This is a genomic window from Streptomyces sp. Ru62 (genome assembly GCF_002920615.1).
Taxonomy (GTDB): domain Bacteria; phylum Actinomycetota; class Actinomycetes; order Streptomycetales; family Streptomycetaceae; genus Streptomyces.
On sequence record NZ_PQSU01000004.1, the window covers coordinates 115,344 to 172,480 of the forward strand.

General features: G+C 72.0%; 46 protein-coding genes, 3 tRNA genes and 3 pseudogenes. 22 read left to right on the top strand and 30 right to left on the bottom strand.

The genetic code is table 11. The features are described 5' to 3' along the window. Positions 1-9: 9 nt before the first annotated feature. From C3492_RS06760 to C3492_RS06775, 4 genes are read right to left on the bottom strand one after another with little or no spacing between them, the layout of a single operon-like run. Positions 10-429 carry a Fur family transcriptional regulator gene (locus tag C3492_RS06760; protein WP_103810821.1) on the bottom strand — a complete coding sequence of 140 codons (420 nt, stop codon included), beginning with the start codon at positions 427-429 and terminating at the stop codon, positions 10-12. A gap of 59 nt (positions 430-488) precedes the next feature. Continuing rightward, positions 489-1,391: a metal ABC transporter permease gene (locus C3492_RS06765; RefSeq protein WP_103810822.1), complete on the bottom strand. Its 903-nt coding sequence runs from the start codon at positions 1,389-1,391 to the stop codon at positions 489-491. Continuing rightward, positions 1,391-2,161, bottom strand: coding sequence for a metal ABC transporter ATP-binding protein (locus C3492_RS06770; RefSeq protein WP_103810823.1), 771 nt, complete (start codon positions 2,159-2,161; stop codon positions 1,391-1,393). Before C3492_RS06770 ends, C3492_RS06765 begins: the two co-directional genes overlap by 1 nt. Positions 2,162-2,172: 11 nt before the next feature. After that, positions 2,173-3,153: a metal ABC transporter substrate-binding protein gene (locus C3492_RS06775; protein ID WP_103810824.1), complete on the bottom strand. Its 981-nt coding sequence runs from the start codon at positions 3,151-3,153 to the stop codon at positions 2,173-2,175. A gap of 160 nt (positions 3,154-3,313) precedes the next feature. Here C3492_RS06775 and C3492_RS06780 point away from each other — a divergent pair, with 160 nt between their 5' ends. Further along, the gene (locus C3492_RS06780; RefSeq protein WP_014672583.1) at positions 3,314-4,696 is read left to right on the top strand and encodes a glycine--tRNA ligase; all 1,383 of its coding nucleotides are present in this window, start codon (positions 3,314-3,316) and stop codon (positions 4,694-4,696) included. Positions 4,697-4,763: 67 nt separating this feature from the next. On the opposite strand, the gene C3492_RS06785 is transcribed toward C3492_RS06780, so the two are convergent. Together C3492_RS06785 and C3492_RS06790 are read right to left on the bottom strand one after the other, a co-directional pair. Beyond that, complete coding sequence (locus tag C3492_RS06785; protein WP_103810825.1) at positions 4,764-5,816, bottom strand: chitinase; 1,053 nt, start codon at positions 5,814-5,816, stop codon at positions 4,764-4,766. A gap of 105 nt (positions 5,817-5,921) precedes the next feature. Further along, the gene (locus tag C3492_RS06790) at positions 5,922-7,349 is read right to left on the bottom strand and encodes an MFS transporter (RefSeq protein WP_103810826.1); all 1,428 of its coding nucleotides are present in this window, start codon (positions 7,347-7,349) and stop codon (positions 5,922-5,924) included. A gap of 191 nt (positions 7,350-7,540) precedes the next feature. On the opposite strand from C3492_RS06790, the gene C3492_RS06795 reads away from it, so the two are divergent. Next, positions 7,541-8,413, top strand: a complete 873-nt coding sequence (locus C3492_RS06795) for a helix-turn-helix transcriptional regulator (protein ID WP_103810827.1) — start codon at positions 7,541-7,543, stop codon at positions 8,411-8,413. A gap of 57 nt (positions 8,414-8,470) precedes the next feature. Here the strand turns inward: C3492_RS06795 and C3492_RS06800 are convergent. The 3 genes and pseudogenes from C3492_RS06800 to C3492_RS06810 form a co-directional block, all read right to left on the bottom strand. Next, positions 8,471-8,875, bottom strand: a pseudogene (locus tag C3492_RS06800) (DUF6766 family protein); the annotation flags it as partial. 248 nt (positions 8,876-9,123) lie between these two features. Further along, on the bottom strand, positions 9,124-9,279 hold the full coding sequence (locus C3492_RS44485) for a hypothetical protein (protein WP_181140231.1): 156 nt from the start codon (positions 9,277-9,279) through the stop codon (positions 9,124-9,126). Positions 9,280-9,476: 197 nt separating this feature from the next. Then, positions 9,477-10,928, bottom strand: coding sequence for an MFS transporter (locus C3492_RS06810; protein WP_103811035.1), 1,452 nt, complete (start codon positions 10,926-10,928; stop codon positions 9,477-9,479). 175 nt (positions 10,929-11,103) lie between these two features. On the opposite strand from C3492_RS06810, the gene dusB reads away from it, so the two are divergent. Continuing rightward, entirely contained in the window at positions 11,104-12,234 is a 1,131-nt protein-coding gene (gene dusB / locus C3492_RS06815; RefSeq protein WP_103810829.1) for a tRNA dihydrouridine synthase DusB, read from the top strand. Positions 12,235-12,374: 140 nt separating this feature from the next. Here dusB and C3492_RS06820 read toward each other — a convergent pair whose 3' ends face one another. From C3492_RS06820 to C3492_RS06835, 3 genes are all read right to left on the bottom strand, one after another. After that, positions 12,375-13,991, bottom strand: a complete 1,617-nt coding sequence (locus C3492_RS06820) for a CDP-alcohol phosphatidyltransferase (RefSeq protein WP_103811036.1) — start codon at positions 13,989-13,991, stop codon at positions 12,375-12,377. A 322-nt stretch (positions 13,992-14,313) separates the two neighbouring features. Next, positions 14,314-16,251 carry a glycogen debranching N-terminal domain-containing protein gene (locus C3492_RS06830; protein WP_103810830.1) on the bottom strand — a complete coding sequence of 646 codons (1,938 nt, stop codon included), beginning with the start codon at positions 16,249-16,251 and terminating at the stop codon, positions 14,314-14,316. Continuing rightward, on the bottom strand, positions 16,248-17,906 hold the full coding sequence (locus C3492_RS06835; RefSeq protein ID WP_103810831.1) for a hypothetical protein: 1,659 nt from the start codon (positions 17,904-17,906) through the stop codon (positions 16,248-16,250). Before C3492_RS06835 ends, C3492_RS06830 begins: the two co-directional genes overlap by 4 nt. A gap of 120 nt (positions 17,907-18,026) precedes the next feature. On the opposite strand from C3492_RS06835, the gene C3492_RS06840 reads away from it, so the two are divergent. Together C3492_RS06840 and ppdK are read left to right on the top strand one after the other, a co-directional pair. Further along, a complete protein-coding gene (locus C3492_RS06840) occupies positions 18,027-19,247 on the top strand; it encodes an ROK family transcriptional regulator (protein WP_181140232.1) in 1,221 nt (406 codons plus the stop codon). Between the two features lie 418 nt (positions 19,248-19,665). Further along, positions 19,666-22,386 (top strand): pyruvate, phosphate dikinase, encoded by a 2,721-nt coding sequence (gene ppdK, locus C3492_RS06845; RefSeq protein ID WP_103810833.1) that lies wholly within the window; start codon positions 19,666-19,668, stop codon positions 22,384-22,386. Between the two features lie 127 nt (positions 22,387-22,513). Here the strand turns inward: ppdK and C3492_RS06850 are convergent. Further along, positions 22,514-22,786: pseudogene (locus C3492_RS06850) on the bottom strand (hypothetical protein); the annotation flags it as partial. A gap of 276 nt (positions 22,787-23,062) precedes the next feature. Here C3492_RS06850 and C3492_RS06855 point away from each other — a divergent pair. The 3 genes from C3492_RS06855 to C3492_RS06865 are packed head-to-tail and all read left to right on the top strand — an operon-like array spanning position 23,063 to position 26,035. Next, the gene (locus C3492_RS06855; protein ID WP_103810834.1) at positions 23,063-24,310 is read left to right on the top strand and encodes an ABC transporter substrate-binding protein; all 1,248 of its coding nucleotides are present in this window, start codon (positions 23,063-23,065) and stop codon (positions 24,308-24,310) included. Further along, on the top strand, positions 24,307-25,209 hold the full coding sequence (locus tag C3492_RS06860; protein WP_103810835.1) for a carbohydrate ABC transporter permease: 903 nt from the start codon (positions 24,307-24,309) through the stop codon (positions 25,207-25,209). The genes C3492_RS06855 and C3492_RS06860 overlap by 4 nt, the downstream gene beginning before the upstream one ends. Then, positions 25,202-26,035 (top strand): carbohydrate ABC transporter permease, encoded by an 834-nt coding sequence (locus C3492_RS06865; protein ID WP_103810836.1) that lies wholly within the window; start codon positions 25,202-25,204, stop codon positions 26,033-26,035. Before C3492_RS06860 ends, C3492_RS06865 begins: the two co-directional genes overlap by 8 nt. Positions 26,036-26,047: 12 nt before the next feature. On the opposite strand, the pseudogene C3492_RS06870 reads toward C3492_RS06865, so the two are convergent. Next, positions 26,048-26,530 (bottom strand): annotated as a pseudogene (locus C3492_RS06870) (SDR family NAD(P)-dependent oxidoreductase). A 207-nt stretch (positions 26,531-26,737) separates the two neighbouring features. On the opposite strand from C3492_RS06870, the gene C3492_RS06875 reads away from it, so the two are divergent. Further along, a complete protein-coding gene (locus tag C3492_RS06875) occupies positions 26,738-27,721 on the top strand; it encodes an NADPH:quinone reductase (protein ID WP_103810837.1) in 984 nt (327 codons plus the stop codon). A gap of 37 nt (positions 27,722-27,758) precedes the next feature. On the opposite strand, the gene nirD is transcribed toward C3492_RS06875, so the two are convergent. The 4 genes from nirD to C3492_RS06895 form a co-directional block, all read right to left on the bottom strand. Continuing rightward, positions 27,759-28,109, bottom strand: coding sequence for a nitrite reductase small subunit NirD (gene nirD / locus C3492_RS06880; RefSeq protein WP_103810838.1), 351 nt, complete (start codon positions 28,107-28,109; stop codon positions 27,759-27,761). Next, a complete protein-coding gene (gene nirB / locus C3492_RS06885; protein WP_103810839.1) occupies positions 28,106-30,715 on the bottom strand; it encodes a nitrite reductase large subunit NirB in 2,610 nt (869 codons plus the stop codon). Before nirB ends, nirD begins: the two co-directional genes overlap by 4 nt. Next, positions 30,716-31,930, bottom strand: a complete 1,215-nt coding sequence (locus tag C3492_RS06890; protein WP_103810840.1) for an NAD(P)/FAD-dependent oxidoreductase — start codon at positions 31,928-31,930, stop codon at positions 30,716-30,718. A gap of 176 nt (positions 31,931-32,106) precedes the next feature. Continuing rightward, complete coding sequence (locus tag C3492_RS06895; RefSeq protein WP_181140233.1) at positions 32,107-32,994, bottom strand: NAD(P)-dependent oxidoreductase; 888 nt, start codon at positions 32,992-32,994, stop codon at positions 32,107-32,109. Between the two features lie 98 nt (positions 32,995-33,092). Here C3492_RS06895 and C3492_RS06900 point away from each other — a divergent pair, with 98 nt between their 5' ends. Further along, positions 33,093-33,440 carry a helix-turn-helix domain-containing protein gene (locus tag C3492_RS06900; RefSeq protein WP_103810841.1) on the top strand — a complete coding sequence of 116 codons (348 nt, stop codon included), beginning with the start codon at positions 33,093-33,095 and terminating at the stop codon, positions 33,438-33,440. 5 nt (positions 33,441-33,445) lie between these two features. Here C3492_RS06900 and C3492_RS06905 read toward each other — a convergent pair whose 3' ends face one another. The 3 genes from C3492_RS06905 to C3492_RS46620 form a co-directional block, all read right to left on the bottom strand. Further along, positions 33,446-34,024 carry a class F sortase gene (locus tag C3492_RS06905; RefSeq protein ID WP_103811038.1) on the bottom strand — a complete coding sequence of 193 codons (579 nt, stop codon included), beginning with the start codon at positions 34,022-34,024 and terminating at the stop codon, positions 33,446-33,448. A 258-nt stretch (positions 34,025-34,282) separates the two neighbouring features. Beyond that, complete coding sequence (locus C3492_RS06910) at positions 34,283-34,792, bottom strand: hypothetical protein (RefSeq protein ID WP_103810842.1); 510 nt, start codon at positions 34,790-34,792, stop codon at positions 34,283-34,285. Between the two features lie 324 nt (positions 34,793-35,116). Then, positions 35,117-36,766 (bottom strand): M4 family metallopeptidase, encoded by a 1,650-nt coding sequence (locus C3492_RS46620; protein WP_103810843.1) that lies wholly within the window; start codon positions 36,764-36,766, stop codon positions 35,117-35,119. Positions 36,767-36,916: 150 nt separating this feature from the next. Here C3492_RS46620 and C3492_RS06920 point away from each other — a divergent pair, with 150 nt between their 5' ends. Beyond that, entirely contained in the window at positions 36,917-37,345 is a 429-nt protein-coding gene (locus C3492_RS06920) for a gamma-glutamylcyclotransferase (protein WP_103810844.1), read from the top strand. A gap of 1 nt (position 37,346) precedes the next feature. On the opposite strand, the gene C3492_RS06925 is transcribed toward C3492_RS06920, so the two are convergent. From C3492_RS06925 to C3492_RS06935, 3 genes are all read right to left on the bottom strand, one after another. Then, positions 37,347-38,207, bottom strand: coding sequence for an arylamine N-acetyltransferase (locus C3492_RS06925; protein ID WP_103810845.1), 861 nt, complete (start codon positions 38,205-38,207; stop codon positions 37,347-37,349). Positions 38,208-38,263: 56 nt separating this feature from the next. Next, the gene (locus C3492_RS06930; protein ID WP_103811039.1) at positions 38,264-40,459 is read right to left on the bottom strand and encodes a molybdopterin oxidoreductase family protein; all 2,196 of its coding nucleotides are present in this window, start codon (positions 40,457-40,459) and stop codon (positions 38,264-38,266) included. Between the two features lie 103 nt (positions 40,460-40,562). Beyond that, positions 40,563-41,243, bottom strand: coding sequence for a vancomycin high temperature exclusion protein (locus C3492_RS06935; RefSeq protein ID WP_103810846.1), 681 nt, complete (start codon positions 41,241-41,243; stop codon positions 40,563-40,565). Between the two features lie 153 nt (positions 41,244-41,396). Between C3492_RS06935 and C3492_RS06940 the strand changes: the two genes are divergently transcribed. The 5 genes from C3492_RS06940 (at position 41,397) to C3492_RS06960 (ending at position 48,261) form a co-directional block, all read left to right on the top strand. Then, a complete protein-coding gene (locus C3492_RS06940; protein WP_103810847.1) occupies positions 41,397-42,185 on the top strand; it encodes a sirohydrochlorin chelatase in 789 nt (262 codons plus the stop codon). Between the two features lie 114 nt (positions 42,186-42,299). Beyond that, complete coding sequence (locus tag C3492_RS06945) at positions 42,300-43,574, top strand: deoxyguanosinetriphosphate triphosphohydrolase (protein ID WP_103810848.1); 1,275 nt, start codon at positions 42,300-42,302, stop codon at positions 43,572-43,574. Between the two features lie 104 nt (positions 43,575-43,678). Continuing rightward, the gene (locus tag C3492_RS06950) at positions 43,679-44,944 is read left to right on the top strand and encodes an NAD(P)/FAD-dependent oxidoreductase (protein WP_103810849.1); all 1,266 of its coding nucleotides are present in this window, start codon (positions 43,679-43,681) and stop codon (positions 44,942-44,944) included. Positions 44,945-44,991: 47 nt separating this feature from the next. Next, positions 44,992-46,896, top strand: a complete 1,905-nt coding sequence (dnaG, locus tag C3492_RS06955) for a DNA primase (protein ID WP_103810850.1) — start codon at positions 44,992-44,994, stop codon at positions 46,894-46,896. A gap of 165 nt (positions 46,897-47,061) precedes the next feature. Beyond that, entirely contained in the window at positions 47,062-48,261 is a 1,200-nt protein-coding gene (locus C3492_RS06960) for an RNA polymerase sigma factor (protein WP_374938331.1), read from the top strand. A 36-nt stretch (positions 48,262-48,297) separates the two neighbouring features. Here C3492_RS06960 and C3492_RS06965 read toward each other — a convergent pair whose 3' ends face one another. The 4 genes from C3492_RS06965 to C3492_RS06980 form a co-directional block, all read right to left on the bottom strand. Then, complete coding sequence (locus tag C3492_RS06965; protein WP_103810852.1) at positions 48,298-50,226, bottom strand: ABC transporter ATP-binding protein; 1,929 nt, start codon at positions 50,224-50,226, stop codon at positions 48,298-48,300. After that, complete coding sequence (locus C3492_RS06970) at positions 50,226-51,959, bottom strand: ABC transporter ATP-binding protein (protein WP_103810853.1); 1,734 nt, start codon at positions 51,957-51,959, stop codon at positions 50,226-50,228. The genes C3492_RS06965 and C3492_RS06970 overlap by 1 nt, the downstream gene beginning before the upstream one ends. A gap of 106 nt (positions 51,960-52,065) precedes the next feature. Beyond that, complete coding sequence (locus C3492_RS06975; protein ID WP_103810854.1) at positions 52,066-53,505, bottom strand: FGGY-family carbohydrate kinase; 1,440 nt, start codon at positions 53,503-53,505, stop codon at positions 52,066-52,068. Positions 53,506-53,539: 34 nt separating this feature from the next. Beyond that, complete coding sequence (locus C3492_RS06980) at positions 53,540-53,845, bottom strand: hypothetical protein (RefSeq protein ID WP_103810855.1); 306 nt, start codon at positions 53,843-53,845, stop codon at positions 53,540-53,542. A 157-nt stretch (positions 53,846-54,002) separates the two neighbouring features. Between C3492_RS06980 and C3492_RS06985 the strand changes: the two genes are divergently transcribed. The 5 genes from C3492_RS06985 to C3492_RS07005 all read left to right on the top strand — a co-directional run bounded on the left by C3492_RS06985 (position 54,003) and on the right by C3492_RS07005 (position 55,317). Beyond that, positions 54,003-54,075: transfer RNA gene (locus tag C3492_RS06985), tRNA-Asn, on the top strand. Between the two features lie 6 nt (positions 54,076-54,081). Continuing rightward, positions 54,082-54,154: transfer RNA gene (locus C3492_RS06990), tRNA-Asn, on the top strand. 175 nt (positions 54,155-54,329) lie between these two features. After that, positions 54,330-54,403 (top strand) — tRNA-Ile (locus tag C3492_RS06995). 276 nt (positions 54,404-54,679) lie between these two features. Next, on the top strand, positions 54,680-54,913 hold the full coding sequence (locus C3492_RS07000) for a type II toxin-antitoxin system VapB family antitoxin (RefSeq protein WP_103811040.1): 234 nt from the start codon (positions 54,680-54,682) through the stop codon (positions 54,911-54,913). Continuing rightward, entirely contained in the window at positions 54,910-55,317 is a 408-nt protein-coding gene (locus C3492_RS07005) for a PIN domain nuclease (RefSeq protein WP_103810856.1), read from the top strand. Before C3492_RS07000 ends, C3492_RS07005 begins: the two co-directional genes overlap by 4 nt. Here C3492_RS07005 and C3492_RS46820 read toward each other — a convergent pair. Next, positions 55,233-56,078, bottom strand: a complete 846-nt coding sequence (locus tag C3492_RS46820) for a WYL domain-containing protein (protein WP_374938330.1) — start codon at positions 56,076-56,078, stop codon at positions 55,233-55,235. The genes C3492_RS07005 and C3492_RS46820 overlap by 85 nt on opposite strands. On the opposite strand from C3492_RS46820, the gene C3492_RS07015 reads away from it, so the two are divergent. After that, on the top strand, positions 55,959-56,288 hold the full coding sequence (locus C3492_RS07015; RefSeq protein ID WP_103810857.1) for a hypothetical protein: 330 nt from the start codon (positions 55,959-55,961) through the stop codon (positions 56,286-56,288). The two genes, C3492_RS46820 and C3492_RS07015, sit on opposite strands and share 120 nt — an antisense overlap. 86 nt (positions 56,289-56,374) lie before the next feature. Here the strand turns inward: C3492_RS07015 and C3492_RS07020 are convergent, their stop codons facing one another. Beyond that, positions 56,375-57,010, bottom strand: coding sequence for a hypothetical protein (locus tag C3492_RS07020; RefSeq protein ID WP_103810858.1), 636 nt, complete (start codon positions 57,008-57,010; stop codon positions 56,375-56,377). Positions 57,011-57,137: the final 127 nt, after the last annotated feature.

A 57,137-nucleotide genomic window follows, 5' to 3' on the forward strand; every position in this document is an offset into this window, starting at 1 on the left:
GGCCGGCGGTCAGCCCTGGGCGCAGTCGGCGCAGTCGGCACACGTGCCGAAGATCTCCACCGTGTGGGCCACGTTGACGTAACCGTGCTCGGCGGCGATCGCCTCGGCCCACTTCTCCACCGCCGGGCCCTCCACCTCCACCGCCTTGCCGCAGGCGCGGCAGACCAGGTGGTGGTGGTGTTCGCCGCTGGAGCAGCGGCGGTAGACGGACTCGCCGTCGGACGTGCGCAGGACGTCGACCTCGCCGGCCTCGGCGAGGGACTGGAGGGTGCGGTAGACCGTGGTCAGGCCGACGGAGTCGCCCTTGTGCTTGAGCATGTCGTGCAGTTCCTGCGCGCTGCGGAACTCGTCGACCTCGTCCAGGGCCGCCGCCACGGCTGCACGCTGGCGGGTCGCGCGGCCCTTCACGGGCGGTCCAGCGGTCGTCACCGTTGCCTCCTCACGTCTGCTGCTGCCCGGGCCATTCTGCCAGCCCGGGCTGTCGGCGGTCAGACGCCGACCTCGTCGCCGGCGCCCCGCGCGACCGGAATCGCGCACTCCGCGGGGTCCCCGGCGGGCTGGGCCGCGGCGGCCGCGCGGGCGCGTCGCCGGGCCAGCGGGCCGGCCAGCGCGGTCAGCACGAGGAACGCGGCGATGGTCAGCAGGACGATCGTGGCGCCGGGCGGGACGTCCTGGTAGTACGACGTGACCGTGCCGCTGACGGCCACCACCACGCCGATCGCCACCGCGATCACGAAGGTGACGGTGAAGCTGCGGCTGAGCTGCTGTGCCGCCGCCACGGGGACGACCATCAGCGCGGACACCAGCAGCAGGCCGACGACCCGCATGGCGACCGTGACGGTGACGGCCGCGGTGACCGCCGTCAGCAGGTTCAGCGCGCGCACCGGCAGACCCGTGACCCGGGCGAACTCCTCGTCCTGGCTGACCGCGAACAACTGGCGGCGCAGGCCCAGCGTGACCAGCAGGACGAACGCGGCGAGCTCGCAGATCGCGGTCACGTCGGACTGGGACACCGTCGACAGGGAGCCGAACAGGTACGACACCAGGTTGGCGGTGGAGCCGCCCGGCGCGAGGTTGATCAGCATCACACCGCCGGCCATACCGCCGTAGAACAGCATGGCCAGGGCGATGTCACCGCGCGTCCTGCCGTACCAGCGGATCAGTTCCATCAGGACCGCGCCGAGGACGGAGACGGCCGTCGCCATCCACACGGGGGACGTGGACAGCAGGAAGCCGAGGCCGACGCCCGTCATGGCCACGTGTCCGATGCCGTCGCCCATCAGGGCCTGGCGGCGCTGGACCAGGTAGATGCCGATCGCGGGCGCGGTGATGCCGACCAGCACGGCGGCCAGCAGCGCCCGCTGCATGAAGGCGTAGTTCAGGAAGTCCATCAGCTCAGCAGTCCCGTGCGGATCGGTTCGGCGCCCGCCGGAGCGTGCGGGTGTACGTGGTCGTGGCCGGGCAGCGCGTGCTGGCCGACCGCGCGCGGGGGCGGGCCGTCGTGCAGCACGCAGCCGTCGCGCAGGACGACCGCCCGGTCGATCAGGGGCTCCAGCGGGCCCAGCTCGTGCAGCACGAGCAGGACCGTCGTACCGGCCTCGACCTGCTGCCTCAGGGTGCGGGCCAGGATCTCCTGGCTGGCCAGGTCGACGCCCGCCATCGGCTCGTCCATGATCAGCAGCTCGGGCTCGGCGACCAGCGCGCGGGCGATCAGCACCCGCTGGTGCTGGCCGCCGGACAGGGCGTTCACGGAGTCCTTGGCGCGGTCCGCCATGCCGACCAGCTCCAGGGCGGCGCGCACGGCCTCCCGGTCGCTCCTGCGGAAGACGCCGAAGCGGGTGCGGGACAGGCGGCCCGAGGAGACGATCTCGGTGACCGTCGCCGGGACCCCGCCCGCGGCCGTCGTCCGCTGCGGCACGTAGCCCACGCGCGCCCACTCCCGGAAGGACCGGCGCGGGGTGCCGAACAGCTCGATCGTGCCGCCGCTCACCGGCACCTGGCCGATGATCGTGCGGATCGCCGTGGACTTGCCGGAACCGTTCGCGCCGAGCAGCGCGACGACCTCGCCGCGGCCGACGGTGAGGTCGATGCCGCGCAGCACGGGGCGCGCGCCGAGTTCGGCGGTCACGCCGCGCAGGGCTATGACAGGCTCGCTGGTCATCTCGTCTCCTGTCACTTGGCGCCCAGTGCCTGCTGGAGCGCCTTGAGGTTGGCCCGCTGGACCGCGAAGTAGTCCTTGCCGCGGGATTTGCCGGTGATGCCCTCGATCGGGTCGAGGACGTCGGTCTTCAGCCCCGTGTCGTGGGCGATGGTCTTGGCCGTCCTGTCGCTGACGAGCGTCTCGTAGAAGACCGTGGAGACGCCGTCGGCCCTGGCCATCTTCTCCAGGTCCCTGACCCGGGCGGCGCTCGGCTCGGACTCGGGGTCGAGGCCGTTGATGGCCTCCTCGGTGAGGCCGTAGCGCTCGGCGAGGTAGCCGAAGGCGGCGTGCGTGGTGATGAAGACCTTGCTCCTGGTGTGCGCGAGGCCGTCCTTGAACTCGGTGTTCAGGTCGTTCAGTTGCTTCACCAGGGCGGCGGTGTTCTTCTTGTAGTCGGCGGCGTGCTCCGGGTCGGCCTTCTCGAAGGCCTTGCCGACGCCCTCGGCGACCTGGGCGTAGCGCACCGGGTCGATCCACAGGTGCGGGTCCTTGCCGGTGGATTCCCCGTCCTCGTGGCTGTCGTGCTCGGCCGCGTGGCCGCCGACCTCGTTGCCGTGGTCCTCCAGCGTGGTCAGGGAGGCCGCGTCGATCTTGGTCCTGACCGAGGACTGGGCCACCGCGTCGTCGACGGACGGCTGGAGGTCCTTCAGATACAGCACCGCGTCGGACTCCTCCAGCGAGGCGATCTGCTGGGGGCTGATCTCCAGGTCGTGCGGTTCCTGGCCGGGCGAGGTGAGGGTGGTGACGTGGACGTGGTCCCCGCCGATCCGGTCGGCGAGGAAGGCCATCGGGTAGAACGACGCGACGACGTCGAACTTGCTCGTGTTGGCCGCGACCGCCTTGTCGCCGGAGCAGGCGGACAGCGTGCCGATCCCGAGGGCGGTGGCCGCGGCGACCGCGGCGGCGGGTATGAGGCGCCGCGCGCGGGGGCGGGTGTGTCGTCGTACGTTCATGACAGTCATTTTCAACAAACATGGAAACCGTTGTCAACAACGCTCGTCAGGCGGTCTGGGCAGGGGCCGATTTGGTCGTGGGGGAGCATGCGCCGGTAACCTGAATCATTCGCTGGAAGCATCTCGCTTCAACGCCCGTCGTCGTAATGAAGAGAGCACCGTGGCCGCCGACAAGATCGACACCATCGTCAGCCTGAGCAAGCGCCGTGGCTTCGTTTTCCCCTGCAGTGAGATCTACGGCGGACAGCGTGCCGCCTGGGACTACGGACCGCTCGGTGTCGAGCTGAAGGAGAACATCAAGCGCCAGTGGTGGCGCTACATGGTGACGTCGCGCGAGGACGTCGTCGGTATCGACTCGTCCGTCATCCTGGCCCCCGAGGTCTGGGTGGCCTCCGGCCACGTCGCCACCTTCACGGACCCGCTGACCGAGTGCACCGCGTGCCACAAGCGGTTCCGCGCCGACCACCTGGAGGAGGCGTACGAGGAGAAGAAGGGCCACGCCCCGGCGAACGGCCTCGCGGACATCAACTGCCCGAACTGCGGCAACAAGGGCCAGTTCACCGAGCCCAAGCAGTTCTCGGGTCTGCTCTCCACGCACCTCGGCCCGACCCAGGACTCCGGCTCCGTCGCGTACCTGCGCCCCGAGACCGCCCAGGGCATCTTCACCAACTTCGCCCAGGTGCAGACCACCTCGCGCCGCAAGCCGCCGTTCGGCATCGCCCAGATGGGCAAGTCGTTCCGCAACGAGATCACGCCGGGCAACTTCATCTTCCGCACCCGCGAGTTCGAGCAGATGGAGATGGAGTTCTTCGTCAAGCCGGGCGAGGACGAGCAGTGGCAGGAGTACTGGATGGAGCAGCGCTGGAACTGGTACACCGGCCTGGGCCTGCGTGAGGAGAACATGCGCTGGTACGAGCACCCGAAGGAGAAGCTCTCCCACTACTCCAAGCGCACCGCCGACATCGAGTACCGCTTCCAGTTCGGCGGCTCGGAGTGGGGCGAGCTGGAGGGTGTCGCCAACCGCACCGACTACGACCTCTCGGCGCACTCCAAGGCCTCCGGCCAGGACCTCTCCTACTTCGACCAGGAGGCCGGCGAGCGCTGGACGCCGTACGTCATCGAGCCGGCGGCGGGTGTCGGCCGCACCATGCTGGCCTTCCTGCTCGACGCCTACGTCGAGGACGAGGCGCCCAACGCCAAGGGCAAGATGGAGAAGCGCACGGTGCTGCGCCTGGACCACCGCCTGGCCCCGGTGAAGGTCGCCGTGCTGCCCCTGTCGCGCAACCCCGAGCTGTCCCCGAAGGCCAAGGGCCTCGCCCAGGCGCTGCGGCAGAACTGGAACATCGAGTTCGACGACGCCGGTGCCATCGGCCGCCGCTACCGCCGCCAGGACGAGATCGGTACGCCGTACTGCGTGACCGTCGACTTCGACACGCTGGAGGACAACGCGGTCACCGTCCGCGAGCGTGACTCCATGAAGCAGGAGCGCGTGTCGCTCGACCAGATCGAGGGCTACCTGGCCCAGCGTCTCGTGGGCGCCTAGTCACACCGCCGGATGCCGGGCGAGCCGCCAGCGCGGACTCGTCCGGCATCCGCGTGTCCGCCCCCGCTCAGCGGCCCTGGAGCGCCTTGACGTTGTCGCCGAAGGTCCAGTTCTTCGCACCGTCCCAGTTGACCGACCACGTCATCAGGCCCTTGAGCGACGTTCCGTAGTGCCTCCACGCCTGGGAGACCAGGGACGGGGACATGTAGCCGCCGCCCGCGCCGGACTGGGCGGGCAGGCCGGGCACCTGCTTGTCGTACGGCACCCTGATCGTCGTGCCCTGCACCACCAGGCCCTTGTTCAGGCAGTCGGTCTGGGCGGTGAAGCCCTGCACCGTGCCGGCCGCGTAGGAGTCGCCGGAGCAGCCGTACATGCTGCCGTTGTAGTACTGCATGTTCAGCCACCACAGGCGGCCGTTGTCCGCGTACTTCTTGATGACCGGCAGGTACGCGCCCCAGATGGAGCCGTAGGTGACGCTGCCGCCGGTGACGTACGCCGTCTCCGGGGCCATCGTCAGGCCGAAGCCCGCCGGCATCTGCCCGAGGATCCCGTCGATGATGCGGATCAGGTTGGCCTGGGACGTGGACAGTTGGCCGATGGTCCCGCTGCCCACCAGGCCCGTCTCGATGTCGATGTCGATGCCGTCGAAGTTGTACTTCTTCAGGATGGGCACGATCGTCGCGACGAAGCGGTCGGCCACGGTGGCGGAGCTGAGGTCGATACCGGCCGCCGCACCGCCGATGGACAGCAGGATCGTCTGGCCGGACGCCTTGGCCGCGCACATCTCGGCCGGCGTGGCCACCTTCACGCCGGCGTCCATGCCGTCCTCCCACAGGGCCGTGCCGTCGGAGCGGATCACCGGGAAGGCCGCGTTGATCACGTTGTAGCCGTGGGCGGGGATGCGGGAGTCGGTGATCGGGGTCCAGCCGAAGGGCGGGTGGACCCCGTTCGCGGCGCCGTCCCAGTTCTCCCAGTACCCCTGGAGCACCTTGCCCGCCGGCCTCGGCTTGACCGCGCAGGTGTCGGCGGCGGAGGCGGCGGGCGCGGTGGCGATCACCAGCGGGGCGAGAACGGCCGAGGTGAGCGCGGCGGTGAGGACGCGCAGGGTACGGCGGAGCATGGGGCCTCCCGGTGGGGGTCGGTGAGCGTGAGCCATGTCGCAGACATGACACTGCTCGTGGTCCAGACCTCTCGTCAATAGGTCTGGACCAAAAGCCCGCCGGGCTCAGCCCACCGTCCGTGGCAGCCGCAGGCTCAGCAGCCCCGTCAGCACGATCCCGCCCAACTGCACCAGCAACGTGCTGACCAGCGCGTCCCGCATGCCCAGATGCGGGACCAGGGTCAGGAACAGCGTGCCCAGCGTGGCCACCCCCAGCGCCAGCGCCGACTGCTGCGTGGTGACCATCACCCCGCTGCCGACCCCGGCCCGCGCGGGCGGCACCTCGGACATCACCAGCCGCATGATGTTGGGCAGTTGGAGCGCCTGCCCCGCACCGGCCACCGCCGCGCCCGGCAGCAGCGAGACGACGTCCAGCCGGGGCCAGTCCCGCCACGCGGCCAGCACGATCAGCAGCACGCCCACGCCCTGGAGCACGGATCCGGCCGTGACCACCCGGGTGCCGAAACGGGCGATCAGCCGGGGCCCGGCCAGGGAGACGAGCAGGAACGCCACGGCCATCGGCGCCAGCGCCAGCCCGGCCGGCACCGGCCCGAGCCCGGCACCCTGCTGCAACGCCAGCGCGATGATGAACATGAACCCGCTGAAGCCGATGGAGAACGGCACCATCAGCTCCAGACCGCGCCGCATGGACGGCACCCGGAACAGGCTCGGCGGCACCAGCGGGGTCCGCCCCGAGCGGTCCGCCCGCCGCTCCACCACCCAGAACGCGCCCGCCGCGAAGGGGAACGCGATCAGTGACAGCCAGGTCCACAGCGGCCAGCCGGCCGCCCTGCCCTCGGTGAGCGGCGCGAGCAGCGTCAGCAGGGACACCGCGAGCAGCACGGTGCCCGGCCCGTCCACGGGCTCGGGGTGCTGCGACCGGGTCTCCGGCACGAACCGGGCGGCGAGCACGAGACCCAGTACGACCACCGGCACATTGACGAGGAAGATGGCCCGCCACCCGGTCCCGGCGATGTCCGCGGCGACCAGCACCCCGCCGAGGATCTGCCCGGCGACCATGGACAGCCCGGCCGTGGCGCCGTAGAGGCTCATGGCCTTCGCCCGGCGCGCGCCGCTCGTGGCGGACTGGATGGTGGCGAGCACCTGCGGCAGCATCGCGGCGGCGGAGGCGCCCTGCGCGACCCGCGCCGCGACCAGGCTCCAGGCGCCGGGCGCGAGTCCGCAGGCCAGAGAGGTGAGCCCGAAGGCGGCCATCCCGGCGAGGAACAGCCGGCGCCGGCCGAACAGGTCCCCGAGCCGCCCGCCGAGCACGAGCAGCACGGCGTACGCGACCCCGTACCCGGCGACGACCAGCTCCAGCACGGCCTCGCCCGCGGCGAGATCGGCGCCGATGGTCGGCAGGGCGACGTTGACGATGAAGAAGTCGACCAGCGGCAGCGCCGCGGCCAGCAGGACGGTGAACAGCCCGGGCCCGGTGAGCGCGGGCGGCGCCGCCGTCGGCCGGACGGCGGGGGCGGTGACGGTTTCACTCATGCTCCCGAGCCTGGAGCACCCCTCAGGCTGGTACCAGAGTCTGCTCATCCTGGTAGCAGAACTACCCGGCACCACCCGGAGACCCGGCCGGATTCCCGGCCCGGCCCCCAGGTCATGCTGGTGGTCGGCGGCCCTTGTCCTGGTACTGGAAGCACCTGGAAACAGGTTGGCCGGACCGGCACCCTGGACGTATGACGACCTCGGTCCAGGAAACCCGGGCGCAGCCCGCCCGGGGAGCGGAGATCCGCCGGCACGAGCTGGCCGCGTTCCTGCGCAGCAGACGGGAGCGCATCACGCCGGAACAGGTGGGCCTGCCGCGCGGGACCCGCCGGCGCACCCCCGGGCTGCGCCGCGAGGAGGTCGCCCACCTCTCCGCGGTCGGCGTCACCTGGTACACCTGGCTCGAACAGGCCCGTGACATCCAGGTCTCCGTCCAGGTCCTCGACGCCCTCGCACGCGCCCTGCGCCTGGACGCCAGCGAACGCGCCCACCTCTTCCAGCTGGCCGGCGCGACGGACCCCACCCCGGCGGCGAACTGCCCGAGCGTCACCCCCGCCCTGCGCCAGATGCTGACCGGGCTGGAGCCGATCCCCGCCTGCATCCAGAACAGCCGGTACGACATCCTCGCCTACAACCGCACCTACGGCCGCCTCCTGGGCGACCTGGACGCGATTCCGCCCGAGGACCGCAACTGCATGCTCCTCGTCCACACCAACAAGGAGTGGCAGGCGGCGGTCGTCCACCTGGAGAAGACCCAGCGCCTGATGGCCGCCCGGCTGCGCGCCGCCCTGGCCGGCCATCTCGGCGAGCCGGCCTGGAAGATGCTCCTGAGGCGGCTGGACGAGTCACCCGCCTTCCGCGAGAACTGGCGGCGCTACGAGGTGGTCGACACCCGCTCCAAGTCCAAGGAGTTCCTCAACCCCTACGTGGGCCGCCTCAGCCTGGAGCACACGGACCTGTGGCTCGCCCCCGACGTGGGCGCCCGGATGGTGACGTACACGCCGAGGAACGAGGAGACCCGGCAGCGGCTGGAGAAGCTGTACGAGATCGCGTGCGGACGCTGACCCCCAGCGGGCGGCGCTGAGCCTCAGCGGGCGCTGCCCCCCAGCGGGTGCTGATCCTCAGCCCTCCACCCCGGTGGCGGTGTGGGCCGCGCCGACCGGCTTGGACTCGGGGGAGCCGCGCTGGCGCAGATAGACGGAGAGGATGGCCATCGAGGCGACGGCCAGCAGTTCGGACTGCCGGTTCTGCAGCGTGCGGTCCCAGAAGTCGGCACAGCCCAGGTACGCCCACCAGGAGACCGGCGCCTGGAGCTGGCGCAGGTGCTCCTCGTTGTAGGCGGCGACGCCGGTGATGGACTGGGCGAGCCAGGACCAGGCGAAGACGGCGGCCATCACGAGACCCAGCGAGCGGGCGTACATCCGCTGCCGCCAGCCCGTGGCGGCGGCCCAGCGCGGCGACTCCGGGCCGGCGTGCTCGCCGACCTTCTGGTCCCGGTCGCTCTCCACCCCGGCCTTGTGCAACTCCCACGGCCTGCCCGGCGAGGGTGAGCAGGAAGCCGGTGAAGAAGGCGAGCGTCAGGCTTGTTGTGCTTCAGGAAGCGGGTGTGGCGGTTCACCGTCGCATCAGCCCCACGGCGGTGAAGTAGCCGAGCCCGCTGCCCACGGTCAGCAGGACCAGGGTGAACAGGGCGCGCATGACCGGCTCAGCCCCCCTTCACCTTGCACTGGTACGGCTGCCCGGGCCGCGGCGCACAGCCCGCGGCGGTGACCAGTCAGCCGGCTGAGAAGGCGGACAGGAACAGGGTGTCGCGGTCCAGGACGACCTGTGCCTGCCGGCCGTGGACCCGGACGGCGGACTGCTCGACCTCCTGCCGGGCCCGCGGGGCGAGCGCCGGCGCGGTCAGTCCCGTACGCCTCCAGCACGGCAAGGAAACCTCCACGGGATCGGCGAAGCCGCTGCCGCACATCGTGGAACGGCACCCCCACCACCCCCGGCAGCCGCGCCGCACCCGGCACGGACAACCGGGCGTTCGGGCTAGCCGGCCAGGGGGGCGGGTGCGGGGGGCTCAGCCGGGCGGCCGAGGCCGGTGCAGGGTCCGAGCGGCGCCCCGTCGGGCCCTCGGTGTCACGCCCGTTCCGCTGTGCCCACGACCTGGCGTACCTCCGGTGACCGCAGGCTCTCGGCTGTGCGTTCGGCGGTGCGGCGGGCCCAGTGGCCGCTGGTCAGGAGGCCCAAGGTCAGGACGGCCAGGCCGCAGGCGGTGAGGATCCACCAGCCGGGGCGGGCCGCCGGGACGAACACCTGCCGGTACGGGGACGAGCCGATGCCGGAGGCCAGGACGGCGCCGACGACCGCGACACCGAGCGTCTGGCCCAGCTGCCGGCTGGTGGAGGCGACGGCGGCGGCGACACCGGCCTGGGTGCGCGGCATGCCGGAGACGGCCGTGTTGGTGATCGGCGCGTTCACGAAGCCGAAGCCGATGCCGAAGAGGACGTAGCCGAGGAAGAGGGTGGTGTCGGAGGTCTCCGCCTCGAACGCGGCGAACAGGACACCGCTCGCGGTCATCGCCGTGCCCGCCACCAGAAGCGGCAGCCGTGGGCCGCGGCTGCCGACCAGGCGGCCGGACAGCGGGGCGCACAGGAACGTCGGCAGGGCCATCGGGAGCATCCACAGGCCCGCGTGCAGGGCGTCCAGGCCGCGCACGTTCTGCAGGTACAGGGTGGACAGGAACAGGAAGCCGCCGAGGGCCGCGAACGCGCTGATCGCGATCACCGTGGCACCGCTGAACGGGGCCGAGCGGAAGAAGCGCAGGTCGATGAGGGGTTCGTCGCGGCGGGGCTCGTACCACAGGAGGGCCAGCAGCGCGGCCACGGCGAGCACGGCGAACGGCGTCACCGGGCCGGCGCCCGACTCCGGTGCCTCGATGATCGCGTACGTCAGCGATCCGAACAGCGCGATCACCAGCAGCTGTCCGACCGGGTCGGGGCGGCGGGCCTTGGGCGCGCGCGACTCGGGGACGAAGCGGAGGGTGAGCAGCAGGGCCGCGAGGCCGACCGGCAGGTTGACCCAGAAGATGGAGCGCCAGCTCACCGACTGCACCAGCAGTCCGCCGACCAGCGGACCCGCCGCCATGGAGATACCGACCACCGCGCCCCACACACCGATCGCGCGGGCGCGTTCCCGGGGGTCGGTGAAGGTGTTGGTGATGATCGACATGGCGACCGGGTTGAGCATCGAGCCGCCCACCGCCTGGAGCATGCGGAAGACGATCAGCAGTTCCAGGTTCGGGGCGACGGAGCAGAGCGCGGAGCCGATGGTGAACACGACCAGGCCCGCCATGAAGACGCGTTTGCGGCCGATCCGGTCGGCCGTGGAGCCCGCCAGCATCAGCAGCGAGGCCAGGACCAGCGTGTAGGCGTCGATCGTCCACTGCAGGCCGGAGGTGGTGGCGTGCAGGTCACGCTGCATGGAGGGGAGGGCCACGTTCAGGGCGGTGTTGTCGAGACTCACGATCAGCAGGCTCATGCAGCAGATCAGGAGCACGAGCAGGCGTCGGCGAGGGCTCAGCTCTGGCATGCGTTCCATCGTACGCCGAACTCAATAGTGCGTCTAACTAATGAGTCATACATGGTCCCTGGGTGCCGGCGGGCGGCGCCGGCGGACGAGCCGCCCGGCGGGTGAGGGACAATGGGTGCTTGCCCAGTGTTCCCGTGTCCGCCCTGTGCCGTAGATCCGCCCCGGAGTCCTGACGATGACCCACCCGCTCTCCATCGGCCCGCACGCCGTGACACCGCCCGTCGTGCTCGCACCCATGGCGGGGATCACCAATGCCCCCTTCCGCACCCTGTGCAGGGAGTTCAGCGGCGGCAAGGGGCTGTTCGTGAGCGAGATGATCACCACCCGGGCGCTGGTCGAGCGCAACGAGAAGACCATGCAGCTGATCAGGTTCGACCCGAGCGAGCAGCCGCGCTCCATCCAGCTGTACGGCGTCGACCCCGCGACCGTCGGCAAGGCCGTCCGCATGATCGCGGAGGAGGGCCTGGCCGACCACATCGACCTGAACTTCGGCTGCCCCGTGCCGAAGGTCACGCGCAAGGGCGGCGGGTCCGCGCTGCCGTACAAGCGGAACCTGCTGCGGGCGATCCTGCGCGAGGCGGTCAGCGGGGCCGGTGACCTGCCGGTGACCATGAAGATGCGCAAGGGCATCGACGACGACCACATCACCTACCTCGACGCCGGCCGCATCGCCGTCGAGGAGGGCGTCACGGCCATCGCCCTGCACGGCCGCACCGCCGCCCAGCACTACGGCGGCACCGCCGACTGGGACGCCATCGCGCGGCTGAAGGAGCACGTGCCGGAGATCCCCGTGCTCGGCAACGGAGACATCTGGTCGGCCGAGGACGCGCTGCGGATGGTGCGGGAGACCGGGTGCGACGGGGTGGTCGTGGGGCGCGGGTGCCTGGGGCGGCCCTGGTTGTTCGCTGACCTGGTCGCCGCGTTCGAGGGGCGGGACGACTTCCTGCGGCCCACGTTGCGGGAGGTCGCCGACGTCATGGTGCGGCACGCGACCCTGCTCGGGGAGTGGCTCGGTGACGAGTCCAAGGGCGTGGTCGACTTCCGCAAGCACGTCGCCTGGTACCTGAAGGGGTTCGCGGTCGGATCCGAGATGCGCAAGCGGCTCGCGATCACGTCGTCCCTCCAGGAGCTGCGGGCGGGGCTGGACGAGCTGGACCTGGACCAGGCGTGGCCGGTCGGGGCGGAGGGGCCGCGGGGGCGGACGTCCGGGAACAACCGGGTGGTGTTGCCGGACGGGTGGTTGAAGGATCCGTACGACTGTTCCGGGATCACCGAGGAAGCGGAACTCGACACGTCGGGTGGCTGACCGTCCCCGGGGCTGCGCCCCGGACCCCGCCAGGGACTCCGCCCCGGACCCCGGCCTCGCCCACCCACCACCCGACTCGGTCGGCCGGAAGGCGCCGCGCCCCGCTCGGTCGGCCGCGGTGCCGTGTCCCACGGGAGGTGTCAGTTCCTCTTCGGGTGGGGCGTCGAACCGTACGCCGTCAGGAAGCGGTCGCGGAAGGCGCTCATCTTCCATACCGGGGCGTCGTGCGCGGGGCGGAGCCCGTCCGTCCAGTTCCAGTCGGCGATCTTGTCCAGCATCCTGGGATCCTTGGCGACGATCGACACCGGCACGTCACGGCTGGCGTGGTTGCCGCTGACCCGGGCGATCGGCTGGTGGTCGCCCAGGAAGACCAGCACCGTGTCCTTGGTGCCGTACCGCTCCAGCCACTCGGTCAGCGCGGTCACCGAGTACTGGACCGACTTGCCGTACTCCTCGCGGGACTTGGTGGTGTCGGCGATGACGTCGGCCGGCTTGTTCCCCGCCGCCTGGATGCCCTTGAAGACCGAGCCGTCACCGAGCTGGTCCCAGCCCACCATCTTCGGGATGGGGGCCCAGGGCTGGTGGCTGGACGTCAGGATGAGCAGGGACATCCGTGCCTTGCCGGCGGCCGGCCGCTTGCTGTGCACCCGCTCCTGGTACTGCTGGAGGGCGTACTGGTCGGGCATGGTGGACCAGCTGAACTTCGGTCCCTGGTAGCCGAGTTGGAAGGCGTTGTAGACCTTGTCCAGGCCGTACCACTTCTGCTCCGGCCAGCCCTTCTGCACACCCGGCATGACCCCCACCGTGTCGAACGCGCCGGTCTTCTGGAACGCCTCCGTCAGGCTGAGGTGGTCGCTGGCCATCACCGTGCGGTAGCGCTGCTGATTGCTGATCCACAGGCCCGACATGGTGGTGGAGTGGCCCAGCCAGCTGCTGCCGCCGTAGGTCGCCGAGGTCAGCCAGCCGCTCTTGGCGTGGAAGCCGGCCTTGGCCAGGGCCTTGGTGCGGACGTCGAGCGTCCGGTCCACGCCGGGCGCCATGACCGGGTCCTCGATCGCGCTGCGGCCGTAGCTCTCGATGAAGGTGAAGATCACGTCCTTGCCGCGCAGGTCGGGCACCAGCTGACTGCCCGGTGTGTTCCCGAACGCGTCGACCCGGGCCACCTTCCGGAACTCCGCCTCGTCCTTCAGCGTGTCCGACACCCTGCGGGCCTGGGCCTTCAGCGCGGTCGCGGTGCGGTCCGAGGCGATCGGCACGCCCGCCACCTGGAGCCCGAGCGAGGAACAGGTGATCCAGACGACCCCGGCGACCAGGGTGCCGCGGGTCGCGGTGCCGGGGTGCCGGGCGAGGAGGTTGCTCAGCCGGACCATGGCCAGCGCCGGCAGCACGAGGAGCAGCAGGACGACCGCGACCAGTCCGGCCACGGCAGCGAGGGTGGCCGTCCGCCCCAGGGAGTCCTCCAGATAAGACTCCGCGTCCCCGAACAGACCCCAGTCCAGTACGACGTTGAAGCTGCGGCCGAGGTACTGGTTGAACCCCATGTCCAGCGCGTTGAGCACGGTCATGGCCCCGAGCAGCACCCCGGACACCGCCGCCAGCACCACCCGGGGCCGCCGGGGCAGCGCGAGCAGCACGGCCGCCCCGATGACGGCCTCGCCGGGTATGCGGAAGAACTTCGCGGGCCCCAGCCGGACGACCGTGTTCGGCATCACCAGCGCGGCGACGACCAGCGCGGCGGCGAGCACGGTGACGGTCACGGACAGGGCCCGTGCGACCTCCGGGTGTCCCTCCCGCCAGCGCCCGCGCCACGCCGACCATGCGGCCCAGGGGCGGCGGAACGTGCGTACGGCGGGTTCGGTGACCTCTTCGGCCACGCCCTCGGCAGAGGCATCGGCAGAGGCAGACTGGAGCGCGCTCATGCCTTCGGGTACGGCCCACGGGAAAGCACCGTTCACGGAGGCCGGGCAAACACCTGGTCAACACGGCCGACGGCACGTCAGCGCCCTGAAGTGGCGCGGGGAACTGCGCGAACCACCCCCACGAACCCGCACCCGCCCCACAAGCGCCCCCCCCGCCCCCTCAGGCGCCCCCAACCGCCGTCAGCAAAGCGAGCGGCGCGGCGGCGGACCGGGCCCCCCGCCCGCACGCGTGCGGATACGGCACCGGCGCACCGTGCGCAGTACGCCCGTACCCCGCCAATACCTCCGGCAGCCGGTGCCCGCCCACCGTCGCCGCGTCGATCAGCGCATGCGCGACCGTACGGGCCTCGTCGTGCAGCCCGTACCGCGCCAGACCCAGGGCGATCAGCGCGTTGTCATGGGGCCAGACGGACCCCCGGTGGTAGGACAGCGGGTGGTACGCGGCCTGGCCGGAGGCCACCGTGCGGACACCCCAGCCCGAGAAGAAGTCCGGCTCCAGCAGCCGCCGGCCCACCACCTCGCCGTACTCCTTGTCCAGCAGCCCCGACCACAGCAGATGCCCGGCGTCGGACGCCAGCGCGTCGATCTGCCGGCCCTGTCCGTCCAGCGCCAGCGCCGGGAAGCACTGCTCCCGCATCCAGAAGTCCCGCTGGAAGCGGTCGCGGAGGTCGGCCGCCGCCTGTTCCAGCAGCGCGGCGTACGTCTCGTCGCCCCACACCGTGCGCGCCACCCCGGCCGTGCGGCGCAGCGCGTCGTAGGCGTAACCCTGGGCGCCCGCCGCCATCACCGCGCCGGTGGGCCGGGTGCCGTCGGCGCAGCAGATCGCGCCGGGGGAGTCCTTCCAGTTCTGGTTGGCGAGGCCGCCCTCGTCGGCGCGGTAGACGAGGTAGCCGCGCGAGGTCAGGCCGCCGTGGTCGAGCATCCAGCCGACGGCGGCCCGGGCGTGCGGCTCCAGGCGCCGGGCCGGCTCCGTGTCCCCGGTCCGCTCGACGTACGCGCCGAGCAGGATCAGGAACAGCGGGGTGGCGTCGACCGAGCCGTAGTAGCGGCCGAACGGCACCTGTCCGAAGTGGGCCAGCTCGCCGTGGCGTACCTCGTGCACGATCTTGCCGGGCTGGGCGACCGGGGACCGGCCGGTTCCGGTGGCCTGGGCGGCGGCCAGGGCGAGGAGCGTGGCGGCGGCCGACCGGGGGTGGTACGGCAGGACGAACAGGGAGGTGAGGAGCGCGTCGCGGCCGAGCAGGGTGAGGAACCAGGGGGCACCGGCCGCCGGTACGCGCAGGTCCTCGCCGTCCGGTCCGGTGGCCGGGACCTGGAGCGCCGCCAGGTCGGCGAGGCCCCGGGCGCAGGCGGCGGCCAGCTCCGGCCAGCCGGTCGGGAAGGCCACGCCCTCCATGAACCGGGCCTCCTCCGCGAGGAGCTGTTCCTGCACGGCGGCGGGGTCGCGGGGTACGCGCAGGGCGCGCTTCTCGCCGTGCGGGCGGGCGATCACCCGCAGCAGCAGCTCGGTCGTGCCGTGGGGGGCGAGGTCGAGGGTCCACACCAGGCGGCGGGCACCGGTGCCCGTCTCCTCCACGGCGTCGGGGGCCGGGTCGGCCGTGATCGTCGTACAGGACCGCCACTCGGCGCGCCGGTAGGTGAACTCGATGCCGTCGGGGAGGACCTCGCGGGAGCGCAGGGCACCGGCCTTGGCGTAGGTGCGGTGGTCGGAGCGGAGTTCGAACTGGTCGGTGAAGTCGGCGTCGACGGTGAGCGCGAGCCGGGCAGTGGTGGGCACCGGACGGTTGCTGGTGACCTTGACGGACTCCACGAACGAGCTGTCCCCGACGGCCTGTTCACGGAAGAGGGTGTATGCCGGGGGTTCCTGGCGGCCGCCGCGCGGAACCAGCACACAGCGGGTCTCGTCCCCGTCCGTGACCGGCGTGAGCACCTCGGGCACCGCGCCGTCGAGAGTGAGCTGCCAGCGGCTGAGGTGCCGGGCGTCCCGGACGAACAACCCGTCCGGGGAGCTGCCGCCCCGCACCCCGCTGATGTCGCCACGGTCGCCCACGGCGGCGAAGGTGGCGCCGTGCACGAGCAGATGATGCCGGTCCGTCATCCCCGGTCCCCTCCTCTGTCACTCCTGTCGAACGTTCCGGTGTGCGTGGGGGGTACGACTCTTTGTGCGCTCTTGTCCAGATGTTGACGCTCGTGTCGCGCGGCCGGCCGGTGGCACAGGTCGAGCGCGAGGGCCGCCGTCCAGCCGAAGCCGGGGGCCCCGCAGGGCGCGCCGGTGTACGGGTCGACGTACTCCGCGAAGTCGGTGGCGCCGGCGAGGTCCAGCACCGCCTGGCGCAGGGCCCCGGCCGCCGCCGTCTCGCCGTGCGCGCGCAGCCCGCGCTCCAGCAGCCAGCTCGTGTTGAACCAGGCGGGTCCGCGCCAGTAGCGGTGCGGGTCGAAGGCCTCTCCGAGGAGGTCGTAACTGGGCACGAGCCGGGTGCGGTCACCGACCGAGAAGTGCGGCCCGCGCAGAGTGCGGACGAGGGTGACGGCGATGTCGCGGGGGAGCCCGGGCAGGATCAACGGCACCAGACCGGAGACGGCGCGCTCGGGGAGGAGGCGGGAACCGGGGGCACGCGGCCCGGCACCGGCATCGGAACGGGGGGTGCCGTGCTCGCGGACGGGGCTGGGCTCGCGGGTGCCGTGCTCGGGGGCGGGCCCGGCACCGGAGGGTCCCCGCCGGGCATCGGAGGCACCGTGCCCGGCATCGAAGGCACCCCGCCCGGAGACGGCGTCCTCGTCCCGCAGGTCGCGGCACAGGAACATCCCCGCCTCCGCGTCCCACAGCCGCTCCACCAGGGTCGCCGTCAGCCGCTGGGCGCGGGCCCGTCGGGCGGATCCGGTCGCGCCCAGTTCCTCGGCGATCCGGGCGAGCGCGAGCTCGGAGGCGATGAGGAGGGCGTTGAACGCCGGGTCCTCCACGGCGAACTTCCCGCCCCCGTCGGCGTACCCGGCGTCCCGGTAGTCCGCGGCCAGCCGCACGTACCGCCCGTAGTCCAGATCCGTCGGCCGGTCCTCGGCCGCGCCGTGGTCGAGGTCGGCGCGGCGGAAGGAGCGGGCCGGGGCCGGGGTGATCCGGGCCAGCGGGGCGTCCCAGCAGGGGCTGTTGTCCATCCCCTGCTCCCAGGGGTGGACCACGGACACCAGCCCGGCGCCGCCCAGGTCCCGGCGGTGCAGCAGATACCGGTGCCAGGCGGCCAGCCGTGGGTGGAGGCGGGCCAGGAAGCCGCGGGCCCTGGACAGCTCCGGGTCGGCGCGGTGCACCAGCCAGGCCGCCAGCGCGTGCACCGGTGGCTGCACGATGCCGGAGGTCTGTAACGTGCGCGGGGCGCCCGCCGTGCGCCCGGCGGTGGAGGAGCGCCAGAAGTCGGGGCTCGGGAAGTACGCGTCGAGCGGTACGGAGGGGTTGAAGACGATGTGCGGGACGCGACCGTCGGCCCACTGGGCGGCGAAGAGCGTCTCCAGCTCCGTCTGGGCCCGCAGCGGCGAGACGTGCCGCAGCCCGATGGCGATGAACGCGGAGTCCCAGGACCACTGGTGCGGATACAGGTCGCGGGAGGGCACCGTCGACGCGCCGGTCCAGTTCGCCTCCAGCACCCGGGCGGCCCTCGTGCGCAGGGACGTCGTCGTGGCCGGGGTGGTGGCCGTGGCCGGTGGATCGTATGCCGTCTCGTACGGGGTGGAACGGGCAGTGAGCTGGGCGGTGCGATCCACTCGGGGCTCCCCGAAGACGTCCGGCCGACGCGGTTCCGCCCCGGCCACCGTAGGGTTACGTCTATTTAACACGCAAAACTCAATATGTAATGCAAACTGGAGAAACACAAGGGGGTGCGCATGACCGGGCGTCCGGGAAGGACCGGCAAGAGCGGAAGCCAGGCGGGTGCCGGCGATCTGCTCGAACTCGTGCGCAGCGGACGGGCCGTGACGCGCGGCGCGCTCCAGCAGGCGACCGGACTGTCCCGGGCCACCGTCGGCCAGCGCCTGGACCGGCTGTTCCGGGCGGGCTGGCTGCGTGAGGGCGCCGGCGGCCGGGTCGACTCGCCGCTCGGCGGACGCCCCTCCATCACCCTGGAGTTCGACGACTCCCACGCGGTGGTCCTCGCCGCCGACCTGGACACCCGGCACGCCCGCGCGGCCGTCCTCACCCTGACCGGCGAGATCCTCGCCGAGCAGGCCGGCGCGCTGATGGTCGAGGACGGCCCCGACGCCGTCCTGGGCGAGCTCGGCCACTGGTTCGCCGACCTGCTGACCAAGGCGGGGCACCACGCCGGGGAGGTGTGCGGGATCGGGCTGGCGGTGCCGGGCCCGGTGGACAGCGAGACCGGCCGGGTGGTCCAGCCGCCGATCATGCCGGGCTGGGACGGCTACGACATACGTGGGCGCCTCTCCCGCGCCCTCACCGACCACTCCGGGGCCCCGGCGGTCCCCGTCCTGGTCGACAACGACGCCAACCTCATGGCGTACGGCGAACAGCGCACCGGACACCCCGACTGCAGGGCCTTCGTCCTGGTCAAGGTCTCCACGGGCATCGGGGCCGGGGTGGTCGTGGACGGCTCGGTCTACCGGGGCGTCGACGGCGGCGCGGGCGACATCGGGCACATCCGGGTCGGCGCCGACGCGCTGTGCCGGTGCGGCTCGTACGGCTGTCTCGCGGCGGTCGCGAGCGGCGGTGCCGTGGCCCGCCGGCTGGCCGCGTCCGGGGTGCCGGCCGCCTCCGGTTCGGACGTGCGGGAGCTGCTGGCCGCCGGGCACCCCGAGGCCGCCGCGCTGGCCCGGGAGGCCGGGCGGCAGGTCGGGGACGTGCTGGCGACGGTCGTGACCCTGCTCAACCCGGGCGTGTTGATGATCGCGGGCGACCTGGCCGGAACGCCCTTCCTGACCGGCGTGCGCGAGCTGCTCTACCAGCGGGCGCTGCCCCGCTCCACGGCCCACCTGGACGTCGTCACCTCGCGGCTCGGCGACCGGGCCGGGCTGATCGGCGCCGGCGCGCTGGTGGTGGAGCACCTGTACGCGCCGGACCGGGCGGAGCAGCGGCTGTCGGAGATGGGTGTGTGACGGCGGTGTTTCCGCCGCGGACGGGCGTCCGCCGAGCGGTCCGCATGGTGAAACGGAGCGGTCTGTGGCAGCGTGATTCTCGCCACCCTTGATAAGGGTTGCGCTCAGATGAGCGGATCAAGCACGGCTGCACTTCCTCAAGGGGTGGCACTCGGTGCCACCCCTTGATCGTTCATCGATCGAAATCAGCCGTGCCGAGACCCGCTCATGTGAGCAGAAAACCGCACCTGTGGGCGCTGCTGTCTTCAAGAAGTGAAAACATACGGCTGGCTTCGCTTGCCAAGCCTTGACTTTCGATCCGCTGGCGGACGAGTGGTTACAGGCGCATGACGCGCAAGTGGACGTACCCAGGCACCTTCGATCTGGGTATGTTCCTCGCCATCAGGGCAGCCACCGTGGCCTCAAGGAGTCGAGACCCGTGTCGGAAAACAAAGAACCCCAGGCAGCGAAGTTCGTTTACGACTTCACCGAGGGCAACAAGGACCTGAAGGACCTGCTCGGCGGCAAGGGTGCCAATCTCGCCGAGATGACCAACCTGGGTCTCCCGGTCCCTCCCGGCTTCACGATCACCACGGAGGCCTGCAAGGTCTACCTGGAGAGCGGCGAGGAGCCCGCGGCACTCCGTGACGAGGTGAGTGCGCACCTCGACGCCCTCGAAGCCAAGATGGGCAAGAAGCTCGGCCAGGCCGACGACCCGCTGCTGGTCTCCGTCCGCTCCGGCGCCAAGTTCTCCATGCCCGGCATGATGGACACGGTCCTGAACATCGGTCTGTCGGACAAGTCGGTCCAGGGTCTGGCGGCCCAGGCCGGCGACGAGCGGTTCGCCTGGGACTCCTACCGCCGCCTCATCCAGATGTTCGGCAAGACCGTCCTCGGCGTCGACGGCGACCTCTTCGAGGAGGCCCTGGACAAGGCGAAGGCGGCCAAGAAGGTCGCGGTCGACACCGACCTGGAGGCCGCGGACCTGAAGAAGCTGGTCACCACCTTCAAGAAGATCGTCAAGAAGGAGGCCGGCCGGGACTTCCCGCAGGACCCGCGCGAGCAGATGGACCTCGCCATCAAGGCGGTCTTCGACTCCTGGAACGGCGACCGCGCCAAGCTGTACCGCCGCCAGGAGCGCATCCCGCACGACCTGGGCACGGCCGTCAACGTCTGCTCCATGGTCTTCGGCAACCTGGGCCCCGACTCCGGCACCGGCGTCGCCTTCACCCGCGACCCCGCCTCCGGCCACCAGGGTGTCTACGGCGACTACCTGCAGAACGCCCAGGGCGAGGACGTGGTCGCGGGCATCCGCAACACCGTGCCGCTCGCCGAGCTGGAGCAGATCGACAAGAAGTCGTACGACCAGCTCATGCAGATCATGGAGACCCTGGAGAACCACTACAAGGATCTCTGCGACATCGAGTTCACCATCGAGCGCGGCCAGCTCTGGATGCTCCAGACGCGCGTCGGCAAGCGCACGGCGGGCGCGGCCTTCCGCATCGCCACCCAGCTCGTGGACCAGGGCCTCATCGACGAGACGGAGGCGCTCCAGCGCGTCACCGGCGCCCAGCTCGCCCAGCTGATGTTCCCGCGCTTCGACGAGCAGGCGAAGGTCGAGCAGGTCGCACGCGGCATCGCGGCCTCGCCGGGCGCGGCGGTCGGCAAGGCGGTCTTCGACTCGTACACGGCGGTGAAGTGGTCCCGCTCCGGCGAGAAGGTGATCCTGGTCCGCAGGGAGACCAACCCGGACGACCTGGACGGCATGATCGCGGCCGAGGGCATCCTCACCTCCCGCGGCGGCAAGACCTCCCACGCGGCCGTGGTCGCCCGCGGCATGGGCAAGACCTGCGTCTGCGGCGCGGAGGAGCTGGAGGTCGACACCAAGCGCCGCCGTATGACGGTCCCCGGCGGACACGTCGTGGAGGAGGGCGACCTGATCTCCATCGACGGCTCGACCGGCAAGGTCTACCTGGGCGAGGTCCCGGTCGTCCCCTCGCCCGTCGTGGAGTACTTCGAGGGCCGCATGCACCCGGGCGCCGACGACGCCGACGAGCTGGTCGAGGCGGTCCACCGCATGATGGCCTTCGCCGACCGCAAGCGCCGCCTGCGGGTGCGCGCCAACGCGGACAACGCCGAGGACGCGCTGCGCGCGCGTCGCTTCGGCGCCCAGGGCATCGGCCTGTGCCGCACGGAGCACATGTTCCTCGGCGACCGCCGTGAGCTGGTCGAACGCCTCATCCTGGCCGACACGGAGGAGGAGCGCGAGGCGTCCCTGAAGGCCCTGCTGCCCCTGCAGAAGAAGGACTTCGTCGAACTCTTCGAGGCGATGGACGGCCTTCCGGTGACGATCCGTCTCCTGGACCCGCCGCTGCACGAGTTCCTCCCGGACATCACGGAACTCTCCGTCCGCGTGGCCCTGGCGGAGTCCCGCCAGGAACCGCACGAGAACGAGCTGCGCCTGCTCCAGGCCGTGCACCGGCTGCACGAGCAGAACCCGATGCTGGGCCTGCGCGGCGTACGCCTGGGCCTGGTCATCCCCGGCCTGTTCACCATGCAGGTCCGCGCCATCGCGGAAGCGGCGGCCGAGCGCAAGACGGCCAAGGGCGACCCCCGCGCGGAGATCATGATCCCGCTCGTCGGTACGGTCCAGGAGCTGGAGATCGTCCGCGAGGAGGCGGACCAGGTCGTCGCCGAGGTCGAGGCGGCGACGGGTACGAAGCTGAAGCTGGCGATCGGCACGATGATCGAGCTGCCGCGCGCCGCCCTCACGGCGGGCCAGATCGCGGAGGCCGCGGAGTTCTTCTCCTTCGGCACGAACGACCTGACGCAGACGGTGTGGGGCTTCAGCCGGGACGACGTGGAGGCCTCGTTCTTCACGGCGTACCTGGAGAAGGGCATCTTCGGCGTCAGCCCGTTCGAGACGATCGACAAGGACGGCGTCGGCTCGCTGGTGAAGGCGGCGGCCGAAGCGGGCCGTCGCACCCGCCCCGACCTCAAGCTCGGCGTCTGCGGCGAGCACGGCGGTGACCCGGAGTCGGTCCACTTCTTCCACGAGGCCGGCCTGGACTACGTCTCCTGCTCCCCGTTCCGCATCCCGGTCGCCCGCCTGGAGGCGGGCCGCGCGGCCACCCAGTCGGCGGGCAGCGACCACCGCTGACCCACCCGGTCCCCGGAGCCGCCGACGGTCCCCGACCCTCACCGATCGCCGGCGGCTCCGGCGCACGAAAGAGGAGGGGCGACATCCCGGTGCGGGGGGTGTCGCCCCTCTGCGCGGTGCGCCCGTGTCACCCGCTCTGCTCGACGGCCTCGAAGATGTCGGCGTCGGTCTCCCGCTGCCACTCGGGAAGGTCGCCCCAGCCGGCGACGTACCGGGGCTTCGGGTCATCGAAGTGCAGGTACATCTGAGCCGTCCAGCACACCGCGACGAACTGCCCCTTCTGTTCGCGGCTCAGGCGAGCGGAGCGCCCCGCGCTGACGCGGACGAGTTCCCGGACCTGGCCGCACACGGCAGTGGCCGCCGCCCGCTCCCACTCGGGCGTCTCCTCCCGAGGCGTCACACAGATTGAGCACACCCGCTGTCGTGCCAGCCGGATCACCATCCGCCGACTCACCGAAGACCGTGTCCGAATCGGCGTCTCGGACTCCTGCCGAGATTCGTCCGACATGAGGCAGCCGTACGCGGAGTCCGGCTAGGAGCCGAAGGTTCCGGTCGGAAGGACGACGCCTCGGCCGGGTCCTCCCCGAAGAAACACACGGCCGCAACTCGCCTTACGTAATCGAGGCGCATGGTTGATCGTTGGGCCGTGCATCGGTGACGGACGTCAGGGGGCACGATGACGATCAGGCGTAGGGATCTGCTGGCCGCGGGGGTGGGCGCCGGGACGCTCACGGCCTGTGGGGGCAACACCGGGCGGGGCGGCGGTGGTTCGGGGCCGGAGTTGGCGCAGTGGTACCACCAGTACGGGGAGCCCGGCACCGAGCGGGCCGTGCAGCGGTACGCCGCCGGCTTCAAGAAGGCGCGCGTGTCGGTGCAGTGGCGGCCGGGGAACTACGACCAGCAGACCGCCGCCGCGCTGCTCACCGACTCCGGCCCCGATGTCTTCGAGGTCAACGGGCCCACCCTCGACCAGATCCGCGGTGGGCAGGTGCTCGACCTCACCGAGCTGGTGGCGGAGGTGAAGGACGACTTCAATCCGGCCGTGCTCGCGCCGAAGACCCACGACGGCAGGGTCTACGGCATTCCGCAGGTCATCGACATGCAGATGCTCTACTACCGCAAGAGCCTGCTGAGCCACGCCGGTGTCGAGCCGCCCACCACCCTCGACGCCCTGGTGGAGGCCGCGCACCGGCTCACCAGCGGCAAGGTGAAAGGGCTCTTCCTCGGGAACGACGGGGGAGCGGGCGTGCTCGGGGGGACGCCCCTGTACGCGGCCGGATTCCAGCTCGTCGGCGACGACGGCCGGGTCGGCTTCGACGATCCCGCCGCCGCCCGCACCCTGGGCAAACTGCACCGGCTGTACGCCGACAAGTCCCTGCTCCTCGGCGCGCCCAGCGACTGGTCGGACCCGTCCGCCTTCGTACAGGGGCTGACCGCGATGCAGTGGACCGGGCTGTGGGCGCTGCCGCAGGTCCGCAAGGAGCTCGGTGACGACTTCGGGGTGCTGCCCTTCCCGCGCGACGGGAGTCAGGGGCGGCCTTCCGTGCCCGTCGGGGCGTACGGCGCCGCCGTCAGCGCCCGCAGCCGGCACAAGGTGCTCGCCAAGCAGTACGTGAAGTGGCTCTGGGTCGAACGCACCGACCTCCAGGAGGACTTCGCCCTGTCGTACGGGTTCCACATCCCCGCCCGGACCTCCCTCGCCGAGAAGGCCACCGCGCTCAAGGACGGTCCCGCCGCCGACGCCGTCCGCTTCACCACCGAGCACGGCTACGCCCAGCCGCTGCTGTGGACCCCGGCGAGCCAGACCGCCTACCAGGACGCGCTCAGCCGGATCATCAAGGACGGGGCCGCTCCGGAACGGGAACTGCGGGCCGTCGTACGGAAGGTGTCGGCCGAACTCGACCGTGTGAAGAAGACGTCGTGAGGCGGCGCGGGGCGCTCTGGTTCTGGGTGTTCGTCGGGCCGTTCGCGCTGGGGCTCGCGCTGTTCACGTACGTCCCGCTGCTGTGGAGCGTGGCGCTCAGCTTCTTCGACGCGCACAACACGGTCACGCCCACGCACTTCGTCGGACTGGACAACTACACGGCCATGCTGCGGGACCGGGCCTTCGTGGACAGTCTGAAGACCTTCGTCGTCTTCACCGCCTTCATCGTGCCCGTCACCTACGTGTTCTCCCTGTCCCTCGCCCTCATGGTCAACCGCCTCAGGGCCGCCCGGGCCTTCTTCCGGTCCGTGTTCTTCCTGCCGGCCGCGTGCAGTTACGTCGTGGCCGCACTCGTCTGGAAGATGTCCCTCTTCAACGGGGTCCGGTTCGGGCTGGCCAACAGCGTGCTGGGGTGGTTCGGCGGCGATCCCGTCGCCTGGCTGTCCACCACCGATCCGCCCTGGTACTGGCTGGTGATCGTCACCGTACGGCTGTGGCTCCAGGCCGGGTTCTACATGATCCTGTTCCTCGCCGGGCTCCAGCGGATCGACCCGGCGCTGTACGAGGCGGCGGCCGTGGACGGGGCCCGGCCCGGCTGGACGGTGCTGCGGCACATCACCCTGCCCCAGCTGCGGGCCACCTCGGTCGCGGTGGTGCTGCTGCTCGTCGTGGGCGCCTTCCAGGCCTTCGACGAGTTCTACAACCTGCTGTCCGACGCCCGGGGCTATCCGCCGTACGCCCGGCCGCCGTTGGTCTACCTCTACTACACCGCCCTCGGACAGGGGCAGAACCTCGGGCTCGGCAGCGCGGGCGCGGTGATCCTCGCGCTGGTCATCGCCGTCGTCACGGTGGGACAGGCGCGCTGGCTCCGGCTGGGGGGGACGGACGCCGATGGATGACGCCCTGGTGCGGGCCGGGCGGGCGCTGCGGCTGGTGCTGCTGATCGCGCTCGCCCTGCTCTTCCTGATCCCCTTCTACCTGCTCGTGCGCAACGGGCTGGCCAGTGAGAAGGACATCACCTCCCCCGAGTGGACCTTCTTCCCCCGCGAGGTGCGGTGGGGGAACGTCGGCGAACTGTTCGGTGATCCGTCCGTGCCCTTCGCCCGGTCCCTGCTCAACTCCGCGCTGATCGCCGTCGCCACCACCCTCGGCACCCTGTTCCTCGCCTCCCTCGCGGGCTACGGCCTCGCCCGCATCCCCTACCGCCACGCGAACAAGGTCTTCTACGCCATCCTGGGCACCCTGCTGGTCCCGGCGGCCGTCACCTTCGTGCCCAGCTTCGTGCTGGTGTCGTCGCTGGGCTGGGTCTCCACGCTGCGCGGACTGATCGTGCCGACCCTGTTCCCGGCCTTCGCCTGCTTCGTCTTCCGGCAGTACTTCCTCGGCTTCCCCCGTGAGCTGGAGGACGCGGCGCAGGTGGACGGGCTCGGGTACTGGCGGACGTACTGGCTCGTCGTCGTACCCAACGCCCGTCCGGTGTTCGCGGCCGTGGGGACCATCGTGTTCCTCGGCGCGTGGAACTCCTTCCTGTGGCCGCTGGTGATCGGGCAGGACCAGAGCGCCTGGACGGTGCAGGTGGCCCTGTCCTCGTTCACCACCGCCCAGGTCGTACGGCTGCACGAGCTGTTCGTCGCGGCGGCCGTGTCCATCCTGCCGTTGCTCCTGGTGTTCCTGTGCTTCCAGCGGTGGATCGTGGCCGGGGTGGAGCGGTCCGGGATCGACTGACGGGAGCGGGGCTCAGGCCGTGGAGCCGCCGTCGACCACCAGGCCTCGGTCTCCCCGTCCCGGACGACATGTCCGTGGCGGTGGGACCGGGGCGCCGTCGGCGATGTGGCGATCTCGGCCTGGAGGGCGAGGAGGACACCGGTGACGTTGATGTCGAGCATCCGGCCACTCCTCCTCGGCCAGGTCGCCCACCGCCCGCCCCCGGCCCTCCAGTACCCCGGCGTTGTTCACGGCCACGTCCAGCGAGCCGAACCGGTCCACGGCGGTGTCCACCAGGGCCCGCAGGTCGTCGGCGCGGGAGACGTCGGCGGTGACGGCGAGGCCCTTGCCGCCCCCCGGCCTCGATCAGCGCCACGGTCTCGTCCAGCGGTCCCGGCGCCGGCCGGCGACGACGACCCGGGCGCCCTCCCGGGCCAGGGCGAGGGCCACCCCGCGGCCGATGCCGGATCCGGCGCCGGTGACGAGGGCGGTCCGGCCGGAGAAGCGGTGCGTCATGGTGAGGTTCCCTTTTCCTGACCGATCGGTTCAGTTTGAGGGGGAAGGGGCCTGCTCCGCCGCGTCCCGGACCCTGGCCGGGTCAGGACCGCGCCGCCAGAACAGCTCCAGGGCTGACTGGAGCGCCGCGTCGGGGTGAGCGGGGAAGGGGCGCGCCCGTGGAGGCGCCCGCGCGCCCTGCGCCCCCCGGTGGCAGCATGGAAGACCATGCGTGCCGCGTACATCCAGGAGCTCGGTCCCCCGGACGTCATCCGGTACGGCGAGCTGCCCGCGCCCCGCCCCGGCCCGACCGACGTCCTGGTGGACGTGCTCGCCACCGCAGTGGACCCGGTGGACGCCTACGTCCGGTCGGGGGTGTTCCGTACGGCCGTGGACTTCCCGTTCGTCATCGGCCGTGACCTGGTGGGCACCGTCGCCGGGACGGGACCCGGCGTGACCGGTTTCCGGGCCGGCGACCGCGTGTGGTGCAACAGCCTCGGGCACGAGGGACGGCAGGGCGCGGCCGCCGAGCAGGCGGTGGTGGCGGCCGACCGGCTCTACCCCTTGCCCGACGGTGTCGACCCGGACCTCGCCGTGGCCGCGCTGCACCCGGCCGCCACCGCGTACCTCGCCCTGTTCGTCCACGGCCGCCTGCGCCTCGGCGAGACCGTGCTGGTCGCGGGTGCCGCGGGTAACGTGGGCAGCGCCCTGATGGCGTTCGCGGCGCGGGCGGGGGCCCGGGTCCTCGCCACGGCCGGCGCACGGGACGCCGGGTACTGCGCCGGGGCGGGCGCGGCCGAGGTGTTCGACTACCGCGACCCGGAGCTGACCGGGAAGATCCGCCGGGCGGCGCCGGCCGGTGTCGACGTGTACGTGGACACGGCGGGCGTGAACGATCTGGAGACCTCGGTCGGTCTGCTCGCCCGCCGCGGCCGGGTGGTGCTGCTCGCCGGTGCCGGCACCCGGCCCGTGCTGCCCGCCGGACCGCTGTACATGAACGACTGCTCCGTCGTGGGCTTCGTCATCTCGCACGCGACGACCGTCGAACTCGCCGCCGCCGCGACCGCCGTCAACGACCTGCTGGGGCAGGGCCTGCTGCGCCCCCGGAGCGTCGAGGTGCTCCCGCTGGGCGCCGCCGCCGAGGCGCACGCGCGGATGGAGAGCGGGGAGCTGCGGGGCCGCCGGGTCGTGCTGCGCACGGACCTGACCTGAGCCGAGGCCCGCGGCCCGGTCCGCACCCCGCCCCTCCCTACAGCGCCCGCACCTCGTACGCGCTCACCCGCACCGAATCGTCGTCCAGGCACTCACCGGTGACCAGGTCGAAGCGCTGCTTCAGCAGCGGGGACGCCACGAAGGGGCGGCCCTGGTGGGTGCCGGTCAGGCCGCGGGACAGGACGGCCGCGCCGGTGAAGGGGTCGCGGTTGTCGACGGCGTACAGCCGGTCCGCGCGGTCGCGGAAGAGGGCCACCTGGCGGCCGTCCGGCAGCAGGGCCGCCACTCCGCGGCCCGGGACCAGCAGGCTCAGGTCGCAGACCGTGAACCAGCCGTCCGCGAGCTGGAGCTGGACCTTCAGGTCGGTCGTCTCAACTGCCAGGGTCATCGCTGGGCGCTTCCTTCCAGGACGTCGTCGGCGGGCCGCAGGCCGATGTTCAGCAGCGGCAGGTCGGGCTTGATCTGGTCGCGCTCGGGGACGAAGGAGACCACCGGGTCCGGGGTGTCCGGGGCGTTCACGAAGGACACGAACCGGGCCAGCTTCTCGGGGTCGTTGACCGTCTCCGCCCACTCGTCGCGGTAGTGCGCGACGTGCGCCCGCATCAGCTGCTCCAGCTCGTCGCAGATGCCGAGCGAGTCGTGCACCACCACGTCCCGTACGTGCTCCAGGCCCCCCGGGATGCGCTCCAGCCAGGTGCTGGTGCGCTCCAGACGGTCGGCCGTACGGATGTAGAACATGAGGAACCGGTCGATCAGCCGGACCAGTTCGGCGTCGGACAGGTCCTGGGCCAGCAGGTCGGCGTGGCGCGGGGTGGCGCCGCCGTTGCCGCCGACGTACAGGTTCCAGCCGCCCGAGGTGGCGATCACCCCGAAGTCCTTGGACTGGGCCTCGGCGCACTCGCGGGCGCACCCGGACACCGCAGACTTCAGCTTGTGCGGGGACCTGAGGCCCCGGTAGCGCAGCTCCAGGTCGATCGCCATCCGGACCGAGTCCTGCACGCCGTAGCGGCACCAGGTGGAGCCCACACAGGACTTCACCGTGCGCAGCGACTTGCCGTAGGCGTGGCCGGACTCGAAGCCGGCGTCCACCAGCCGGGCCCAGATCAGCGGCAGCTGTTCGACGCGGGCGCCGAACATGTCGATCCGCTGGCCACCGGTGATCTTCGTGTAGAGGCCGAAGTCCCGGGCGATCTCGCCGATCACGATCAGCTTCTCGGGTGCGATCTCCCCGCCGGGGATGCGCGGCACCACCGAGTACGAGCCGTTCTTCTGGAGGTTGGCGAGGAAGTGGTCGTTGGTGTCCTGGAGCGCGGCCTGCTCGCCGTCCAGGACATAGCCGCTCGCGCCGATCGTCGGGGCGAGGGAGGCGATGATCGAGCCGACGGCCGGCTTGCACACCTCGCAGCCGTCCCCGCCCCGGGCGGCCTCGCGGCCGTGGCGGTCCAGCAGTTCCCGGTACGACGTGATGCGCAGGGCCAGGACGATCTCGTACAGCTCCTCACGGGTCTGGGAGAAGCAGCCGCACAGGCCCTTGTCGACCTCGACACCGGACGCCTCCAGCTCGGCGTCGACCAACTGGCCCAGCACCTTCACGCAACTGCCGCACGTGGTCCCGGCCTTGGTGCACTTCTTCACCTCGGGCACCGTGGTGCACCTGTGCTCGGTGACCGCCTCGCGGATCGTGCCCTTGCGGACGTTGTTGCAGGAGCAGATGATCGCGTCGTCCGGCAGCGCGGCCGGGCCGAGCTGCGCCCCCGAGTCGGCTCCGGCGGGCAGGACGAGTGACTCGGGGGAGACGGGCGGCACCGAGCCGGTGAGCGCGCGCAGGGTGCCGTACGCCTCCGCGTCGCCGACCAGGATGCCGCCGAGCAGTGTGCCGTCCGCGCCGATGACCAGCTTCTTGTACAGGCCGGCGCGGGAGTCGGAGTAGACGACGTCCAGGCAGTTCTCGGTGGTGCCGTGCGCGTCGCCGAAGGAGGCCACGTCCACACCGAGCAGCTTCAGCTTGGTGGACAGGTCGGCACCGGTGAAGGAGGCCTCGTCGGCCGCGATGGTCGCGGCGGCCGTCTCCGCCTGCTCGTAGCCCGGTGCCACCAGGCCGTAGACCCGGCCGTCGGCGGCCAGCGCGCACTCGCCGATCGCGAACACGTGCGGGTCGGAGACGGTCCGGCACTGCTCGTCCACCGTGATGCCGCCGCGCTCGCCGACCGTCAGGCCCGCGTCGCGGGCCAGCTGGTCGCGGGGGCGGACACCGGCGCTGAACACCACCATGTCGGTGGCGAGTTCGGATCCGTCGGACAGCTTCATGCCGGTGACGGCACCGGAGTCGTCCGTCACGATCTCCTGGGTGCCCACACCGGTGTGGACGGTCAGGCCCATGTCCCGGATGGTCCGCAGCAGGGCCGCGCCACCGCCGTCGTCGACCTGCACCGGCATCAGCCGCGGCGCGAACTCCACGATGTGGGCGTCGATCCCGAGCCCCTTGAGCGCGCCGGCGGCCTCCAGACCGAGCAGACCCCCGCCGACCACGGCACCCGTCGTCGCCCGGGTCTTCGCGTACTCCTCGATCGCCAGCACATCCTCGATGGTCCGGTACACGAAGCAGCCCGTGGCGTCCTTGTTAGGCACCGGCGGCACGAACGGGTAGGAGCCGGTGGCCAGCACGAGGACGTCGTAGTCCACGACCAGACCCGAGCGGGCGGTCACGGTGCGCGCCTCGCGGTCGATCGTCTCCGCCGGGTCGCCGAGGTGCAGCTCGATGCCGTGGTCCTTGATGAACTCCATGTCGGTCATGGAGAGGTCCTCGGGCGTCCTGCCGGAGAAGTACGAGGTGAGCTGGACGCGGTCGTAGGCCGGACGCGGCTCCTCGCACAGCACGACCACGCGGTGCGTGGCGGTCAGGCCGCGCTCGGCGAGCGCTTCGAGGAAGCGCTGGCCGACCATGCCGTGGCCGACGAGCACGATCGTGGGGGTGGCCCCCAGGGTGGCGGTCATTCAGGAGCCTCCATCGTTGGTGAGCAGGTGGAGCAGGGGGCCGTCGTCGGGGAGCGGCTCGGCTCCCTCCCAGGCGCGGGCGAGCGCGCCGACGGTGCCGAGTTCGCCGACGAGGACCCCGCCGACCAGGCGGTCGTCGCGGACGACGACCTTGCGGTAGGTGCCGCGGGTGGCGTCGGCGATCCGCACGACGTCGTCGCCCGGGCGGGGCTCGGTCTCGCCGAACGCGGCGAGGTCGAAGGGGGAGTCGGGACCGGTGAGGGTCAGCCGGGTCAGGGAGCGGGTGCCGGTGTAGCGGGCACCGGCGTCGCCTGCCAGCAGCTCGGCGAGCGCGTCGGCCTGTTCCAGGGCCGGGGCGGCCAGGCCGTAGACCGTGCCGTCGTGCTGGGCGCAGTCGCCGATGGCGTGGATGTGCGGGTCGGAGGTGCGCAGCTCGTCGTCTACGAGGACGCCCTTGCGGACGGCGAGGCCGGCCTGCTCGGCGAGACCCGTGCGGGGCCGTACCCCGCAGGCGAGGACCACGAGGTCGGCGTCGAGCGCGTACCCGTCGGCCATCTCCACCGAGCGGACCGCGCCGGCGACGCAGCGCACGTCCCGCACCCGGCACTCGGTGTGCACCTCGACGCCCAGCTCGGTCAGGTGCCGCAGCACCAGCCGGGAGGCGTCCGGGTCGAGCTGGCGCTCCATGAGCCGCTCGGCCTGCTGCGCGAGTACCACCTGGGCGCCGCGGACGGCGAGCGCGCGGGCCGCGGAGACGCCGAGCAGCCCGCCGCCGATGACGACCGCCCGCACCCCGGGCCGCACGGCCTCGGCGAGGCCCAGGCAGTCGTCCATGGTGCGGAACGCGTGGACGCCCTCGGGGAGCTGGTGGTCGGGGCCGAACAGGCCGCGCAGCGGGGGCAGCACCGGGTTGGAGCCGGTGGCCAGCACCAGCGTGTCGTATGCGATCGACGTGCCGTCGGCGCAGGCGAGGGTCCGGGCGGCCCGGTCGATGCCGGTGACCCGGGTGCGCAGCAGGCCGGCGGGCGGCGGGAGGGCGATCACCTCCGGGGCGTACCGGCCGGCCAGTACCTCGGCCAGCAGCACCCGGTTGTACGGCGCGTGTTCCTCCTCGCCGACGAGCAGCGCGGGCGTGCCCAGCTCGCCGAGCCGCCGGGCGAGCCGCACGCCCGCGAGGCCGGCGCCGATCACCACCACACGCGTATTCGAGGTCATGTCCCGAGCGTGCGGCCCCGACGTTACCCGGCAGCATCACGTCTGTTTCCCGGGAGGAACGCTGCCCTCAGCGGACGGCGGTGGGGGGTGTGAGGGGCCCGCGCAAGGGCGGGGAGGGGGTGTGAGGCGGGGCCGCCGGGGACCTGGGGGCCGGCCCGGTGGTCGCGAAGCCGCGGTCAGCTGGTGCGCAGCAGGTCCACCAGGCCGGTGGTGTCCTCCGTGCCGTGGCCGTCGGCCAGGCGGCGGCGCATCAGCTCCAGGAACGGGCTGAGCAGGTCCGGGCTCACGCCCTGCTCCCCGGCCGTGCGCAGCAGCGTGTCCGTGCCCGCCACCTGCATCTCCAGAGTGGAGACCACACCGGTGGTGTAGTCGCCCGACTCCAGCCGTTCGGCCGTCTGGTGTGCCGAGCCGGCCATCGCGTTCAGCCAGGGCACGAGCAGCGCGGCGAAGTCCCCGGGCGCCACGCCGGTCCCGCGCAGCAGCGCGAACGCGTGCGTGACGCCCGCGAACATGCCGTACATCCCGCTCAGCAGCGCCACGTCGTGCAGCGCGGCGAGGCCGGGGTCGGTGCCGACGTACTCGGTGCCGGCCGGGACGGCGAGGGTGTCCCGGTGCTCGTCGAACAGGTCGCGGTGGCCGCTGTAGAGCACGAAGGCACCGGGCGCGCCGATCATCGGCGGTACGGCCATGATCCCGCCGTCCAGGAACCGGGCGCCCCGCTTCTCGGCCCAGGCGGCGCGCTCCCGGGCGTCGGCGGGGGTGCCGGTGGTGAGGTTCACCAGGTCACGGCCGGCCAGCTCGGCGGAGTCCAGGGCGGTGCCCACCGAGGCGTCGTCCAGCAGACAGGCCACGACGAGCCGGTTCGCGGCCACCGCCTCCGCCGCGCTCCCCGCCGCCACCGCGCCCTCGGCGGTCAGCGCGGCCGTCCGTGCGGGCGTGCGGTTCCAGACGGTCAGCGGATGCCCGGCGGCGAGCCAGGCCCGCCCGAGCGCGGTGCCCATCGCACCGGTGCCGAGCAGGGTCAGGGGGGTACGGGGCGCGGAGGAGAGGGAGGTGTCGGTCATGGCGACTACGCTCACCCATGGAACCGCCGCGCAGAAGTACGTACTTGCGAGTGGGTGGTTACCGGTGGGAAAGCGTGCGGGTCGGAAGGGGGAACACCATGCCGGTGGGACGGCGGCCGGGGGCGTACGTCTGCGGTACCGATGCGGCGATGGACATCATCGACGGCAAGTGGAAGGTGTCGATCCTGTGGGCGCTGGGCGAATGCGGCACGTGCCGCTTCGGTGAGCTGCGCCGGCGGCTGCCGGGCGTCACGGAGAAGGTGCTCGCCGCGCAGCTGCGCGAACTGGAGGCCGACGGCGTCGTGCACCGCGAGGAGTACGACGAGGTGCCGCCGCGCGTCGAGTACTCGCTGACCGAGAGCGGTACCCAGCTGAACGAGGCGCTGGAGCCACTGGGCACGTGGGGCAGGAGACACGTCCTGGACGCGGCACCGGCGCCGCGCTGAAGCCGTCAGCGGCTTGCCGTCAGGTGGGCGAACACGACCACGTTGCCCTGGTAGCCGGTGGTCTTCGAGTAACCGCCGCCGCAGGTGATGACACGGAGTTCGGGGCGGGGGGCGGCGCCGTACACCTTGTCGTCGGGGAAGTCGTGCGCCGAGTACACCTCCACCGCGTCCACGGTGAACACGGCCACGGAGCCGTCCCGGCGGTCCACTTCGATGCGGGCGCCCCGCTTGAGCGCGCCGAGGTCGTAGAAGACGGCGGGGCCCTCGGTGTTGTCGACGTGGCCGGCGACGATCGCGGTGCCCGTCTCGCCGGGGGTGGTGCCGGCCTCGTACCAGCCGGCCAGGTTCTTCTCCTTGGCGGGCGGCGCGTCCAGGCTGCCGGAGCGGGTGAGGGCCAGGCCCACGAGGGGCGCGTCCACCCGGATCGCGGGGATGCGGATGCGCAGGGGCGGGGACGGCGCGAGGCCGGGCGCCCCGACCCGCGCACCGCCCGGGTCGGGACGGCCCTCGGCGGCGGACGGCTGCGGTGGGGTGTGCGGGCCGGTGCCGCCGCCCAGCAGCCACACGCCCGAGCCGAGGGCCATGACGGTGACGGCGGCTATGGCGGTGTCGCCGAGCCGGGCGGTCCTGGAGCGCCGGGCGGCCCTGCGGTTCCCGGCGGCCAGGTGGTTCCCGGCCGTGCGGCTTCCGGCCCGGCGGTTCCCGGCGGCCTCGCGCATGCCAATCCCCTCTCCCGGGGGCGGGCCCCCGATATCCCCTTCCCCCTCCGGGCCGCGAGGGGCGTCGGACCCGGAGGGGGCGGGATGTTGCGGTACCGGCGGACGGACAGCGGAGGGTGTCCGTCAGATCCCGTCGCCTCTCGCCCGGCGATGCAGGAGCCAGGTACCGCCCGCGGCGGCGACGGCCAGTGCCGCCACACCCGCCGCGGTCTGTACGGGGTCGGTGCCGAGTCCGCCGCCGACCCCCGTCTTCACGCTTCCTCGCGGCAGCACCTGCTGGTGCACCGCGCTCAACGCCACCACCAGGTCGCCCGCCACCTGCCGGTCGCCCTCGGCGCACCGGGCGACGATCTCGTACGTCCCCGGCTGGGCGCTCGGCGGCACCCGGAACTGTCCGATCGCCTCGCCCTCGTGCGCGGTGGGTGCCAGCATGAACGTTCCGGCACCGACCGCGCCCGCGTCGCCGGTCGCGGCCCCCGTGTCCCCGCACGCGGCGGTGTTCACGGTGACCTGGCCACCGGGTGTCACCGTCGCCGGGTACAGGTCCAGACGGCCGGTCCCGGCCGCGTGGGCGGGTGCCGCGGCGGTCACGGCGAGCGCGGTACCGGCCAGCAGACGGGCAGTGCGTCGCATGGTGCTCCCCAGGGCTTGTCCGACTCGTCCAGGGGTGCGCCCCTGCCCTACCGAGGTAAGTCGCAGTCGCGGGGATCCGCTTCCCGAGGAGGCGCCGGGAATGCGGTGAACGGGTGGCGCGAAAGGCCCCCCACACGGCCTAGCCGGAGCGTGTTCCGGCAGGTCAGGGCCGTGTGAGGGGCCGGGTACGAAGAGCACACGATTGGCCCCCACCCGCCGGCCGCACCCCGTCGCCGTCAGCCGGGGTCAGCCGGGGTCAGCCGGGACGGCCGGCGGCAGGGGCGGCAGGCGGCGGGGACGGCCGGCCGGGGAGGCCGCGCCGGTTCAGTTGACGTTGACCGCGCTCCAGGCGGCGGCCACCGCGTTGTACTCGGTGCTGCCCGCGCCGTAGAGGTCCTTGGCCGCGTTGAGGGTGGCCGTGCGCGCCCCCGCGTAGTTGGTCGAGGAGGTCATGTAGACCGTCAGCGCCCGGTACCAGATCTTGCCGACCTTGTCCCGGCCGATGCCGGTGACCGTCGAGCCGTTGTACGTCGGCGAGTCGTAGCCGACGCCGTTGACGGTCTTGGCGCCGCTGCCCTCGGCGAGCAGGTAGGCGAAGTGGTTGGCTACGCCCGAGGAGTAGTGGACGTCCAGGTTCCCGACCGACGAGCTCCAGTAGTCGGCCGAACTCCCGTCCTTGGAGGGCTTGTCCATGAAGCGCAGGGCCGCCTTGCCGAAGCCGGGCTTCACGATCTTCTCGCCGATGAGGTAGTCACCGGTGTCGGAGGAGTTGTTCGCGTACCACTCCACCATCGTGCCGAGGATGTCGGAGGTGGCCTCGTTCAGCCCGCCGGACTCGCCCGAGTAGGTCAGCGCGGCGGTCTTGGACGTCACGCCGTGGGTCATCTCGTGCCCGGCGACGTCCAGGGCGACCAGCGGCCCGAAGGTGGTGCCGTCACCGTCGCCGTAGGTCATGCAGAAGCAACTGTCGTCCCAGAAGGCGTTGTTGTAGTTGCTGCCGTAGTGGACGCGGTTGTACGAGCCCTTGCCGTCGCCCGCTATGCCGTTGCGGCCGTGGACGTTCTTGTAGTAGTCCCAGGTCTCGTTGGTGCCGTACTGGGCGTCGACGGCGGCCGAGGCGCGGTCCGCGGTGGTGCCCGAGCCCCAGTGGTTGTCGGCGTCCGTGAACAGGGTCGCGGGGGCCCGGCTGAAGCAGATGCCGAAGATGCACAGGTCGGTCTTGCCCTCGGCGTCACCGGTGTAGGTGTTGCCCCGCGTCGGGTCCTTGAGCTGGTACGACGTCCCCGACTGGGTCGTCTCCAGCGGCACCGTGCCGCTGTAGAGCGCCTTGCCGTCGCCGGTGGCCGTCTCGATGCTGTCCCAGGCGTCGATCTGCGCGCCGGTGCGCGCGTCGGTCAGCACCGTCCGGGCGACGGGGTTGCCGAGCGAGTCCAGGCCGGCCGCGTCGGTGCGCCAGGCCAGCTTCGGGCTGCCGTGCAGGGCGTCGACCACCAGTACCGGCTTGGCCTTGGCCTGCTTCAGCGTCGTGCCGGGGTTGGCCGCCCGCAGGGCGCTCACCGCGAGACCGGCGGCCCTGGGGCCGGAGACCCGCGGGGTGACGGAGGGCACGGAGATCGCCTGCCGGGTGGCGCGGTCGGCGCCGCGGTAGGCGCCGTCGGGGGCGAGGTGGACGACGAAGTCGCCGCCCAGCACCGGGATCTGACGGTAGGTGCGGTCGTAGCGGACGTGCTGGGTGCCGTCCTTGTCCACGACCACGTCCCGGACGCTGGTGTCCTGGGGCGCGGTGAGGCCCAGGGACGCGGCGTGGGCCAGGAGGGCCGAGGCCGCGTTCTCGACCGCGGTGGCCCGGGTCGGCCGGGCGTCGGCGTGGGCGGCGGGGGAGAGGCTGACGGCCAGCAGGGTCGCGGTGGTCAGGGCGACACCGGCGGTGGCTGTGCGGCGGGTTCCTCGGACGTGCTGCCGTATCCGGCTCATCTGTCTCCTCGGGGAGGCGCCAGGCTGGGAGTGGGGGTGGCGCTGACGTGTCACCGAGATTTAAGTGGGCATGACATGTCATGTCCATAGCGCGTTCATGGATCTTCGGGGAGATGTGTGGGGAGCCGGCGAGGGTCCAGAATCGTTTCCGTGATCGCCGAGGACCCCCGCCCCCTGCCCTTCTTCGTCTACGGCACACTCCGCCCCGGCGAGGCCAACCACGACCTCTACCTGCGCGGCCGCACCCTCGCCGAGGAACCGGCCCGCCTCACCGGCGCCGTGCTGTACGACGGACCCGGCTACCCCTACGCCGTCGAGGAGCCCGGCGGAACCGTGCGCGGGGAACTGGTGACCGCCCGGCCCGAGGCGTACGAGGAACTGCTGGCCGCACTGGACCGGCTGGAGGAGTACGTACCGGGCGACCCCCGCAACCTCTACGAACGCCTCGCCCGGGACACCGTACGCACCGCCGGCGGCACCGTGAGGGCCTGGGTCTACCTGGCCGCCCCGCGCGTCGCCGCCCGGCTGCGCGCCACCGGCACCCGCATCACGGACGGCGACTGGCTCTCCCGCCGCTGAGTCAGGTGAGCAGGGTGACCCCCTCGGGCACCTCGATGCCGAACTCCTCCTCCACCACGCGCCGCGCCTGGGCCTCCTCGGTCAGCGTGCGCCCGGTCACCGTGCCGTCGGCGAGCGTCTCGGTCAACCGCGCGCCGTCCAGGGAGAGATGGCGATCGGCGGTGGTGCGCTGCAGGTAGGGGCGGCGGGTGAAGGGGGAGCGGGGGTGGGTGCCGACGAACCAGTTGAACACCTCCAGGTCGGGCGCGGCGAACGGCTCCTGGGTGAACGCGTACTGACCGGCCCACGCCCCTTCGCCCGGGCCGCCCCGGGGGTCGTGGACCTGCAGCTCCCACAGCTCCAGCGGCCCGTCGTGCGGCAGCCGCACCAGCCGGTGCCGGCGGCCGGCGCCCTCGAACTCGGTTCCGGTCACCAGCGGCACCGGCAGCAGCAGCGCGCCGGGCGCGCCGAAGCCGACGTCCGCCAGGTACGGCAGCGGCTCGCCCGCCACCTCGACCCGGAGCATCGCGTGCGTCCGGGGCCGGCTCTCCGGTGTCCGCGCGCCCACCACCACCCGGCCGGCCAGCTGGGCCACCCGGAAACCGAGCGCCTCCAGCGCCAGCCGGAGCAGGATGTTGTGCTCGTAGCAGTAGCCGCCGCGCCTGCCGTGGATCATCTTGGCCATCAGGTCGGCGGGCGCGAGGGAGGGAGCCGTGCCCCGCACCGGGTCCAGGTTCTCGAAGGGCAGCGACAGCGCGTGCGCCAGGTGCACCCCGCGCAGGGTGGCCAGGTCGGCCCGCCGCTCGCCCTTGAAGCCGATGCGGTCGAGATAGGCGTCGAGGTCGTACGCCTCGCTCTGCTCGGTCAGGTCGGTGTCGGACATACCCCGAACCTATGCGAGCGCCGCCGCCCGTGCCGCGTCCGGCGGACCGGACCCGGCTAGTCCGCTGGGCCCAGGACCTCCACCCGTACCGCGCACGACTTGAACTCGGGCATCCGGGAGGTCGGGTCCAGGGCCGGGTTGGTGAGCGTGTTGGCGCGGCCCTCGCCCGGCCAGTGGAAGGGCATGAAGACGGTGTCCGGCCGGATGGCACCGGTGATCCGCGCGGGCGCCACGGCCCGGCCGCGCCGGGACACCACCGCCACCGGGTCGCCGTCGGCCGCCCCCAGCCGGGCCGCGAGCCGCGGGTGCAGCTCCACGAACGGCCCGGGGGCCGCCGCGTTCAGCTCCGCCACGCGCCGGGTCTGCGCCCCCGACTGGTACTGCGACACCACCCGCCCGGTGGTCAGCAGCAGCGGGTACTCGGCGTCCGGTTCCTCGGCCGTGGCCCGGTGCACCACGGGCACGAACCGGGCCCGGCCGTCCGGGGTGGCGAAACGGTCGAGGAAGAGACGCGGGGTGCCGGGGTGGGGGGAACCCTCAGTCCCGTCAGAGCCGTCAGCACCGTCAGAACCGTCAGTCCCGTCAGAACCATCAGTCCCACCGGAACCAGACCCCTCGGTCCCACCGGAACCCTCCGTCCCGCCCGACCCCTCCGGGCACGGCCAGAAGACGCCGTTCTCCTCGGCCAGGCGGCGGTAGGTGATGCCGGAGTAGTCCGCGGGGCCGCCGGCGCTCGCGCGGCGGAGTTCCTCGAAGACCTCCTCCGGATCGGCCGGGAAGCCCTTCTCCACCCCGAGACGGTCGGCCAGCTCGTGCAGGACGTACAGGTCGCTGCGGACGTGCGGCGGGGGAGTGACGGCCCGGCGGCGCAGCAGCACACGGCCCTCCAGGCTGGTCGTCGTGCCCGTCTCCTCCGCCCACTGGGTCACCGGCAGCACGACGTCCGCCAGCTCCGCCGTCTCCGACAGGACGACGTCGGCCACCGCGAGGAAGTCCAGCGAGCGCAGGCGCCGCTCGATGTGGGCCGCGCGCGGGGCCGACACCACCGGGTTGGAGCCCATCAGCAGCAGCGCCCGGACGTCCGTGCCGAGGGCGTCGAGGAGTTCGTACGCGCTGCGCCCGGGACCCGGCAGGCTGTCCGGGTCCACGCCCCACACCCCGGCCACGTGCCGCCGCGCCGCCGGGTCGTCCAGCTTGCGGTAGCCGGGCAACTGGTCGGCCTTCTGCCCGTGTTCGCGTCCGCCCTGCCCGTTGCCCTGCCCGGTCAGACAGCCGTACCCGGAGAAGGGGCGGCCCGCACGGCCGGTCGCCAGGCACAGGTTGATCCAGGCGCCCACCGTGTCCGTGCCCTTGGACTGCTGCTCCGGTCCGCGCGCGGTCAGCACCATCGCGGCCTCCGGCTCGCAGAACATCCGTACGGCCTCGCGGAGTTGCGGCACCGGCACCCCGGTGATCCGCTCCACGTACTCCGGCCAGTGCGCCATCGCCGCGGCCCGGGCCTCCTCCCAGCCGGTGGTCCGCTCCCGGATGTACTCCTCGTCCGTGCGTCCCTCGGCCACCACCAGGTGCAGCAGGCCCAGGGCGAGGGCGAGATCGGTGCCGGGCCGGGGGGCGAGGTGCAGGTCGGCCTGCTCGGCGGTCCTCGTCCGGCGCGGGTCGACGACGATCAGCGTGCCGCCGTTCTCCCGCAGCTCCGTGAAGAACCGCAGCGACGGCGGCATGGTCTCCGCCAGGTTGGACCCGACGAGGACCACACACCCGGTCCTCGGGATGTCCTCCAGCGGGAACGGCAGTCCCCGGTCCAGGCCGAACGCCCTCGTACCGGCCGCCGCCGCCGACGACATGCAGAACCGGCCGTTGTAGTCGATCTGCGAGGTGCCCAGCACCACCCGGGCGAACTTGCCGAGCGCGTACGCCTTCTCGTTGGTCAGCCCGCCCCCGCCGAACACCCCCAGCGCGTCGGCGCCGTACCGCTCCCGCGTCGCCCCGAGCCGCTCGGCGATCCGGTCCAGCGCCTCGGGCCAGCTCGCCTCCACCAGCCGGCCGCCGTCGCGCACCAGCGGCGCGGTCAGCCGTACCGCGGGCGACAGCACCTCGGCCGCCGTACGGCCCTTGCCGCACAGCGCACCCCGGTTCACGGGGAAGTCCGCGCGTTCGGTGACCTCGACGCCCCCCTGGGGCAGGGGCGTGATGTTCATCCCGCACTGCAGGGCGCAGTACGGGCAGTGGGTGGGCGTCGAGGTGTTCTCCATGCCGCCCAGCGTGCGTCGCACGTGTTACGGCCCCGGGTCGCCTCCGGTTACACGCCCGGCACGGCGACCTCCCCGCGCCGGCCGGCCGGCCGTGAGGCCGCGGTCACCGCGCGGCGGCCAGGGCCCGCGCCACCCCCGGTTCCTTCCGCCCCAGGAACCGCGGATCCGGCTGGAAGACGGCGTCCAGTGCCGCCTTGCCCGCCGCGAACACCTCGCGCGTCCCGCCGTAGTACCAGGTCGCGTCGTGCTCCGCGTCCACCCCGACCCCGTACGACGCCACCCCCGCCGCCTCGCACAGGGCCACCGCCCGCCGGATGTGGAAGCCCTGGCTGATCAGCACCGCCCGGTCCACCCCGAAGATCTTCTTCGCCCGGACACAGGAGTCCCAGGTGTCGAACCCGGCGTAGTCGCTGACGATCCGCGCGTCCGGCACCCCGTGCCGCGTGAGGTAGGCGCGCATGGCGTCGGGCTCGTCGTAGTCCTTGCGGCTGTTGTCCCCGGTGACCAGTACCACCTCGATCCGCCCCGCCCGGTACAGCGTGGCCGCCGCGTCCAGCCGGTGCGCGAGGTACGGCGACGGCTCCCCGTGCTTCCACAGCCCCGCCCCGAACACCACCGCGACCTCGGTGCGCGGCACGTCCGCCGTCGTCCGCAGCCGGTCCGCCGTCGACACGTACAGCCAGGTGGACGGCAGCAGCGCCAGCACACACCCGGCCATCACGGCCTGCACCAGCCGCCGCTGCCCGGCCCGCGTGCGCGGCCATCGCGGTCGACGGATCCTCATACGGCCCCCCTGTGATCGCTCCCGACCATGGAGGACGCCACCGGCGCCGTCCCGGTTCACCTCACATCGGACATCCGTACGAGGTGAACGCGCGGAAAATACCCGTGACGGCCACGCAACGGGCGCGCAACGTCCCGCGGTCAGGATCGTTCCATGACGGCGTCGATCCCCCTCCGCACCAGCAGCCGGCTCGTCCCCCCGCTCGGCCGCCGCCGCCCGGCCCCGCCGGCCCTCGTGCTGGTCGCCCACGGCAGCCGGAACCCCCGGGCCCTCACCACCGTACGGGCCCTCATGGACCGGGTCCGCGCGCTGCGCCCCGGCCTCCCGGTCCACCTCGGCCACATCGAGCTGAACGAGCCCCTGCTCCCCGACACCCTCGCCGCCCTCGGTGACACCTCGGCCGTCCTGGTCCCGCTCCTCCTCGCCCGCGGCTACCACGTCAAGCAGGACATCCCCGAGATGGCGGCGGCCTCACCGGTACGCGCGCACATGGCCACCCCGCTCGGCCCCCACCCCCTCCTCGCCGAGGCCCTGCACGCCCGTCTGCTGGAGGCCGGCTGGCCGGCGGCCATGGACGACGCCGCCGGCCGTGGGACCGCGGTCGTCCTCGCCGCGGCCGGTTCCCGCGACCCCGACTCGGCCACGGACACCCGGCACACGGCCCGCCTCCTCTCCGCCCGCCTGGGCGTCCCGGTGCTCCCCGCGTACGCCTCGGCGGCGACCCCGACGGTTCCGACGGCTCTGCGTGCCCTGGCGGCAAGGGGCCGCCACCGAGTGGCGGTGGCGTCCTGTTTCACGGCCCCTGGCCGCTTCGCGACCCAGTGCGCGGGGGCGGCGCCGTGGATCGCTTCGGCACCCCTGGGCGCCCACGAGGCGATGGCGCGCCTGGTCCTGCACCGCTACGACCAGAGCCTGTCCACCCGGTCGACCGAAGCAGCGTGAGGGGCGCGGGGCCGTATCGATGTGCGGCTCCGCCGCGGGGGCGCGGTCGACCACGACGGACCCGCGGCCGCCCCACAACAGAATCCGGCAGGCGATTGGGCTTACTGTCGACCCATGGAAGGCACCGCACTCTCCACGGCATACGACCCGACGTCAGTCGAGCGCTGGGCCCCCGAACCCGACAAACGCCCGGGCCGCACAGCCTTCCAACGCGACCGCGCCCGCATCCTCCACTCCGCCGCCCTGCGCCGCCTCGCGGACAAGACGCAGGTGGTCACCCCGGGGACGCACGACCAGGCCTGGGACCCCAGCCCCCGCACCCGCCTCACCCACTCCCTCGAATGCGCCCAGGTCGGCCGGGAGCTGGGCGCCGCCCTCGGCTGTGACCCCGACCTGGTCGAGGCGGCCTGTCTCGCCCACGACCTCGGTCATCCCCCCTTCGGTCACAACGGCGAGACCGCGCTGAACGAGTTCGCCGACGACTGTGGCGGCTTCGAGGGCAACGCCCAGTCCCTCAGGCTCCTCACCCGCATCGAGCCCAAACGGTTCACCCCCGAGGGTTCCGTCGGCCTGAACCTGACCCGCGCCACCCTGGACGCCGCCACCAAGTACCCGTGGCAGCGCGGCACCCACCCCACCGACCCGGCGTCGCGGAAGTTCGGCGTGTACGAGGACGACCGCCCGGTGTTCGACTGGGTCAGACGCCATGCCCCCGGCACCCGTACCTGCTTCGAGGCGCAGGTCATGGACTGGTCGGACGACGTCGCCTACTCGGTGCACGACGTCGAGGACGGCCTGCACGCCGGCCACATCGACCCCAACTGCCTGCACGCCGAGCCGGAACGGCGGGCGGTCTTCGAGGTCGCCATCGGCCGGTACGTCCCCGTGGACACCGACCCCGCCGAACTCGCCGCCGCGCTGGACCGCCTCCAGGACGAGGAGTGGTGGCCGCACGGCTACGACGGCACGGCGGTCGCCCAGGCCCGTCTGAAGGACGCCACCAGTCAGCTCATCGGCCGGTTCTGCCTGGCCGCCGAGGCCGCCACCCGCGCCGCGTACGGCGCCGGCCCGCTCACCCGGTACGACGCCGAACTCGTCGTACCCCGGGCCACCCGCATGGAGTGCGCGGTGCTCAAGGCGGTCGCGGACCGGTACGTGATGCAGCGCGCGGAGCAGGAGCGGCTGCGCGCCGACCAGCGGGTCATCGTCGCCGAGCTGGCCGAGGCGCTGACCGCCCGCGCGCCCGAGGGCCTGGACCCCCAGTTCCGGGCGCTGTTCGACGCGGCGGACGACGACCGGGCGCGCAAGCGGGTGATCGTGGACCAGATCGCCTCCCTGACCGACGCCTCGGCCCTCTCACTGCACGCGAGACTTACGGGGCATATGTGAGGGGAACATGACCCTCCGTGCCCTGATCGGGTCACACCCTCTTCCCGCAGCACGCCGTGTGCGGGACGCTCGCATGTGGCGGCACCCCTACGAGGAGGCATCAAGTGGTCGACGCGGATCAGACATTCGTCATCGTGGGAGGCGGTCTCGCCGGCGCCAAGGCGGCCGAGACGCTCCGGGCGGAGGGCTTCACCGGCCGCGTGATACTGATCTGCGACGAACGCGACCACCCCTACGAGCGCCCGCCGCTGTCCAAGGGCTATCTGCTCGGCAAGGAGGAGCGGGACAGCGTCTTCGTGCACGAGCCCGCCTGGTACGCGCGCAACGACGTCGAGCTGCACCTCGGCCAGACCGTGGACCGGATCGACCGCGCGGCCAGGACGGTCCGCTTCGGTGACGACGGCACGATCGTCCGCTACGACAAACTGCTGCTGGTCACCGGTGCCGAGCCGCGCCGCCTGGACATCCCCGGCACCGACCTGGCGGGCGTCCACCACCTGCGCCGTCTCGCGCACGCCGAACGCCTCAAGGGCGTCCTGCAGCACCTCGGCCGGGACAACGGGCACCTGGTGATCGCGGGCGCCGGCTGGATCGGCCTGGAGGTCGCGGCGGCGGCCCGGAGCTACGGCGCGGAGGTCACGGTGATCGAACCGGCGCCGACCCCGCTGCACGGTGTGCTCGGCCCCGAGCTGGGCAACGTCTTCGCCGAGCTGCACCGCGAACACGGCGTCCGCTTCCACTTCGGCGTGCGGCTCACCGAGATCGTCGGCCAGGACGGCGTGGTCCTCGCGGCCCGCACGGACGACGGCGAGGAGCACCCGGCGCACGACGTCCTCGCGGCGATCGGCGCGGCACCCCGGGTCGCCCTCGCGGAGGCGGCCGGCCTGGAGATCGCCGACCGGGCGCACGGCGGCGGCATCGTCGTCGACGAACGGCTGCGCACCTCCGACCCCGACATCTACGCGGCCGGCGACGTGGCGTCCTTCCCGCTCGCCCTGTTCGACACCCGGCTGCGCGTCGAGCACTGGGCGAACGCGCTGAACGGCGGCCCGGCGGCGGCACGCGCGATGCTCGGCGAGGAGGCGGCCTACGACCGTGTGCCGTACTTCTTCACCGACCAGTACGACCTGGGCATGGAGTACAGCGGATGGGCTCCGCCGGGGTCCTACGACGAGGTGGTGATCCGGGGCGACGCCGGGAAGCGCGAGTTCATCGCGTTCTGGGTGAAGGAGGGACGCGTGCTGGCCGGGATGAACGTGAACGTGTGGGATGTCACAGAGCCGATCCAGAAGCTGATCCGTTCCCGGGCCCAGGTGAACACCGAGGCGCTCTCCGACCCGCACGTACCCCTCGACAGCCTCGCCCCATGACCTCCGCGAGCACCGGGACTGTCACCGCACCCCCGTAGAATTCACGCGTGGCAGGACGGATCAACGACGAGGACGTGAAGGCGGTACGGGACGCGGTCCCGATCGACGCCGTGGTCTCCGAGTACCTCCAGCTGCGCAACGCGGGCGGCGGCAACCTCAAGGGCCTGTGCCCGTTCCACGACGAGAAGTCGCCGTCCTTCCAGGTCAGCCCCAGCAAGGGTCTCTTCCACTGCTTCGGCTGCCAGGAGGGCGGCGACACCATCACCTTCGTGATGAAGGTGGACCACCTCTCCTTCTCGGAGGCGGTGGAGCGGCTGGCCGCGCAGGCCGGCATCACGCTGCGGTACGAGGAGGGCGGGTACAACCCGGCCCACCAGCGCGGTGAGCGCATCCGCCTGGTCGAGGCCCACAAGATCGCCGCCCAGTGGTACGCCGAGCAGCTCGCCACCAGCCCCGAGGCCGAGACCGGCCGGGTCTTCCTCGCCGAGCGCGGCTTCGACCAGGCCGCCGCCGTCCACTTCGGCGTCGGCTACAGCCCCCAGGGCTGGGACCACCTCACCCGCTACCTGCGCGGCAAGGGCTTCACCGACAAGGAGCTGATCCTCTCCGGCCTCGCCCAGGAGGGCCGCAGGGGACCCATCGACCGGTTCCGGGGCCGGCTGATGTGGCCCATCCGGGACATCGGCGGCGACGTCGTCGGCTTCGGCGCCCGCAAGCTGTACGAGGCGGACAACGGCCCGAAGTACCTCAACACCCCCGACACGCCGATCTACCGCAAGAGCCAGGTGCTGTACGGCATCGACCTGGCGAAGAAGGAGATCGCGAAGAGCAGCCGCGCGGTGGTGGTCGAGGGCTACACCGACGTCATGGCCTGCCACCTCGCCGGAGTGACCACCGCGATCGCGACCTGCGGTACGGCGTTCGGCGGCGACCACATCAAGATCCTGCGCCGTCTCCTCATGGACAACGGCTCGGCCCGGGTGATCTTCACCTTCGACGGCGACGCGGCCGGGCAGAAGGCCGCCCTGCGCGCCTTCGAGGACGACCAGAAGTTCGCCGCCGAGACGTACATCGCCATCGCGCCGGACGGCATGGACCCGTGCGAACTGCGCCTCGCCAAGGGCGACGAGGCGGTGGCGGACCTGGTCGAACCGCGCACGCCCCTCTTCGAGTTCGCGCTCCGCCAGATCGTGAGCCGTTACGACCTGGACACCCCGGCGGGCCGCGCGGCGGCGCTGGACGAGGCCGCGCCGATCGTCGCCCGGATCAAGAACAGCGGCGCCCAGCACGAGGTCGCCGTCGAGCTGGCCGGCATGCTCGGCATCCTCGACACCCAGTTCGTGGTCCGCCGGGTGGCGCAGCTCGCCCGCTGGGCCCGCGAGGGCAAGGGTGCCCAGCAGCAGGACCGGCGCCGCCCGGCCGACCGCCAGTGGACCGAGGCGCCCCGCCCCGCGAACTCCGGGCCGGCCCTCACCCTGCGCAACCCGGTCTTCGCCGCCGAACGCGAACTGCTCAAGCTCGCCCTCCAGCGCCCCGAACTGGTCTCCCCGGCCTTCGACGCCTACGGCGTGGACGAGTTCACCGCCCCGCCGTACGCCGCCGTGCGCCAGGCCATCGCGGAGGCGGGCGGCGCCGAGTACGGCGTGCCCGACCCGCAGGAGTACCTGGTCCGCGTCCGCGAGGCCGCGCCCGACGACACCGTGCGCGCGATGGTCACGGAGCTTGCCGTCGAGCCGATCCTGCGCCGCACGGTGGACGAGACGTACGCCGGCACGGTCCTCGTCCAGATCCGCCGCCGCGCCGTCGAGCGCCGCATCCGCGACATCCAGTCCCAGATGACCCGCCTCTCCACCGCCGGCGACCCGGCCCGGCTGGCCGCCGTACAGAACGAGCTGTGGATCCTCCAGCAGTACGACCAGGCGTTGCGCGAGCGGGGCGCGGAGGCGCTGTAGCGGCGGCTACTGCCCGGGTGGCGTGATGGCGAAGTGGGTCAGCGAGCCGCCGCCGGCCGCAGTTGCCAATCGCATAGTCCGACGAGACGAGTAACCGACCGGTGACGGACCGGACGCAAAAAGTCACCGCACGCCCCTCGTGGCGGGCTTGTGTCGTACTCCACACTGGGGGCGGTGCCCGAGCCTCGGAGCGCACGCTGCCGCACACCTTCAGCAGCGATCATCCTGGAGGTCGCCCCCGTGCAGACCCAGACCCTCACCCAGACCGACGACAGCACCAGCGCCACCGGCATCACCGCGGACGAGCCGGACGCGGAGGCGGACGTCCTCGCGGCCGTGCCCCCGCAGAGCCGTGCCGGCCTGCATCCCGAGGCGGAGCCGCCCGCCGACGCGCTCGTGGACGAACCCGAGGAACCCGTCGAGGTCCCGGCCGTCGCCCGGGTCGAATCCGGCGGCCCCTCCGCCGACCTGTTCCGCCAGTACCTGCGCGAGATCGGCCGCATCCCGCTGCTCACCGCCGCCGAGGAGGTGGAACTGGCCCGCCGGGTGGAGGCCGGCCTGTTCGCGGAGGAGAAGCTCGGCAACACCCCCGACCTGGACAGCGAACTCGCGCTGGACCTGGACCGGCTCGTCGTCATGGGCCGCATGGCCAAGCGCCGGCTCATCGAGGCGAACCTGCGGCTCGTCGTCTCCGTGGCCAAGAGGTACGTCGGCCGCGGCCTGACCATGCTCGACCTCGTCCAGGAGGGCAACCTCGGGCTCATCCGGGCCGTGGAGAAGTTCGACTACGCGCGCGGCTACAAGTTCTCCACCTACGCCACCTGGTGGATCCGGCAGGCCATGTCCCGGGCGCTCGCCGACCAGGCCCGCACCATCCGGGTCCCGGTCCATGTCGTCGAGCTGATCAACCGGGTCGTGCGGGTCCAGCGGCGGATGCTCCAGGAGCGCGGCCACGAGCCGACGGCGGAGGAGGTCGGCGCCCATCTGGACCTGCCGCCCGAACGGGTCGGCGAGGTGCTGCGGCTCGCCCAGGAGCCGGTGTCGCTGCACGCCCCGGTCGGCGAGGAGGACGACGTCGCCCTCGGCGACCTCATCGAGGACGGCGACGCGACGAGCCCCGTCGAGTCCGCCGCCTTCCTGCTGCTGCGCGAGCACCTGGAGGCGGTGCTGTCCACGCTCGGAGAGCGCGAGCGGAAGGTCGTCCAGCTCCGGTACGGCCTGGTCGACGGCCGCCCGCGCACCCTGGAGGAGATAGGCCGCATCTTCGGCGTGACCCGCGAACGGATACGGCAGATCGAGTCCAAGACGCTGAACAAGCTCCGGGACCACGCGTTCGCGGACCAGCTCAGGGGCTATCTGGACTGAGGCGGGGCCGCCCCGAGGAGCGGCCCCGCCCGTCCCCTAGTCCACCTCGGCGACCGCTTGGGCGAACTGGGCCTTGTACAGCCGGGCGTAGGCCCCGTCCGCGGCCAGCAGCTCCTCGTGCGCGCCCTGCTCGACGATGGACCCGTTCTCCATCACGAGGATGGTGTCCGCGTCCCGGATGGTCGACAGCCGGTGCGCGATCACGAACGACGTGCGGCCTGCCGCCAGTTTGGCCATCGCCTTCTGGATCAGCACCTCCGTGCGTGTGTCCACGGAACTCGTCGCCTCGTCCAGCACCAGGATCACCGGATCGGACAGGAACGCCCGGGCGATGGTGATGAGCTGCTTCTCACCGGCGCTGACGCCCGTGCCCTCGTCGTCGATCACGGTGTCGTAGCCGTCGGGCAGGGTGCGGATGAAGCGGTCCGCGTGGGCCGCCCGGGCCGCCTCCTCGATCTCCCCGCGCGTGACCTCGCGCGAGGCGCCGTACGCGATGTTCTCGGCGATGCTGCCGCCGAACAGCCAGGTGTCCTGGAGCACCATGCCGATCCCGGACCGCAGCTCGTCCCGGGTCATCCTCCGGATGTCGACCCCGTCCAGGGTGATCCGGCCGCCGGAGACGTCGTAGAACCGCATCAGCAGGTTGACCAGCGTGGTCTTGCCGGCGCCGGTCGGGCCGACGATCGCCACCGTGTGCCCCGGTTCCACCGTGAGCGACAGGTCCTCGATCAGCGGCTTCTCGGGGTCGTACCGGAACGACACGTGCTCCAGACGCACCCGCCCGCGCAGCTCCTCGGGCCGCTCGCCCGGCACCGGATCCGCCTCCTGCTCCTCCGCGTCCAGGAGTTCGAAGATCCGCTCGGCCGAGGCGACACCGGACTGCACCAGGTTCGCCATCGACGCGACCTGCGTCAGCGGCATGGAGAACTGCCGCGAGTACTGGATGAAGGCCTGCACATCGCCGATGGACAGGGCACCGGACGCGACCCGCAGCCCGCCGACGACCGCCACCAGCACGTAGTTCAGGTTCGACACGAACATCATCAGCGGCTGCATGACACCGCTGTGGAACTGCGCCTTGAACGCGGCCTGGTACAGCGCCTCGTTCTGCTCGGCGAACTGCTGGGCCGACTCATCCTGCCGCCCGAACACCTTCACCAGGGTGTGCCCGGTGTACATCTCCTCGATGTGCGCGTTCAGTTGGCCGGTGGTGCGCCACTGCTGCACGAAGTGCGGCTGCGAACGCTTGCCGACCCGGGTGGCGACCACGAACGACAGCGGTACGGTGACCAGCGCGACCAGCGCAAGCAGCCAGGACACCCAGAACATCACCACGAGCACACCGACGATGGTCAGCACCGAGTTGATGAGCTGGCCCATCGACTGCTGGAGCGTCTGCCCGATGTTGTCGATGTCGTTGGTCGCCCGGGACAGCACCTCACCGCGCTGGCGCTTGTCGAAGTACGACAGCGGCAGCCGCGACAGCTTCGCCTGCACGTCCTGGCGCAGCCGGTACATCGTGCGGTTCACGGCCCGGTTGACCAGCCGCGTCGCGACCGCCATCAGCAGGCCGGCGACCAGGAACACACCGAGCGCGAGCAGCAGGACGTGCCCGACGGCGTCGAAGTCGATGCCCTTGCCGGGCGTGAAGTCGGTGCCCCCCAGCACGTCCGCGATGCGGCCCTGACCGCGCTCGCGCAGGGAGTCGAGGACCTGCTCCTTGGTGGCACCGGCCGGGAACCGCCGGCCGACGATGCCCGCGAACACCAGGTCGGTGGCCCGGCCGAGGATCTTCGGGCCGATCACGCTCAGACCCACGCTGATGACCACGCACAGCAGCAGGCAGTAGATCGTGAGGCGTTCCGGTCTGAACTGGGCGACGAGCCGTTTGCCCGACCCCTTGAAGTCCATCGAGCGCTGGTCGGGGCCGCCCCCGGCCATCATGCGTCCCATGGGCCCGGCCATCAGGCGGCCTCCGCTTCCGTCAGCTGGGAGAGCACGATCTCCCGGTAGGTCTCGTTGGATGCCATCAGCTCGGCGTGCCGGCCGGAACCGACCACCCGGCCCTCGTCCAGCACGATGATCCGGTCCGCGTCCCGGATGGTCGCCACCCGCTGGGCGACGATCACGACGGTCGCCTCGGCGGTCTCCCGGGCGAGCGCGGCGCGCAGGGCCGCGTCCGTCGCGTAGTCCAGCGCGGAGAAGGAGTCGTCGAAGAGGTAGATCTCCGGGCGCTGCACCAGCGTGCGGGCGATGGCGAGCCGCTGCCGCTGGCCACCGGAGACGTTGGTGCCTCCCTGCGCGATCGGCGCGTCCAGGCCGCCCTCCAGCTTCCGCACGAAGTCCTTGGCCTGCGCCACCTCCAGCGCGTGCCACAGCTCCTCGTCCGTGGCGTCCGGATTGCCGTACCGCAGATTGGTCGCCACGGTGCCCGCGAACAGGTACGGCTTCTGCGGCACGAGCCCGACCGTCCGGGCGAGCAGCTGCGGCTCGACCTCGCGCACGTCCACGCCGTCCACCAGGACCTCGCCCTCGGTGGCGTCGAACAGCCGGGGAACGAGACCCAGCAGGGTCGACTTGCCGCTGCCGGTGGAGCCGATCACGGCGGTCGTCCGCCCCGGCCGGGCCACCAGGTCGATGGACCTGAGCACCGGCTCCTCGGCACCCGGGTAGCGGAAGCCGGCGCCCCGGATCTCCAGGTGCCCGTGCGCCCGCAGCTCGGTGACGGGGGCCGCCGGCGGTACGACGCTGGACTCGGTCTCCAGGACGTCCTGGATGCGCTCGGCGCACACCTCCGCGCGCGGCACCATCATGAACATGAAGGTGGCCATCATCACGGACATGACGATCTGCATCAGATAGGCGAGGAACGCGGTGAGGTCACCGATGGCCATCCCGCCGCTGTCGATGCGGTGGGCGCCGAACCACACGACCGCGATGGACGACAGGTTCACCACCGTCATGACGATCGGGAACATCAGGGCCAGCAGCCGGCCGGTGGCCAGCTGCATGTCGGTCAGCTCGCCGTTGGCCTTCCCGAACCGGCCCTGCTCGTACTCGTCGCGGACGAAGGCGCGGATCACCCGGTTGCCGGTGATCTGCTCGCGCAGCACCCGGTTCACCGTGTCCAGCCGGACCTGCATCGCGCGGAACAGCGGGCGCAGCCGGCGCACGATGAGCGTCACCGAGACGCCGAGCACGGGCACCACCGCGACCAGTACCCCGGACAGCGGTACGTCCAGACCGAGGGCGAGCACGATGCCGCCCACGCACATGATGGGTGCCGACACCATCAGGGTGAACGTCATCAGGACCAGCATCTGGACCTGCTGCACGTCGTTCGTCGTACGGGTGATGAGCGAGGGCGCCCCGAAGTGACCCACCTCACGCGCGGAGAAGGACTGGACCCGGTCGAAGACGGCACCGCGCACGTCCCTGCCGAGAGCGGAGGCGGTCCGGGCGCCGTAGTACACGGCACCGATGTTGCACCCCACCTGCACCAGCGAGATGCCGATCATCAGGGCACCGAAGGACAGGATGTAATCGGTGTCCCCCTTCACGACACCGTTGTCGATGATGTCCGCGTTCAGAGTGGGCAGGTAGAGGGTGGCGCAGGTCTGCAGGAACTGCAGCACCACCAGCAGGGCGATGGGTTTCTTGTAGGGCCTGAGACAGGTCCGCAGAAGTCGTATGAGCACGCTACGTCTCTCGGAGTCGGCGACAGGGGCTTGGTCGGTTGCCCTTGGCCCCTATCGTCGGACACTCCACCGGCGTTACCTCAACTGGTTATCCCGCCGCCGGGCTTCAGGAACGGAACGCCCCCGGATGGGTCTGCTCCCGCACCGCCGTGAACTGCTGCCGCACCGCCTGCCCCACGGCCAGCTCCTCGCCGGGCTCCAGCACCTGCGCCGCCGCGCCCTGCCAGGCCGGCGGGGTGCGCGGATCGAGTGTGCCCTGCGACACACCGAGCGCCCAGGCCGCCTGCCGGGCCGCGCCGATCGCCGTGTAGTCCGCGGGCTGCGGTACGACGACCTGCACGCCGAACAGCGAGGGCGCCGCGGCCTGTACGGCGGGCAGCTCGGCGGCCGGGCCGAGCAGGAAGATCCGGCGCACCTCCACGCCCCGGCCGCGCAGCACGTCCAGCGCGTCGGCCAGCCCGCACAGCATGCCCTCGAAAGCGGCCCGCGCCAGGTGCTCCGGCTTCATCGACTCGCGCCGCAGCCCCGCGAGGGTCCCCGCGGTGTGCGGCAGGTTCGGTGTCCGCTCGCCCTCCAGGTACGGCAGCAGCACCAGCCCGTGGGCGCCCGGCGTGGACTTCATCGCCAGGTCGGACAGGCTCTCCAGATCCGGCAGGCCGAGCAGCTCGGCGGCGCCGCGCAGGGCGCGTACGGCGTTCAGGGTGGTGACGACCGGCAGGTGCATGCCGGTGGCGTCGGCGAGGGAGGTGATCATCCCGGACTGGTCGGTGAGCGCCTCCGGGTGCACGGCCATCACTGACCCGGAGGCCCCGAGGGACACCACCGCGTCCCCCAGCCCGATCCCGAGCCCGAACGCGGCGGCCATGGTCTCCCCGGTGCCGGCGGAGATCAGCAGGCCCTCCGGGGTCGTACCGGCCGCGTCGGACGGGCCGATCACCTCCGGGAGCACCGCCTGGTGGCCGAGGGCCAGCTCGACCAGGTCGGGCCGGTAGGCGCCGGTGGCCGCCGACCAGTACCCGGTGCCGGAGGCCCCGCCGCGGTCGGTGGTCCGCCGCACGGGCCGCCCGAGCAGCTGCCACACCAGCCAGTCGTGGGCCTGGAGCAGGACGGCGGTGCGCAGCGCGTTCTCGGGCTCGTTCTTCGCGAGCCAGCGCAGCTTGGTCACCGGCTGGGCCGCCTGCGGGACGCATCCGACCGCCTGCGCCCAGGCCTCCCGGCCGCCGAGCGCGTCCACGAGGTCGGCGGCCGCGACCTGGGCGCGCTTGTCGCCGCCGACCATCGCGGGGCGGACGGTGTTGCCCTGGGCGTCCAGCGGGATCACCGCGTTCTGCTGGGCCGACACGCCGATGGCCTGCACGCCCTCCAGCAGGCCGCCGCCGGCGGCCTCACCGAGCGAGAGCAGCCAGGCCTGCGGGTCGATGTCGCTGGGCCGGCCCTCGACCGGGTGCGGGGCATACCCCTGCCGTAGTACCGCACCGGTGTCCGTGTCGCAGACCACGATGCGAGTGAAGTCCGGTGAGCTGTCCAAGCCGGCGACTATCCCCATGCGGAGAATTTTGCCGCATTCCGAGGAGTGGCCCTTACGTGTTGCTCGTGCCCCAGTCGTCCTCGGTCCTGCCGTCGCCGCCCCGGTCGCGCAGGGAGCGGACCGGGTGGGCCACCGACTCCGGGACCCGGTCGCCGACCTTGTCGCTGACCGTGTGCAGGGCCTTGCCCGCGTAGACGCGACCCTGCTGGGCCGCCGTCTCGGCGGTGTTGCGCACCGCGGGGTTCTGCGCGATCCGGCGGGCCGACTTCTTCAGCTGCTCGTAGCGCTCACGACCGGCCCTCGTGCCGAGTACGTAACCGAGGGCCAGTCCGGCGAGGAACGTGAGCCGGTAGCGCATGGCTGCCACCCTTCCCGTGCGTAGTTTCTGGTGCCGCGCCGGCGCCTGGGGATACCGATTGGCGGAGCACCCCCCTGCTTGCGCTAATGTATGTGTCGCAGCGAGCGCCCGCCCCCTGGCGAATACCCAGGTAGGTACGTTCGATGCAACGAGGCGATCCTCCGTAGCTCAATTGGCAGAGCAGCCGGCTGTTAACCGGCAGGTTACTGGTTCGAGTCCAGTCGGGGGAGCTTCGGTCCTCCGTAGCTCAATTGGCAGAGCAGCCGGCTGTTAACCGGCAGGTTACTGGTTCGAGTCCAGTCGGGGGAGCGCTGAACGAGGACCCCTCCGGGGTCCTTTTTCATGTCCCCGGGAACCGCCGCGGCCTGCGGCGCTGTCCTCAAGGTCATGAGCAGAGCGGAAGCCGACCATCCGAGGCAGGAGATCGTATGAGCGGCTATGCTGCGGCAGACGGCGCGCACACTTGTACGCGACACGCCGCTATGGGGCGGTAGCTCAGCCGGTTAGAGCAGCGGACTCATAATCCGTCGGCCGTGGGTTCGAGTCCCACCCGCCCCACCGGTCCCAGGTGGATGCAGGACCGTTTCTACCTGCATAAACGCGACAACGAGGGTCGCCACTCCAGAGTGGCGACCCTCGTTCATTCGATCAGTCCGAGATCCAGCGGACACGTAGTGGACGCGGCGTGGGCGACATGCGAGCCATGACCGAAATCTGTCGCATCGGCCATTCGGCGTCGTGGGGTGCGGTGAGACTCCGCAGGCATCGTCGGCCCGCGGATGTTGGTGATGTATCGTAGCCGTGTACATCGCGTACTTCAGGGTGGTGGCGGAGATGTCTGTGACACAGATCGACCTGGACGACGAGGCACTCGCCGAGGCGATGCGTCTCATGGGCTCCACTACGAAGAAGGACACAGTCAACGCGGCTCTCCGGGACTACGTGGCGCGCATCAAGCGGCTTGAGGCGGCCGAGAAGCTGGCCGCGCGCGGCGAGCGGGGTGAGTTCGAGGCTGCGGCGGCCGCGCACGACGCTGCCAAGCGCGCACGGCAGGCAGCCTTCGAGTGATCACGTATCTTCTCGACACATCTGCTCTGTGGCATCTGTTCCGCACTCCCGGGGCGATCCGGCCGTGGGAAGGGCACATTGCCGCCGGTGTGTTCCACGTCTGTGAGCCGACGAGGACGGAGTTCCTCTGCTCTGCCACAGGCCCGGCTCACCGCGACGAGCTTGCGGAGGAGTTGGATGCGCTGTGCCGGCTCTCGCCGGTGCCGAAGAGCGCATGGCGCTGGGTGGACTCCGCGCAGTACAAGCTCACGCAGCGGGGGCAGCACCGCTCCGCGGGGATCATCGATCTCCTGGTGTGCGCCACTGCGGTACACCACGGTCACACGGTGCTCCATGTGGACAACGACTTCACCACCGTGGCGGCGGTCCTGAAGGAAGTGCAGCAGCGGGACGCACGCGCCTGACGCCGACGACGCTGCGGCACGCCCCTCCGGCCGCCAACAGAGCGAGATCGTGCTCCTGCTGACGATTCTTCGGGATGTGTACGGCCCCTCGCATGACCTGGCCCGCCGCCTCGGCGCTCCGCCGGGGGCATCACCCAGTGGATCCGCGACAGCGTGAACACCCGCTCGGCGTCGCGTAGATGACACCAGGCGAACAGATACGGAGGGTCGAGCTCAAGGCCGCTGATGGTGCGGATCGTGCGGCTGCCCGTGGTGGCGACGTATTCGATGGTGATCGCCGTGCCGCCGTCGACGGCGTGGGCGAGTTGACGGACATCGGCGTGCGAGACCTGGGTCGCGTATCCGGCGATGACTTCTTCGGTGTCGGTGGCGAAGGGGACGCCGTTGTACGGGTCGGGGGCGGGACGGGCGAGCGGGGCGTCCGCGAGTCGGGCGGCCGGCGCGGTCAGCTCGGCCTGCTCCGGGGCGGCTGTCGTACGGGACTGGACACCTGCCGGTGTCCTGATCTGCTTGTTCGCGGCGGCGAGGGCGCGGAGCAGCTCGGTTCCCTTGCAACTGGAGTGCGGCCAGTTGCGGGAGTTACCGGCGGGATTAGGGTGGAAAGTGACCGGAAGTGACCTATAAGGCAAAGGGGGCAGGTCATGCGTGCCAGTTACCGCAAGCGATCCGCCGTCCTGGGTACGACCCTCGTCGCCGCCACCCTCGCCCTCGGCCCCGTCGGCCTCCAGCAGGCTTCGGCGGCGACGCCGAGCGGAACGCACGCCGGTGCGACCACCACGGTCGACCGCGACAACAGCTACAGGCAGGGCTACAGGGCCGGGTTCCGTGCCGGGTGGGCCGACGCCAAGGACGACTGCAAGCAGAACAGGAACAACAACAACTTCAACAGCAACAACAACTCCTCTTACGCGCGTGGCTTCGGCGACGGCTACTCCGCCGGGTACGCGCGGGCCGAGGACAGGTACTGCTGAAGCCTGGCGGACGGCGTCCGCCACGAAGTCGGAGTAGGGGACGGCACGTTCGGCGGTGACGACTCACACGGGGAGCTGAACGGCCGTCATCTCCGCTCCTGCGCCGCCGGCCCCGGGAACCAGGAGACCATCTCCGCGTACACGTCCGGGATTTCCCCGGTGCCGGTGAGCCAGTCGGTCTCGCCCTGGCTCCACTCGTAGGCGCGGTGGCGGGCGCCGAGTTCCTCGACGAGTTCGGCGGCCAGCCGGGACGCCTCGTAGAGGTCCTGGTCGGTGGTCTGGGAGCTGGCGGCGACGATCATCCCGCGCACCTCGGCCGAGTGGCCGTAGCGGAAGGCGCCGGTGCCGAGCAGGTGCGGGTCGGTGTGCACCGGTGTGCCGTTGTCGCCGCCGAGGCGCCGGTGGGCCGCCGCCTTGGCCGCCGCCTTGGGGAGGAAGCGGCGCGCCTCGTCCCCGACCGTGACCGCGCCCAGGACCGCGTCGGCGGGTGCGGTGCCCGCCTCCGCCGTCGGGTCGAGGACGACGAAGCCCATCGCGGGGCGCGGGTAGGGGCCGCGCGGCGCCTTGCCCTCCGGGGCGGTGTGGTTGCGCAGGATGCTCTCGGCCCGGCGGCGGCCGAGGTCCGCCAGCAGGGCGGTCAGTTCCCCGTCGGTGAGCATGTACGTGTAGGGGTTGCGGCGCACCGCCGCCTCGACGCGGAGTGTGCCGGCCGTGCTCGTCACGCCTGTCTCCTCCTTGCTGCGCTGACCGCTGTCCGCACCCGGTGGCGCGGCCCGGCACACCGTAGCGGCCTGATCATCCGCGGGGCCATAGGTCTGGACCATTTTTCTGATCACTGTTGACCTTGCC

Coding starts and splice junctions, on each gene's coding strand:
- C3492_RS06795 (WP_103810827.1), top strand. CDS start 7,541: ATGACGACCTCGGTCCAGGAAACCCGGGCGCAGCCCGCCCGGGGAGCG.
- C3492_RS06905 (WP_103811038.1), bottom strand. CDS start 34,024: ATGGCCCTCGGCTCGGGCGTGTGGCTGCTGGGCGGCGGCACCGGCCCG.
- C3492_RS06790 (WP_103810826.1), bottom strand. CDS start 7,349: ATGAGTGAAACCGTCACCGCCCCCGCCGTCCGGCCGACGGCGGCGCCG.
- C3492_RS06910 (WP_103810842.1), bottom strand. CDS start 34,792: ATGCGACGCACTGCCCGTCTGCTGGCCGGTACCGCGCTCGCCGTGACC.
- nirB (WP_103810839.1), bottom strand. CDS start 30,715: ATGACCGCCACCCTGGGGGCCACCCCCACGATCGTGCTCGTCGGCCAC.
- C3492_RS06925 (WP_103810845.1), bottom strand. CDS start 38,207: ATGTCCGACACCGACCTGACCGAGCAGAGCGAGGCGTACGACCTCGAC.
- C3492_RS06810 (WP_103811035.1), bottom strand. CDS start 10,928: ATGCCAGAGCTGAGCCCTCGCCGACGCCTGCTCGTGCTCCTGATCTGC.
- C3492_RS06935 (WP_103810846.1), bottom strand. CDS start 41,243: ATGAGGATCCGTCGACCGCGATGGCCGCGCACGCGGGCCGGGCAGCGG.
- C3492_RS06965 (WP_103810852.1), bottom strand. CDS start 50,226: ATGGCCGGGCCCATGGGACGCATGATGGCCGGGGGCGGCCCCGACCAG.
- C3492_RS06980 (WP_103810855.1), bottom strand. CDS start 53,845: ATGCGCTACCGGCTCACGTTCCTCGCCGGACTGGCCCTCGGTTACGTA.
- nirD (WP_103810838.1), bottom strand. CDS start 28,109: ATGACCCTGGCAGTTGAGACGACCGACCTGAAGGTCCAGCTCCAGCTC.
- C3492_RS07015 (WP_103810857.1), top strand. CDS start 55,959: ATGCGTGCCAGTTACCGCAAGCGATCCGCCGTCCTGGGTACGACCCTC.
- C3492_RS06840 (WP_181140232.1), top strand. CDS start 18,027: ATGACCGGGCGTCCGGGAAGGACCGGCAAGAGCGGAAGCCAGGCGGGT.
- C3492_RS06900 (WP_103810841.1), top strand. CDS start 33,093: ATGCCGGTGGGACGGCGGCCGGGGGCGTACGTCTGCGGTACCGATGCG.
- C3492_RS07000 (WP_103811040.1), top strand. CDS start 54,680: ATGTCTGTGACACAGATCGACCTGGACGACGAGGCACTCGCCGAGGCG.
- C3492_RS06765 (WP_103810822.1), bottom strand. CDS start 1,391: ATGGACTTCCTGAACTACGCCTTCATGCAGCGGGCGCTGCTGGCCGCC.
- C3492_RS06865 (WP_103810836.1), top strand. CDS start 25,202: ATGGATGACGCCCTGGTGCGGGCCGGGCGGGCGCTGCGGCTGGTGCTG.
- C3492_RS06855 (WP_103810834.1), top strand. CDS start 23,063: ATGACGATCAGGCGTAGGGATCTGCTGGCCGCGGGGGTGGGCGCCGGG.
- C3492_RS06785 (WP_103810825.1), bottom strand. CDS start 5,816: ATGCTCCGCCGTACCCTGCGCGTCCTCACCGCCGCGCTCACCTCGGCC.
- C3492_RS06945 (WP_103810848.1), top strand. CDS start 42,300: ATGGAAGGCACCGCACTCTCCACGGCATACGACCCGACGTCAGTCGAG.
- C3492_RS06770 (WP_103810823.1), bottom strand. CDS start 2,161: ATGACCAGCGAGCCTGTCATAGCCCTGCGCGGCGTGACCGCCGAACTC.
- C3492_RS06775 (WP_103810824.1), bottom strand. CDS start 3,153: ATGAACGTACGACGACACACCCGCCCCCGCGCGCGGCGCCTCATACCC.
- C3492_RS06895 (WP_181140233.1), bottom strand. CDS start 32,994: ATGACCGACACCTCCCTCTCCTCCGCGCCCCGTACCCCCCTGACCCTG.
- C3492_RS06940 (WP_103810847.1), top strand. CDS start 41,397: ATGACGGCGTCGATCCCCCTCCGCACCAGCAGCCGGCTCGTCCCCCCG.
- C3492_RS06890 (WP_103810840.1), bottom strand. CDS start 31,930: ATGACCTCGAATACGCGTGTGGTGGTGATCGGCGCCGGCCTCGCGGGC.
- dusB (WP_103810829.1), top strand. CDS start 11,104: ATGACCCACCCGCTCTCCATCGGCCCGCACGCCGTGACACCGCCCGTC.
- C3492_RS46620 (WP_103810843.1), bottom strand. CDS start 36,766: ATGAGCCGGATACGGCAGCACGTCCGAGGAACCCGCCGCACAGCCACC.
- C3492_RS06930 (WP_103811039.1), bottom strand. CDS start 40,459: ATGGAGAACACCTCGACGCCCACCCACTGCCCGTACTGCGCCCTGCAG.
- C3492_RS06830 (WP_103810830.1), bottom strand. CDS start 16,251: ATGACGGACCGGCATCATCTGCTCGTGCACGGCGCCACCTTCGCCGCC.
- C3492_RS06875 (WP_103810837.1), top strand. CDS start 26,738: ATGCGTGCCGCGTACATCCAGGAGCTCGGTCCCCCGGACGTCATCCGG.
- C3492_RS06975 (WP_103810854.1), bottom strand. CDS start 53,505: ATGGGGATAGTCGCCGGCTTGGACAGCTCACCGGACTTCACTCGCATC.